Raw genomic sequence first — 47,956 nt, 5'->3', positions numbered from 1 at the left:
GGCGCCTTTAGACGCGTGCCGGAAATCCAAGGGTTATACCCTAAGAGCAAACCACCCCTTTTAGGGGTGGTTTTGATGCCGAAATTCGCTAGGAAGGGGAATCGAATGAGGCAGTTTATCGTGGCGTCCCATGCTCATTTTGCGTCTGGAATCGTCGAGAGCATCGGCCTGCTTTCCGGCGAGCGCGAAAACGTCCATGCGCTCTCTATGTATGTCGACGGAAACGAGGACCTGACCAAGGAGGCCGCAGCGATTCTGGACGGCTTTGCCGCGGACGATGAGGTCGTCGTTTGCACCGACCTCTTTGGTGGCAGTGTCAACAACGAGTTCACCAAGATCGTCCAGACGCGTCCCAACACGCATCTGGTGACCAATATGAACCTGCCGCTCCTTATTCAGCTGCTGTTCGTGCCCGAATCCACCCCGATCGATGAGGCCATTCGCCAGATCGTCGAGGCGGACGACACCAAGGTCAAGTACGTCAACGACCTGCTGGGGCAGGCCGAGCTCGATGAGTTTTAACCACTAGGGAGCACATCATGATTCAGATGATTCGTGTAGATTATCGACTGCTTCACGGCCAGGTTGCCGTTAGCTGGACCTCGGCTCTGGGTGCCGATTGCATCCTGTTGGTGAGCGACACGGTCCTCAATGACAAGCTTCGTCTACAGGCCCTGTCCCTTGCAAAGCCTGAGGGCTGCAAGGTCGTCGTCAAAAACACCGAGGACGCCGTCAAGGCGCTCCAGAGCGGAGTGACCGATAAGTACAAGCTCTTCGTGGTTTGCGAGACGATCCAGCAGGCCGGTGCCGTCGCCAAGGCGATGGGAGTCAAGAAGATCAACCTCGGCAACGTTGCCTTTAGCGAGAATGCCCGCCAGGTCTCGACGAGTGTGTTCCTTACGCCCGAAAACGAGGCATACGTCAAAGAGCTGCTCGGCGAGGGCTATGAACTGTTCATTCAGATGATTCCGGCAGATGCGAAGACTGACGCCGCGAAGGTCATCGGTTAGGGGCTGTCATGGTTATCAAGACAATCCTGATTTTCTTGATTGCCCTTTTGGGCTATTCCGAGTGGCTGACGGGCACGAGCTACCTCCAGCGCCCGATCGTGCTCGGACCTCTGGTTGGCCTTGTCATGGGCGACATGGTGACTGGCACGATCATGGGCGCCACGATGGAGCTTGCCATGGTCGGCGCCATCTCGGTCGGTGCGTATAACCCGCCCGATACGATTTCCGGAACCATTCTGGGTGTGTCGCTTGCCATGCAGGCCGGCGCGGACGCTTCGGCGGCCCTGACCCTGGGTATTCCCATCGCAACGATCGTCCTTGCGCTCGATACTGCCCTGGGCCAGCCGGTGATGCTGCTGCTGGTGCACCGTATCGACAAAAACGTCGAGGACGGAGACACCAAGGCCATCACGCGCAACATGCTCATCGCCGGTTACGCGCAGAGCTGGTGCGGCCTGCTGATTATTCCCCTGGCATTCTTCTTTGGCGCCGATGCCGTCGCCAGCCTGCTCAACATCATCCCCGATTTCGTTCAGACCGGCATGGATGTTGCCGCCGCCTTCTTGCCCGCACTCGGCTTTGCGATGCTGGCGCAGATGATTATGAACAAAACGGTGGCTCCGTTCTTCTTCGCTGGCTTCTTCCTCGTCGCCTACTTTGGCATTAGCACGACGGGCGTGGCGATCTTTGCCGCGATCATCGTCGTCGCGATGACGGTTTTGGGCGAGAAGAAAAAGGCGGAGCAGCCCGCAGTGGCAACCGAGGATCCTGCAATTGGGGGTGGGTTCGATGAGTTTTAAGTTTGAGTCTTCCTACGACGGGTTGATTACCCGCGCAGATCTTAAGAAGCTGTTCTGGCGCTCGATTCCCTATGAGCACTCCTGGAACTACGAGCGTATGGGCCATATCGGCTTTATGTGGGCCCTTATGCCGATCCTTCGCAAGCTGTATCCGCAGGATGCAGACTTTAAGGCCGCACTCAAGCGCCATATGGAGCTCTATAACGTCACGCCGTACATCTCGACGCTCCCCATGTCTATTGCTGCCGCAATGGAAGAAGTCAACGCCACCGAAGATAACTTTGACACGAGCGCGATCTCTAATGTCAAGCTTGCTTTGATGGGGCCGCTGTCCGGCGTGGGCGATGCCTTCTACTGGGGCACGCTGCGAATTTTGGCAACGGGTGTCGGCACGTCGCTGGCGCTACAGGGCTCTATTCTTGGCCCGATTTTGTTCCTGCTCGTGTTCAATGTCCCTCACTACATCATCCGTTACCTGCTGACGTTTGTGGGGTATCGCTTTGGCTCGGACATGATCAGCAAGGTCCAGGAATCGGGCATTATGGACACGATCGTCAAGATGGCCTCTATCATGGGCGCCATGGTGATCGGCGCTATGACTATGGAGATGGTCACCGTGGACATTCCGCTCATGGTCGGTGCGGGCGATGGTGCTCAGACGCTGGCCGAGCTGCTCAACGGAATCTTCCCGGGCTTTGTCACGATGGGGCTGTTTGGAATCGTCTATCTCATGCTCAAGAAGAAGATGAATCCGCTGGTCATCATGCTCGTGATCCTGCTCGTGAGTATCGCCGGCGCGTTCTTTGGAGTGCTTGGTGTTCAGTAGGGCATCCGTCATAATGAGAATAATGTAAGAGGGGGCGTCGCGCACACTGTGCTGCGGCGCCCTTTTGCCGAAAGGTGGACAAGATGGAGTATCCGCAGCTTGCCGTCATGAATATCAGCCATCGCTATTTTGACCTTGAGGAATTCTTTTCTTCGGCAGCGGCCTCGGGCTACACGTGTTGCGAGCTTTGGACCGGGGCGATGCATCTGTATGTCGATTGCCATGGATACGATTCGCTCGAGCAGGTGCGGGAGCTGTCGCAGCGGTATGGGGTTCGGATTGTGGGGCTTTGTCCCGAACAGAACAACCCCAAGCCGTGGAATATCGCGGCGCGCGGGAATGAGGCGCGTACCCGCACGCTTGCGTACTTTAAGAACGTTGTGGATATCGCGGCGGAACTTGGAGCCGAGCAGGTCATGGTCTCGAGCGGCTGGGCATTTTTGAACGAGCCGATCGAGGACGCGTGGGGTCGCAGCGCCTCGATGCTGCGTGCGATTGCCGAGCATGCGGGAGGGCGCGGCGTGCGACTGGTGCTCGAGGCCCTACAGCCGGTTGAGTCGATGATCGTGAACTCGGCGGCCGACACGAAGCGCATGATCGAGGCAATTGATCATCCGGCACTTAAGGCGTGTCTGGATTTGGGCGCTATGGCGGTGGCAGGGGATACCATCGACGATTATTTCGATCTGCTTGGCGAAGATGTCGCCCACGTGCATTTTGTCGATGTTGCGGCAGATGGCACGACGCATCTTGCCTGGGGTGACGGCGACCGCGATATGCGCGCCGACCTGGATAGGCTGGTGGCGCGCGGCTATCGCGGAGTTGTTTCGGCCGAGACCTATGACGGGCGCTATTTCGCCGACCCCGCAGCTGCCGATGCGCAGGTAATGGCAGAGTATCGTCGTGCGATTGGCGCCTAGGCGGGTTTGGGTTGCGGCGATCTGCCCTATGTTTCCAAATGAATACGGCGTGAGCGGCTGCGATGGATTTTCCCCGCAAACACTCTAGTATGCTAAAGTACCCAGAAGACCGGCGGAGCTATGCCGGTCTTCTGTTCTATATGAAACACAGCATGAGGAGGCTCACCAGATGACGGCCACACCGTGGGGATTCCGGGACATATTGCCCGAGGAGGCTCAGGCGCGCGAGGAGATTGCGCTGACGGTGAAGGGCTGCTTTAGGGAGCATCATTACCTGCCGGTCGAGACGCCGCTGCTCGAGGACAAGGGCTCTCTCGAGGAGGGTGGCCGCATTGCGGACACCCCGTTTAAGCTCTTTGATGATGACGGCCGCCTGCTGGTGGTCCGTCCCGACAACACGCTGCCGATCGTGCGCTTGGTTTCGACCCGCATGCGCGCGGCCGATCTGCCGCTGCGCCTTCGCTACGAGGCGCCGGTGGTTCGCGAGTGCCAGCGCAATGCCGGCGGCTCGCGTCAGTTTACGCAGTTGGGTTTTGAGCTTATCGGTGTGGGCGATACCGCGGGCGATGTCGAGATCGTCTCGCTGGTGGCGGAGGCCATGCGCAAGCTGGCGCTGCCCGATGCGCGCATTATTGCGGGCAGCGTTCGTCCGTTTAAGGAACTGCTCGCGGCCTGTGAGGATCGCGAACTGGCTGCCGAGGCATTGCGTTGCGTACACGCCAACGACTTTGTGGGCCTCGATGCCCGTGTGGCGGCAAGCGCCGAGCCCGAGGCCGTCAAGGCTGCCATCAGCGAGCTGCCGCGCTTGCACGGCGGCGCTGAGGTACTCGACCGCGTCGACGCGCTTCTGGCGGCGGTGGGCATTGTCGCGCCGCTCACGCGCGAGCTGCGTGCCCTGGTCGAGGGCCTGGCTCCGGAGGACGCCCAGGTGCTGTCCTTCGACTTCTCCATCATGAACTCGTTTGATTACTACACGGGTCTGGTCTTTAAGGCCTATGCCGGCGGCCTGCCCGATCCGGTGGGTTCGGGCGGACGCTACGACTCCATCTTTACCGGTGCATTTGGCGACGGCATCGAGGTGCCGGCGGCGGGCTTTGCCTTTTCGCTCGAGCGTCTGGAAGCCGCGCGAACTTCGGTCGAGGACGCCGCTTCCGATGGCGACCACGCCGTGGGCCGTGGCGCCGAGGGTCCGCTTCGCATTGCCGTGCCCAAGGGCTCGCTCAAGGCCGACACGCTCGACGTACTCGAGGCCGCGGGCCTGGACGTCTCTGAGCTGCGTGACCCCGGCCGTCACCTCATCGTGCGCGGCCGCGACACGCGTGCCGGTGAGGGCACGGTCGGCGATATCGAGTTTGTCATCGTGCGTCCCAGCGACGCGCCCGCCTTTGTGGGCTGCGGCGGTGCCGACTGCGGCATCTGCGGCTGGGACTCGCTTATCGAGGCGGACCTCAACCTGCTGCAGCTGGTCGACCTGGGCTACGGCCTGTGCACGTTTATCGAGGCGGAGCCCGCGTGGCGCGCCGGCCAGGCCGAGCGCAACTATGCCCGCCGTGGGTCGCTTCGCGTGGCAACCAAGTACCCGCGCATCGCGAGTGCCTGGTATGCCGAGCGCGGCGTGAACGCCGACATCGTTTCGCTGCACGGCAACATCGAGCTGGGTCCCATTGTCGGCATGACCGACCGCATCGTGGACATTACCGCCACGGGCGCCACGCTGCGTGACAACGACCTGGTCATCACCGGTCGCATCATGGACTGCACGGCCCGCTTCTTTGTCAATCCGGGCGCCGCACGTCTGGATCCGCGCGTACGCAATCTGGCAGATCGCTTGGCGGCTGCCGTGAAGGACAAGCATTTTGAGCCCGTCGCGGGCTCGGCACAATAGCGCGAGCGCGCACGGGCGCCCCAACGTACGGGCTGCGGGCCGACTGGTGCCGCTGCCCAGTCGCTCGTTTTTCGAACACAACCTCGACCGATAGGGGATACCGATATGAAGACCATCAAGCTTGCTCCCGGTGAGCGCCTCGTTACCAACCAGCTCAACCGCAAGGGCGTGCTGCCGCAAAACATCGTCGACGCCGCCCGCGATATCGTGGCCAACGTGCGTGCCAACGGCGATGCCGCGGTGCGCGATTACTGCCAGCGTTTTGACGGTGTCGAGCTGCAGAGCTTCCGTCTGCCGCAAGAGCAGATCGATGCCGCGCTCGAAGGCCTCGATCCCGCTTTTGCCGCGGCGCTCGAAAAGGCTGCACGCCAGATTCGTGAGTTCCACCAGCGCGAGGTCGAGCAGAGCTGGTTTACCACGCGTGCGGACGGCACGATGCTCGGCGTTAAGGTGACCCCGCTCGCGGCGGCCGGCATCTACGTGCCGGGCGGTCGCGCGCAGTATCCCTCCACGGTGCTCATGAATGCCATTCCCGCCAAGGTTGCCGGCGTCAAGCGCGTGGTCATGGTGACCCCGCCGCAGAAAGATGGCCTGATCAGCCCGTATACGCTCGCCGCGGCAAAGCTCGGCGGCGTGGACGAGATCTATATGGTGGGTGGCGCTCAGGCCGTGGCCGCGCTGGCGTACGGCACCGAGACTATTCCGCGCGTCGACAAGATCACCGGCCCGGGCAACGCCTTTGTCGCTGCGGCCAAGCAGATTGTCTCGGGCGACGTGGGTATCGACATGGTCGCTGGCCCCTCCGAAGTCTGCGTGCTGGCCGATGCCACGGCCAAGCCCATGGTGGTCGCGGCCGACCTGATGGCCCAGGCCGAGCACGATCCGCTGGCAGCCTGCTATCTGGTGACCTGCGACGAGCAGTTTGCGCGCGAGGTCGAGGCAGGCATCGATATCCTGGTGGCGCAGTCGCCGCGTGCCGAGATCACGCGTGCTTCGCTCGACAATGAGGGCACCATCGTGGTGGCCGCCGACATGGCTGCCGCCGTCGAGGCGGTGAATACCGTGGCGCCCGAGCACTTGGAGCTGCACTGCAAGGACGCGATGGGCCTGCTCGGCGGCATTCGCAACGCCGGCGCCATCTTTGTGGGCGCTTGGAGCTCCGAGCCGCTCGGCGATTATGTTGCCGGTCCCAACCACACGCTGCCAACCGGCGGCACGGCCATGTTCTCCAACCCGCTTTCGGTCGAAGAGTTCGTTAAGCGCTCGAGCGTCATTTGCTATACGCCCGAGGGCCTGCTCTCTGACGCTCCCGCCACACAGCGTCTAGCCGAGGCCGAGGGCCTGTGGGCGCACGCGCTTTCTGCTGCCCTGCGTCGTCGCGTGCTGGAGCAGGGCGAGGATGCCGTGAGTGCCGAGTCACTGGCTGCGGCCGACCTGACCAAGGTCGCCTGGCCGGGCGACGCCGTGGCGACGGTTGCTGAGGGCGTGGACCTGGCGGCGGCTGCGGGCGGTGCCGCTGGCGCGACCGGCGAGGAGGCCTAATATGGCCGAGCTGACGCCCCGCATGAAGGAGCTCGTCCAGCCCTACTTGACCGGCATCGAGCCCTACGATCCCAACTTTACGCCCACGCGCATCAATCTTTCGGCCAACGAGAACACCTATCCCGTGCCGGCCGGCGTGCGCGAGGCGGTTGATGCGGCCTTGGCTGCCGCACCGCTCAACCGCTATCCCGATCCCATGTCCAACGACCTGCGCGACGAGCTTGCTGCCTGGCATGGCGTGACGCGCGAGAACATCTGCGTGGGCAACGGCGGCGACGAGCTACTCTATAACTTCCTGCTGGCGTTTGGCGGCGCGGGGCGGACCCTGCTCAACTGCCCGCCGTGCTTTAGCGAGTATGCGTTCTTTGCGTCGCTGTGCCAGACCGAGGTGCGCGACGTGTGGCGCGACCCGGCGACCTTTGAGCTCGACCAGGCGGCGGTGCTTGCGGCGGCTCCCGAGTGCAATCTGGCGATCGTGACCTCGCCCAACAATCCCACGGGTGACGTGGCGCCGCTCGACTTTGTTGCGGCTCTGTGCGATGCCTGCCCCGGCATGGTCATGGTCGACGAGGCCTACGTGGAGTTTGCCGACGATTCGTTTGGCGCGGCAACTACGGCGCAAGGCCTTATTGCCGAGCATCCTAACCTGGTGATTCTGCATACACTGTCCAAGGCGTTCGGCGCCGCCGGCACGCGCCTGGGCTATGTGATCGCGGCGCCCGAGGTCATCGACGTGTTCGCGGCGATTCGCCAGATCTATTCGGTCAACGTGTTGAGCCAGGCGGCGGCGCTTGCCTGCGTGCGTGCCCGCGATGCGTACGCGCCCGTGGTGGCACAGGTCGCATCCGAGCGCGAGCGCGAGTTGTGTGCCCTGCGCGCGATGGCTGCCGAGGGTCTGCCCGTGGAGGCATGGCCGAGCGCGGCGAACTTTGTGCTCGTGCGCACGTCGCATGCCACGCGCGTGCGCGAGCGTCTGCGCGACGAGTATTCGATTTTGGTGCGCGACTTTAGCTACGCGCCGGGGCTCGCGGACTGCCTGCGCATTACCGTGGGCACCCCGCAGGAAAACGACGAGGTGCTGGCTGCGTTTGCCGCGCTGGTGAAGGAGGAGATGTAGATGGACCGCTATGCCGAGGTGACCCGCAAGACGGGCGAGACCGACATTGTCGTAAAGCTCGACCTGGATGGAAGCGGCGTGTGCGATATCTCGACCGGTGTGCCGTTTTTCGACCACATGCTCAACGCTTTTGGCCGCCATGGCCTGTTCGATCTGACGGTGCACGCGGTGGGCGACGTGGAGGTCGATGCGCATCATACCGTCGAGGACACGGGCATTGTGCTGGGCGAGGCGTTTTGCCAGGCGCTGGGCGACAAGGCGGGCATTACGCGCTTTGCCGACGCGGCGATTGCCATGGACGAGACGCTTGTGATGGCTGCCGTTGATATTTCGGGCCGTGGACAGGCCTACTGCGAGCTGCCCGTACCGACTGAGCGCGTGGGTAGCTTCGATACCGAGCTGGCCGTCGAGTTCTTCTATGCCTTTGCGCGCGACGCCAAGCTCACGCTGCACGTGCGCGAGCTGGCGGGCGGCAACTCGCATCACATTATCGAGGCCGCCTTTAAGGCTGTGGGCCGCACGATGCGCCACGCCTGTGAGCTGGATCCCCGCGTGCAGGGCATCCCCAGCACCAAGGGCTCGCTGTAACCGCTACAAAGACAAAAACCACCACGAAGGTGCCTGTCCCCTTTGTGGTGGTTTTGGATGATGGGAAGAGGAGGGCCGCGTGGGCGAACCGAAGATCGTGGTGGTCGATTACCACAAGGGCAACTTGTCGAGCGTTACGCGCGGGCTTGCGCGCGCCGGTGCCGCCGCCTGCACGTCGGACGATCCGGAGCAGATCCGCAACGCCGACGGCCTGGTCATCCCGGGCGTGGGCGCGTTTTACGACGCGATCGCCTTTATGCGCGAGAGCGGCGAGGCGGACGCGGTGCTCGACGCCGTTGCCGCCGGAACTCCGCTGCTCGGCATCTGCCTGGGCCTTCAGCTATTTTTTGAGCGCGGCAACGAGGGCGTGCCTGCGGACGAGGACGCGGTTGCCGACGGCAACGCCTCCGAGCAGGCTGGCGGTTCTTGGTTCGATGGCCTGGGTATTATGCGCGGTTCGTGCACGCGCCTGGAGTCGAGCCGCCTGAAGGTGCCGCACGTGGGCTGGGATCAGGTGCACATGACGCCCGCCGGCGCGGTCGATCCGCTGCTTACTGGTTTTGCCGAGGGTGCCAACATGTACTTTACCCACAGCTACGCGGTGGCCGACGATGCCGATGCCGCCGATGTGCTGGCGCACACGCACTATACGCGGAGCTTCCCGTGCATCGTGCGCCATGGCAACGTGTGGGGCTGCCAGTTCCATCCCGAGAAATCCTCCGCGCTGGGTCAGCGCATCCTTAAGAACTTCGTCAACATCGTCGAGGAGGCCGGCCGATGATCCTGTTTCCCGCAATCGATCTGATCGGCGGCAAGGTCGTGCGCCTGGAGCGCGGCGACCGCAGTCGCTGCAAGGTATATTCCGACGACCCCGTGGCCGTTGCCCGCTCCTTTGCCGAGCAGGGCGCAAGCTGGGTGCACGTCGTCGACCTGTCCGCTGCCTTTGGCGAGGACGAGGACGCGTGCGCTGCCAACTCGGCGGCGATAAAGGCTATCTGCGGCGTCGACGGTCTGTCCGTGGACGTGGGCGGCGGCGTTCGCTCGCTCGCGCGCATCGACGAGCTTGCCGGCTATGGCGCGCGTCGCATCGCGCTGGGCACGGTGATCGTGACCGAGCCGGGATTTGCCGAGGTGGCGGCTCGCGGCTTTGGCGAGCTGCTGGTGGCAGATATCGCCGCACGCGACGGCCAGGTCAAGGTGAACGGCTGGCGCGACGGCGCGGGCGTGGCACTCGACGATGCCGTGGCGCAGCTTTCCGAGCTGGGCTTTAAGCATCTGGTGTATACCGACATCGCGCGCGATGGCATGCAGACGGGCATCGATGTGGCGGCGTATCGTCATGTGGCCGAGGTCGCGGGCTTTCCCGTCGTGGCTTCGGGTGGTATCTCGACGCTCGACGATATCCGCGCACTGGCCGCGGTGGGTGAGGATGCTATTGAGGGCGCCATTACCGGCCGTGCGCTCTACGAGGGCAACTTTACGCTGGCCCAGGCGCTAGCCGCCGCCCGAGGGGAGGAGTAGCCCATGCTTACCAAACGCGTGATTCCCTGCTTGGACGTCAAGGACGGCCGCGTGGTCAAGGGCGTCAACTTTGTGAGCCTGCGCGATGCGGGCGACCCGGTGGAGCTAGCCCGCGCCTACGACCGCGAGGGTGCGGACGAGGTTGTCTTCCTGGACATTACCGCCACGAGCGACAACCGCGCGACGACCATCGAGATGGCGGCGCATGCGGCCGAGGAGCTCGCTATTCCCTATACCGTGGGCGGCGGCTTTCGCGACCTGGCGGGCATGCGCACCATGGTTGCAGCCGGCGCCGACAAGGTGTCGCTTAACTCTGCCGCCGTGCGCGATCCGTCGTTGATTAGCCAGGCTGCCGCGGCGTTTGGCAGCCAGGCCGTGGTCGTGGCGATCGATGCCAAGCGCGTCGGTTTGCCCGGCGCATCTGGTGCCGACAAGTGGGAGGTCTTTACCGCAGGCGGCCGCAACGCCACGGGTATCGACGCGGTGGCGTGGGCCGAGGAGGCGGCCCGTCGCGGCGCCGGCGAGATCTTGCTCACCAGTATGGACCGCGACGGCACCAAGGCCGGCTTTGACCTGGCGCTCACCCGCGCCGTGGCGCGCGCGGTGCCGATTCCCGTCATCGCGAGCGGCGGCGTGGGCACGCTCGAGCATTTTGCTGAGGGTGTGATCGAGGGCGAAGCCGACGCCGTACTGGCGGCAAGCGTCTTTCACTTTGGGACGTTCAGCATCCGTCAAGTGAAGGAGTATATGGCCTCTCAAGGCATCCCTGTCAGACTGGACTTTTAGCGCTGCGGACCGCCCAGGCACCCGACCTTCCGGCTCCAACCCTCCTCGCGTACTTAAGTACGCGTCGTCGGGCTTGTCGCTCGGAATCTCGGGCACCTGGACAACCCTCGCCGACCGGCGATGTTTAAATTGGGGAATTGAAATGAGAGAAATTACTACTCCAGCGGATCTTAAATACGACGCCAAAGGATTGATTCCTTGTGTGGTTCAGCAATATGACACCGGCGAGGTGCTTATGGTTGCTTGGATGAACGAGGAGTCGGTGGGGTTGACGCTCAAGACCGGCACCACGTGGTTTTGGAGCCGCAGTCGCCAGGAGCTCTGGAACAAGGGCGCGACGAGCGGCAATATGCAAGCGGTCAAGGAGCTCTGGGCCGACTGCGATAGCGATACGCTGCTGGTCAAGGTTGACTCGCCGGGCCCGGCTTGCCACACCGGCAACCGTACCTGCTTCTTTAAGAAACTCGCGTAGGGCGGGCGCTCGATTAGACGCTCGGCCACCAGAAAGGATTGAACTATGGGTGTGCGCACCGCAAACATTCAGGATGGAAATATCGGTGAGACGCTGACAGGTCTGGCCGAGGTGATTCACGGTCGTCGTGATGCATCGCCGCAGGAGAGCTATACCGCGCGTCTGCTGACCGACGTCGAGGATGAGCTGCTCAAGAAGCTTGCCGAGGAGGCGAGCGAGGTCATCATGGCCTGCAAGGATAACGATCACGACCACATCCGCTACGAGGCCGGCGACCTGGTCTACCACCTGCTTGTAACGCTCGAACGCTACGGTATTACCCTCGACGAGCTGGCCGGCGAGCTCAACGCTCGCCGCCACTAGTCATTGGGGACGTTCTTAAACGACTAGTCGTTAGGGACAGTCTTTCGGGAGTTGCCAATGAAATAGAAGTTGCGGTGGAATAGTTCTTGTTTGACGGTCTTAGGGCCATAAACAGGAACTATTTCACCGCAACTCATGAAGGGATGTCTAGGCGAGGGGCGTGGACTCCCATTCGCCGGTGGGGTGGGGGATGTCGAAGGTTCGATAACCGCAGTCGTAGGCGTGGACCTGGGCCTCGCGGATGTTCCAGCAGATGTCGCAGGCGCGGTGTGCGTCCGAGCCAAAAGTAATCGGCACCTCGGCGTGGGCGAAGCAACGCAACAGCCCGGTCGCGGGATAGTAGTCGTCGAGGCCCTTGCGCGGTGCGGCGGTCGAGACCTCAACGCGGCGACCCGTATCGTGGGCGCATTCGGCCATCTGCTGCCAAAACGGCGCCGGGTCAAAATCGGGCGCAAAGCCTTCCTTCGAAAAGCGCATGACCAGGTCGGGATGGGCCATCACGTCAAAGTTGAGTGAGCTTTCGCAAGCACGGCACCAGTCGTCGACGTAGCGCTCCCACACACCGCGTACTCCCAGGTTTTCCCAAACGTGCAGGTTGGTGTCATCGTCGATCCAACCGCAGCGTGAGTCGGGTGTATCGGGGCGAGCGACGTTTTCCGTTCCCGTCGTACCCGCGGCACCGGCCATGATATCGCCGGGGTCGCCAATCCAGTGCACGCTGCCCAGGCGCACGACGGCGCCCTGGGACCAGCGCTCAACCAAAGGCTCGCAGCCCTCGTACCAATCGCATTCGAAACCGTAGATAAAGGTGAGTTCTGGCGCAATCTGAGCGGCAAGATTGCGAGCGTCCTCAAAAGCCAGACGATGCGCCGGGAGGTCACCCTCAGTAACCTGCACCTCGCAGTTAGCATCCATGCTGGCGGGCAGGGTGAGATGGTCGGTCGAGACCATGACGCGGCAGCCGGCCGCAGCAGCGGCGCGAACGTTGTCCTCAAACGAGGCATGCCCGTCCGAAAACGAGGTGTGGGTATGGCAATCGACCAGCGGGCACATGGGCATAGCGGCTCCTTTGCGTCAAGCGAATCCGCTTCATTGTAATGGCGCAGCTCTCAACACGCCGGGCATGCCGGAGCTCGAAATCGATTGGAAAGGCTGCGCGGCGCGCGGTGCGGCCTCGCTTGTGCTCTCAAAACATGTACATCAGCCTCCAAAAGCTGCAAAAAATGACATGTTTGGAGGCTGACGTACACGTTTGAATGGAGCGGGCCGGCGTTGGAGCGCGCCAGCACTTGCGCCCAGCAAAAGTCGCACCTATCCCATGACGCCGCCCCTGCGCCGCCCGCGATGTGCTAGCGTTTGGATGAACAAAACGAGCCCGTGCGGAAAGGAGCCGGACCGTATGCCATGCGATAGCAAATCTCCGCTGTCTCGCGAGACCGATGCGCCCGAGACCATCGTCAAGCTGGAATGCGACATCGACGATGCGTCGCCCGAGGTGCTCGCCTACGCCGCCGACCGTCTGCGCGGGGCAGGCGCCCGCGAGGTGCACTGGCTGCCGCTCTATTGCAAAAAAGGACGCCCCGGCTGGCAGCTGCAGGTGATCTGCTCGCACGAGGATATCGAGCGCCTGCAGACGATTATCTTTTTGGAAACCACGACCAACGGCATTCGTTGCCAGGTCATGGAGCGCGTCTGCCTGCCGCGCCACTTTGAACAAGTGGCGACGCCTTGGGGCGAGGTGGCCGTAAAGGTGGCAACCCTGCCCGATGGCAGCGAGCGTGCAGCGCCCGAGTACGAGGACTGCGCCCGTCTCGCTCGCGAGCGTAATGTGCCGCTCCAGCGCGTGATGCAGGCGGCCCAGAGCGCGGCACTGCGATTTGAATAACGCGGCTGGTGGCGACATCCTGCGTCTAGCCATATCAACCCCATTCGAAAGGATCTCCCCATGAAATACCTCGTCGCCTCCGACATCCACGGCTCGGCATACTGGACCGAGCGCCTGGTCACCGCCATCGAGTCCGAGCAGCCCGACCGCATCGTTCTGCTGGGCGACCTGCTCTACCACGGTCCGCGCAACGACCTGCCGCGCGACTATGCTCCTAAGCGCGTGATTCCGCTGCTCAACGCCCTAGCCGACCGCATCATCGCGGTGCGCGGCAACTGCGACGCCGAGGTCGACCAGATGGTCCTCGACTTCCCCGTCATGACTGACTACGCCACGCTGTTTGACGAAACCGGCCGTGAGCTGTTCTTGACGCACGGCCATGTCTTTGGCGCCGGCATGCACAACAGCGTCGACCACGCGCCCGCGCTGCCCGAGGGCTCCGCGCTCGTCTACGGTCACACGCACATCAAGATCAACGAGGAGAGCGCCGCGCACCCGGGCCTGTGGCTTTTCAACCCCGGCAGCGTGAGCATTCCCAAGGACGGTACGCACAGCTACGGCATCTACGAGGGCGGCGCGTTCCGCCACGTGGTCATGGAGGGGGAGTAGCCATGGCGCAGCATATGGCTCAGCAAAATGCCGAGGGCTCGCGCGATCTGTCTACGCTGGTAGACGCGTCGACCGAGCTGCAGCATCTGGTGCAGACCATCTGGCGCCTGCGTCAGCCCGATGGCTGCCCGTGGGACCGTGAGCAGACGCACCGCAGCATCGGCAAGAACATGATCGAGGAGGCCTACGAGGCACTCGACTGCATCGAGGCGGACGACGCGGTTCACCTACGCGAGGAGCTGGGCGACGTGCTCATGCAGGTCGTGCTGCATGCGCAGATTGCTGCTGACGCCGGCGAGTTTACACTGGCCGACGTGGCGCGTGATATCGATGCCAAGCTCATCCGCCGTCATCCGCACGTGTTCGGCGATGTGGATGCCGACAGCTCCAACGAGGTACTCAAGATTTGGGACGAGGTCAAGCTTGCCGAGAAGGCCGCCAAGGACAAAGCCGTGGCGGCGGGTGAGGCCGCGCCCGAGGGTCTGCTCGATGGTGTGCCCACGCATCTGCCGGCGCTGATGCAGGCGCAGAAGGTGTCGCGCAAGGCAGCTGCCGTGGGCTTTGAGTGGGAGACGGTCCAGGACGTGTGGGACGAGGTCGCCGAGGAGCGTGCCGAGTTTGAGGCCGAGGCCCCCGGAACGCCCGAGCGCGAAATGGAGTTTGGCGACCTGCTCTTTGCCCTGGTCAACGTTGCGCGCAAAGAGGGCATTGACGCCGAGAGTGCCCTTCGTGCCAGCACGGCAAAGTTCCGCCGTCGCTGGGCCGCGATGGAGCAGATGGCGGCCGATGCTCACGTGGATCTTGCCGAGCTTTCGACCCACGGCCTCAACGACCTGTGGGATGCCGCAAAGGCGGAGGAGTAAGACTGCGGGAACGACGGGCTGACACGCCTTATCGTTCCCGCTAAATTTTTCGAAAATCAAGTGTATCCCTCGGCTAACTTAGGGCATAATGCAAAAAGTGCGACATGGCTAACTTACGGAGGCGCACCGACGGTGCACGGTCAGCCGGTCGCTTGCATCCACTACGTTTCCAAGTGAGAGGGAGACAACATGAGCGATATTTTGGACGTCTACGGTCGCGAAGTGCTCGACAGCCGCGGCAATCCCACCGTCGAGGTCGAGGTCGTGCTCGAGGACGGCAGCTTTGGCCGCGCAATGGTGCCTTCGGGTGCTTCGACCGGCGCCTTTGAGGCCTGCGAGCTGCGCGATGGCGACAAGGGCCGCTACCTGGGCAAGGGCGTTTCGCAGGCCGTCGAGCACGTCAACAACGAGTGCGCCGATGCCGTCGTGGGCCTCGATGCCTTCGATCAGCGCGCCGTCGATGCCGCGCTGATCGCTGCGGATGGTACCCCCAACAAGACCAAGCTCGGCGCCAACGCCATCCTGGGCGTGTCGCTGGCCGTTGCCCGCGCCGCTGCCGAGTCGGCTGGCCTGTCGCTGTGCCAGTACCTGGGCGGCGTCAACGCTCATCTGCTGCCCACACCTATGATGAACATCCTCAACGGCGGCGTGCATGCCGACAATAACGTCGACTTCCAGGAGTTTATGATCATGCCGGTGGGCGCCCCGAGCTTTGCCGAGGGCCTGCGTTGGTGCGCCGAGGTCTACCACACCCTCAAGGGCGTGCTGCACGAGGCCGGCCTGGGCGGCGGCGTGGGCGACGAGGGCGGCTTTGCCCCCAACCTTAAGACCAATGCCGAGCCGTTCGAGTACATCACCAAGGCCGTGGAGAAGGCCGGCTTTAAGCCCGGCGTCGACTTCATGTACGCCATGGACCCAGCGTCCACCGAGTTCTACAACGCCGAGACCGGCATGTACGAGCTCAAGGGCGAGGGCGTGGAGTACATGAGTGCCCAGATGGTCGATTACTGGGAGAAGCTCGTCGACACCTATCCCATCATCTCCATCGAGGACGGCATGGCCGAGGAGGACTGGGACGGCTGGGTCGAGCTTACCCGCCGCATTGGCAACAAGGTGCAGCTGGTGGGTGACGACCTGTTCGTCACCAACACCGAGCGCCTCAAGAAGGGCATCGAGCTGGGCGCCGCCAATGCGATCCTGGTCAAGGTCAACCAGATTGGCACGCTCACCGAGTCGCTCGAGGCCATCGAGACCGCCAAGGAGGCCGGTTACGCTTGCATCGTGAGCCACCGCTCCGGCGAGACCGAGGACTCCACGATCGCCGACCTGGTCGTGGGCGTCAACGCCGGCCAGATCAAGTCGGGCGCCCCGTGCCGCAGCGACCGTATCGCCAAGTACAACCAGCTCATCCGCATCGAGGACGAGCTCGAGGGCAGCGCGCGCTACGCCGGCAAGGCCGCGTTCTACAACATTCGCTAGGCACGCGGAGCTCGCGGGGGCGGGGAAGACTCGGATTCGCCTTGCTTCAGCCGGGCGCTGTTGAGCACCATTGGGCGCTGGGCCATATGACTCAGCGCCTTTTTTATGTCGAGCAAAGGCTGGCGAAGGCGGTGCGGGCGCTCGTGCTATAACTAGAATACTTAGCGCAAACAAACCTCAACCGCACAAGGCGCACATGGATCAGATTTACGACAACAGGTACTATTCCGCCGGTTCGCGTGAGCCGTCGCCTCGCCGTGCGCGCACGGTGCAGCTCGGTGGGTCCGCCTACGCCGGCGCCGACCGCTCCATGCAGCGCCCGACAAGTACCTCGCGCCCCAATGCTCAAGTGAATACTTCGACAGATGGACCGGTGCGCCCGGCACGTTCGTCGCATGCGTCGCGTCCCTCGGCCCAGACGCACGACGGGTCGAGCAGGCCCTCGAGCCGTCTTTCGGGCTCGGACTTTATGCATTACGCCAACGACAACGCGGTGGTCAAGGCGATCTACGACTTTACCCACGGTCCTCAGCGAGGGCTATTCATCGGCATCGTCGTTGCCCTGGTGCTCGTGAGCCTGTATTTCCCCGTGCGCGACCTGTACGTGGCAAAGCGCTCGAGCGATATCTTGGCCAAGCAGGTCGAGATTCGCCAGCAATACAATGATGAGCTGCAAAAAAGCGTCGACAAGTTGCTCTCGGAGGAGGGCATCAAGGATGCGGCATCCGAGGACCTGGGCCTGGTGATGCCCGGCGAGAAGAGGATTGAAGTGCAGGGCCTGGACGGCGATTCGGATGCCTCGTCGAGCCAGAAGTCGTCGAACGCCAAGAAGGCCAGCGAAGTTGCCAAGGAAATCGAAAAAGTCGGTAAGGACGCGCCGTGGTACATCCAGGCGCTCGACATGCTGTTTGGGTTTAACGGCGTCGAGGGTCAGACGGTCGCGTCCAGCGGCGAGTAGGCGAGTAGCGCCCGGAGGGGAGCCCGCAATGGCAGATTGCAAACGATATAAGGTGGCCGCGATTGACCTGGGAACGGTGTCGTCGCGACTGGTGTTGGCGCAGGTCGAGGCCGGGGCGATCGTGGAATCGTCCAAGCATACCGAGATCACCGACTTGGGCGAGGGCGTGGACGCGACGGGGCGCTTTTGCGAGGCGGCCGTTGAGCGCGTGCTCGTTGCGTGCCGCATGTTTGTGGACGAAGCCCGTACCTTTGGGGCCGCGTGCGTCTGCACCACCTGCACGAGTGCCGCGCGCGATGCGTCCAATGCCGCGCTGCTGCTGGACGGTCTGCGCGATCTGGGGCTCGAACCGCAGGTGATTCCGGGCGAGGTCGAGGCGCGCCTGACGTTTTTTGGCGTGGCACACGACTTTGCTGGCGAGCGCATCATCGTCGCCGATTCGGGCGGTGGCTCCACGGAGCTCGCGACGGGCGTCTATGCGCCTGAGCGCGGGGTCTTTGCGCTGGAGGGAACGCGCTCACTGGACATCGGTTGCCGTCGCGTGACGGAGCGGTTTTTCTCGGCGCTGCCGCCAACGGACAGTGAACTTGCCGCCGCTGGCGTATGGGCGGGCGAGCAGTTCGGGGCTTACTTTGAGGGCCTGCCTGTCGACTTTGAGCGCGCCGAGCGCCTCGTCGCGGTGGGCGGTACCGTTACCACGCTCGTGGCGCTGGTCCACGAACTGGAGCCGTACGACTCGAACTTTGTGCACCTGCGCGAGCTTTCGATGGAGCAGATTTCGGCCGCTATCGAGCGCATGTCTGCGTTGGATGTTGCAGGCATTGCCGCGTTGCCGGGCGTGCAGCCCAAGCGCGCGGGCGTGATTCTCGCTGGCGCCGTGGTGATTCGCGAACTCATGCGCGCCGGCGGTTACAAGACGCTCACCGTAAGCGAGAGCAGCCTCCTCGCCGGCATGGCCGCCACCATCAACGAGACTCTCGACGGCACAACCCCCACCATCGGCTGGACCCCGAGCCTGAGTGCTCTTTAACCGTCTTCCTCTGAGTTGCGGTGAAATAGTTCCTAAATAAGCTGGTAAACGGTATAAACAGGATCTATTCCACCGCAACTTAGAGCCCCGCCGGCGTGTAAAAGAAACGAGCCCGCATCCCCGGGGGACACGAGCTCGTAAACAATACGTGGTAGGGGCGGTGGGACGTCCGCGTATTTGCTGCGCAAATCCGCACCGGCTTCGGACGCCTGCTGGCGCCCTCGCCGGCTCGCTGCGGACGCTGCGCGTCCGCTTGACGCTCGCCCCCCCTCGCGGGTTCGAGTCCCACCGGCATCTAAAAGAAGTGAGCCCGCATCCCTTGGGGACACGGGCTCGAAAGCTCCATATGGTAGGGGCGGTGGGACTCGAACCCACAATCCTTGCGGCGAGAGATTTTAAGTCTCCTGCGTATGCCAATTCCGCCACGCCCCCGTAAGACTAGAAGTCTAGCACAAGCCGTCCGTTACGCGTTGACGGCCATCGAGTGCTGGCCCGACTTCTCCAGGAACTCCTGGAACTTGGCCTCGTCGCCCTTGTTCTTGTACTGCAGGGCGAGCAGGTATTCCAGGCGGCAGCTCTTGACCTTGTCGTCACCGGCCTCCTTGAGCATGCGCTCCAGCTCGGGGATGTCGTTGTGGCGCTTGAGGATCATCGTGTCGTACATCAGCTGGCACTCGCGTGCGACCGTCTCGGCCTGGCCGCCCTCGAAGCCCTTGATCTCGTGCAGCAGCTCCTTGGACTTTTTGCGGTCCTCCTGGCCAACGTAATAGTTGAAGGCCTTGATCACTAGGTCGACACGCTGCATCTTGGGCAGGTTAAGGCCCAGTAGTAGCTCGAACATCTCGTCGGCGCGCTTGTGGTCCTCGCGCAGCAGATAGGAGTTCAGGCGCAGATAGTCGCGGTTGTAACGCGGATACAGCATACTGGTGAGTTTGGAGTCGAGCAAACGGTCGAACTCGTCCCACTGCTTGGCGGCCATAAGCTGCTGCAGGCGCTTAAACGTGGTGCGTTTTTTGACGCTAAAGAACACCGACACGGCGATACAGATGATAACGACGGCGGTCCAGAGGGTGCGGGAATCGGGCATTTCAGAGTCCTTAGTCGCTCGTAAAGCGAGCGGTATGACAACATGTACTAGATGTATTATACGCAGCGCGCAAGCAAACTGGCATAAAAGTGCATCGAGGCCGAGCGCCATCGCTCGCTGCGGTACACTTACCTAAAGTAAACCTCGAAGGGAGACATTACCTATGAAGAAGATTGTTTTGGCTTGCGGTGCTGGCGCTGCTACTTCCACGCTCGTTGCCCAGAAGGTCGCCACCATGCTCGACGCCAACGGTTATGCCGGCAAGTATGAGATCGTGCAGTGCGCCATCTCCGAGGCCAAGGACGCTTGCGACGAGGGCGCCGACCTGCTGATCGCCACCACCGTTGCCCCCGAGGGCCTCACCTGCCCGTACGTGAGTGGCGTGCCCTTCATGACCGGCATGAACCGCGTCGCTGCCGAGAAGGCCGTCCTCGACGTCATGGCTCAGTAGGCGCTACCTGTATGAATGAACAGAACGCCAGTCCGGTCGAGCTCTTTGGCATGCGCGTTGCCCATGTGGGCATCAACGCTACCGACCCGGCAGACGCCCTGGAGATCGCGGAGCTGTTCTCGACGATGATGGGCCTGCCCGTTATCGAGACCCCGGTTTCGTACTTTAACGATTCGCTGGTCGAGGTCATGAAGCAGAACGGTCGTGGCACCAAGGGCCACATTGGCTTTGCCGTCAACGACATCGATGCGGCCGAGAAGTGGTTTGCCGAGCGCGGGCTCGAGGTCAACGAGGAGTCGCGCGTGCTGCTGCCCGACGGCGGCACCAAGCTCGTGTACTTTAAGCGCGAGTTCGCCGGCTTCGCCGTGCATCTGTGCCGCGAGTAGCGCACAGGCTGCTATAGCTAGCAAAAAGGGATAGAGCCGCCTGGCCCTATCCCTTTTTTATGCCGAGGGGCTTCCTACCGCGGCAGGCGAATCGTAAAGCGGCTGCCGACGCCCTCGACTGAGGTCACGCCAATGACACCACCATGGCTATCGACGATCCACTTGGCAATGGCAAGCCCCAGACCCGAGCCCTGCGCGCCGGCATCGCGTGCGTTGTCGGCGCGGTAGAACCGTTCAAACGCGTGAGCTGCGGATTCCTGGTTCATGCCGATACCCTCGTCCTCAACACTTATGTCGATCGTGCCTGCGCCCGCATCCGGCGCTACGCCAAACGAGATGGGCGTGCCCGCGTCCGAATACTTGGCGGCGTTTTGCACGATCACGCGCAGAGCCTGCTTCACGAGCGCCACGTCAACGGGCGCGTCGCAGCGCGGGTCGCTGACAAGCGCAGCGTCGTACGCCAGTCGATACGTGTGCGCGGCATCGATCATCTGTGACTCCTCGCATACCTCGCCGACCAGCGCGGCCAGGTTGGTATTCGCACGCCGCAGGACCGTGCGTCCGGCGTCGCCGCGTGCCAAAAACAGCAGCTGTTCCACGAGCTCTTGCATGTGCTCGCTTTCGGCCTTGAGGGACGCGATGGATTCTGCCAGCACGTCCGGGTCGTCTTTGCCCCAGCGGTCGAGCATGTTCACGTAGCCCTGAATCACCGCGATGGGCGTGCGCAGCTCGTGGCTCGCGTCGTTGACAAAGCGCATCTGCTGCAGCTTGGCCTCTTGCATCTGGCGCAGCAGGCGGTTGAGCGCGACCTCGATGCTTGCCAGGTCGGCGTCGCCGGTGGTGACGCTCGGCGAGTCGACGCTTGCGCGCTCGATGGCCTGCTCGAGCGTTTCCATCTTGCCGCCGGAGAGCTGCATGCGGCCGAGTTCGTCCACGCGCAGGGCCAGATCGTTGAGCGGCGCCATGGTGCGGCGCACGCGGCGGGCGCCGCCGAGCATGTTGAGCACGCTGATAACCTGCCAGCCCGCAACGACAAGGTAGAGAGGCCATAGCGTGACGAGGTCCTGTGCGAGGGGGAAGGTCTTGGTGCTACGCGCAAGCTCGACGGTATAGGTGAGTGTGGTCAGGTCCCAGCCGCGCGCGGGAGCCAGCGACATGCCGTGAACGGTGGCGCTGGGAATCCATCCCGCGGTAAACGCGCCGTCGGGCAGCGTCTGGTTGTATCCATAGACGAGGATCGCCGCCGCAACAACCACCAGCAACAGATCGAGCCAGACGTAGCTCATGAGGCGGCGCCACATATAGCCCCAGTTGATGGCGCGGGCGATGGAGGTGACGCGCTTGGCCTCGGCGTTACGCACGGCAGGCATAGCCCACCCCGCGCACGGTCTGGATGATGCGGGCGCCGCCGGCGTCCTCGATCTTGGCGCGCAGGTGCGCGATGTGCACGTCGACGTTGTTGGTGTCGCCCACGTATTCGTAGCCCAGCGCCTCGTGCGCGATGCGCTCGCGTGTGAGCACGGTCTCGGCATGCGCCATAAGCAGGGCGAGGACGTCGAACTCGCGAGCCGTGAGCGCGATGGGCGAGCCGCCGACTGTGACTTCGCGGCGGCCGGGATCGAGCACGACTGAGCCAACGGTGAGCGTAGCGGGGGAGGGCGAGGCGGAAGCCTGGGCAGAGTCGCTGACCGGGGGTATCGCAGCGGCGCCGACACCCGCGCCGCTCGCCGTGCCCGTCCTGGCCCCGGCGCCGCCAACGCCCGAAGCCGCCCGCACGGCCTCCGAGCGCTTCAGCGCCACGCGGATCCGTGCGAACAGCTCCTCAATCGCAAATGGCTTGGTCAGGTAATCGTCGGCGCCGGCATCGAGCCCGGCCACCTTGTCCATCACGGCATCGCGCGCGGTAACCATAATCACCGGCACATCCTTGTGCTTGCGGATGCGCCGCAGCACCTCCATGCCGTTGAGCTGCGGCAACAGCACATCGAGCAGAATCAGATCGTAGTCGCGCTCCAGCGCCAGGTCCACGGCGGTGCGGCCGTCGGCGGCGTGCTCCACCTGGTAGCCCTCGTGCTCCAGCTCGAGCGTCACAAAGCGGGCGATTTTCTCCTCGTCCTCTACGATCAGGATCCGTGCCATGCGTGCCCCCGTCTGCGATTACTTGTCGTCGTTGAGATTTTGCTTGATGTCGTCCGCGGCATCGGCAGCGTGATTCATAAGGTTGTTGATGCTGCCGGGTACGTCGCCGTCGCTATCGATGCGGTAACGCATGCCAAAGAACAGGCCAATCAGCATCAGCCATATCGTGGCGCCCCAGGCAAACAGCGCGACGATGGGGATCAGGATGGGAATGTTGAGGATGATCGCGTCGCGGCGCGTGGCGATAAACTTGGTGTCTAGGCTCAGGCGGAAGAGCTTTTTGAGGTACTCCCACACGCTGTCCATCTTCTTGGAGAAGTCGGTCTTTTCGCTCGACTTCTCGTAGGCGGCCTGCGCGGCGACCATCTCGGCCGAGGGCTCATTGACCGGCTCGGACTCGGTGGCGGCGTGCGCTGACGTGGTCTGGGTCTTGCCCTGCGAGTCGAGCCAAATGATGGCATCTAGGATGTTGCCGTCGGCGGCATCGAGTGCTGCCTTGGCATCGGTGTAGCTCACGTTGCACTTGGTGCGGATGGTTTCAACTTTTTCGAGGTCGTCCATGACCTGTCCTTTCGTTCGATGGGCGCGACGCCGGGCGATTTGCCCGGGCGCGAGCGTTGCGTTCGGCGACCTGCGTGGCGCCGCCCCGCCCTTGGTCGAACTCTATAGTGCAGGTTATAGATTAAGCGATTCTTGAGCCAAGATTAATGTTGGATGAGTTTTTGGGTGGCGCGGGGAATCGTCCGGGACAGTTTTGAATCGGGTACTTTGGGTTATCCTGGTCTCACTGAGCAAATGACGTGCAAGCGAGATGGTCGATATGGCGGAGCGAAGAAAAAACTGGTCGAGGGAAGAAACCCTGGCGGCGTTGTTTTTGTACCTTGCTCTGCCTGCAAGGTTGATTGATGACAAAGGTGAGGACGTGCAGACGTTAGCCCGCGCCATCGGTAGAACGCCGGCAGCGGTTTCCTTGAAGATATGGAACCTCGCTTCGTTTGATGAACGACGTCGTGCGCGCGGCAAGGTGGGAATGGTTAATGCCAGCAAGATGGACAAGATGGTATGGGCGGAGTACTCATCGGGTGGCGACGAGTTGATTGAGGAAGCGGCTGATGCTTTCTTTGGCCAGCTTGATCAACTTGATTCGGGCGATGTGATGAGCGACGATCTGCAAGATGCAATTGGAGCTAGCTTGCCGGAAGGACGAGATCGTGATGTGATTATCTCAGCCCGCGTTAATCAGCGGTTCTTTCGTAATACATTGCTCGTTAATTACAACTCGCATTGTTGTTTAACAGGTCTATCGAATCAGAAATTACTGGTAGCAAGCCACATCAAGCCATGGAAGGCGTCCGATCCCAAAACTGAGAGGCTTGCGCCAGACAACGGATTGCTTTTGAATGCTCTTCTCGATAGGGCATTTGACCAAGGGCTTATAACCATAACGAAGGATTTGAAGATTATAGTGTCTAGCATGGTTGGGCACGAGGCGCCCAAAGATGAGTATCTATGGCGTTATAACGGTGAGCGAATTACACTGCCCAAACAATCAAGTCCTAGGGCGGAGTTTATTGAATATCACAACGATATGGTATTCAAGGGGTAAATTAGAATTGGATTGCAGCTATACCATTAATGGTGTGACTGTGTACCGCTTGGCTAAAAGCGTCCTTTATCCAGCTACCTAGCATTACGATTGGATGGGAAATGAGTACGAGAGTTGCAGAGTATTATGGTCAAAGAACAGACGCTTTGACGCCCATTCACCCCATAGATATTCCACATGCCGGATGGAGCCCGGAAGGGTCGGTTCCGCACTGTCCCTTCTCCGGCGGTAATACGTGCAAGAAGCTTAAAGCAAAAAACGAGCCGGTCTGTTCGGTAAGGGATCAGGACGGAGTACTCTGGATATCGTGTTCGGAGAGATTGTGCTCCACCAAAAAAGATGTCCCGCTTTGTTCGCATCAAAAGAAAATACTTACTATGGCTGCGCAGCATATATTTGATGGGGGCATTGATCCGTCTGATGTCTGCGTCAAACGAGAAGAGTCCCTTCGAGTAAGCAAGGGCAGTGCATATCATGCTGATTTTATAATTACCACGCGCAGCGGGGAGTCGTCGACATCTGGTCCTAATCGACTTGTTCTTGAAATGCAAGGCGGTGGAGAAACATCTGATACCGGCAAAATTACTCAGCGTGTTCGCAAATGGAAAAACACGACTGAAAACGAGAGGACGAATGAGCAGCTGCGTGCCGAAACCACTGCAAATACTTTGGTCACTAATGCTTGGAGAAGACAACAAGAGCAATTTCTAATCAAGGGCAATATCGCCATGAAGACATGGAAAGGCCTTGGGATTGCGTTTTGTGTGGGCACACTTCTCTATGACTATCTTATGGAGCGGCTAGAGTCGGTGAATCTACCCGATTTGAAGGATTACAACTGGACGTTGGCTCTTCTCGCCTTTAAAGAGGACAAGAGCCGCCCTGTTGAGGACGGCCCCATTCCATTGACAATCGATGAAGACCGGACGCTGTATACGAACTACCAGACGTTTGTTCAAGCACTAATCAACCAAGGACAACCGACCCTGGAGGCATTTCAGGGGCAATTCTACAGTCTTGAGAATGAAAGGATTGACATTCCGTTCTAGCTGTTCTGAGCCTTATCGACCTCGACGATACGGCGCGCAATCCATTCTATAACGGGCACACAGACAGCGTTTCCTAGAGCTGTCCATCTACGAGAGTCCAGTCGTCCGGAAACCCCTGGAGTCTCTCGTACTCTAAAGGAAGCATGCGTCTGACAAATAGCGTCGGAGCTTCCTCTTGAATCGCAAGTGTAAGTTTCTCCGTCGTTTCTATATCCTTTTGCTTGCGGGCCCGCTGAAGGTTTTCTGCCAATCCCGGCGTGTTGGATAGAGTAGTAATCTGAGACTCGATGCTCTTTTTCAAGTCCTGGGGCATAGGAGTGGTCCGTGCTTCTGCGCGATTTAGAAGAGATTCGAGCTGCTCCTTGTCCAAAAAGTACCTCAGCGGAGCCGAAGTTTCCAAGACTTCCGACAATATAGACGCGGCGACGTCGTTGGGGTGTTCCAAAGTATTTTGCGTCCAGTACTCGCCATGATACGCAATACCCGAGCTCATCCAATTTGGTGAGCAGGGCTCTGAAATCTTCTCCGTTGTTTGAGTTGAGGAGTCCGGGAACGTTTTCGATAAAAATCCATCGAGGCTTTGCGGCAGCGACGAGTTCTGCGAACTTAAAGAAGAGTCCGCTTCGCGATCCGGCAAGACCGAGGCGCTTTCCTTGGTTGGCAAGCGAAAGGTCTTGGCAGGGGAATCCTCCGAAATAGACTTCTGCTTGGGGGATGCTTTCGGGTTGGACTTCATTGATATCTCCTGCTAGCTGGACATCCGGCCAGTGCTTTTGTAGCACTGCCCGCGAAAAGTTATTGATTTCGCTTTGGAAGACGATTTCAACGCCGGCACGCTCGAAGCCGAGGTCAATACCGCCGATTCCGCTGAAGAAAGAGGCTGCCTTCACTTTGACTCCCTTCGAACGTGCGTGGCAAAAATGCAAAGGTTCATTCTATTGGATTTGTCTCAATGCGGCCAGCTCATATAAAAGAATCCATTTGTCAAGACGATACACATGGGGGACATCGAACTGCGTCGTGTCGTCATTTCTTGCTGCAGTATTTTGAGGCAGGTGTCTGGCGGGGGCATTTGGTGTCTATGGCGGTCGAGGCGCCAGCACGATAGGTGGGAGGTAATTAACTTGCGGGCTTTACATCGGACGTATGGTTGCGTTTGTTGGCTCGGGGTGTATCTACCTAGATTTGTTTCGTTCGAGAGGGGCGAGGTGGCATGGGGATGCTAATGGGGCGGAGACTCTGTAAAGAGCTGGCATTGGTCGTTGCCACGTGGCCTGCTGCTTTGCATGGCCTCGCCGGAATCCGACCGCAAATGGCTCCGAGGAGAGTCTGCAAGTTCTTATCGTTGCGTGAGAAAAACTTGCAGAATTCGCAAATCTTTGTCATGCTGTGAGAAAAACTTGCAGATTGGGGCGGGCGATGGATAGACGGATGGTTCCTAGAAATCGATATCTCGAAAAGTTGATCGCCTTTCGTGATGCGGATGTCATCAAGGTCGTAACGGGTATGCGCCGTTGTGGCAAATCGACGCTTCTGGACATGATGCGCAAACATTTGGAGGATAACGGCGTTCCATCCGAGTGTCTTTTGACCTTTAAGATGGAGTCGTTTGAGCTGGAGGGCGTGCGTGATTGGCGAGAGCTTTACCGCCACGTCGACGGCCTAATGCCTGCTGGCAAGAGGTGCTATCTCTTCTTCGACGAGCTCCAGGAGGTTGCCGGATGGGAGAAGGCGATTAACGCACTTCGTGTCGACCGGGACTGCGATATATATGTTACGGGTTCGAATGCTTTTCTCCTCTCGTCAGAGATTGCGACCTTAATCTCGGGCAGGTATGTCGAGATTCGGATGCATCCGCTCACTTTTTCGGAATATGTCGACTTTCTTGGTCCGACTGACGTCACGAATAGGCTCGTTGTTTTTGGTCGGGAGGACATCGTTGCGCTCGACGATCTTCTCGACCGTTATCTTACGTTTGGAGGCCTGCCGTTTCTCGCTGCTTCAAAGCTACCGGAGCAGGAAATGAAGGACTATATCTGGAGCACGTACCAAACAATCGTCGGGCGCGACATTTTGGCTCGCGAGGCGCGTCGGGGTAGACGGTCGGTGACGAGCAGGAGTGTGCTCGACCGCGTCACTTCCTACTTGGCTGATAACATTTCAAACCCGACATCAATTAATAAGATCGTTGGAACGCTGGCAGAGAACGGGGCGAAGTCCTCGCACGGCGTCGTGGACACTTGTGTGTCTGCCCTTGAGGAGACCTATATCTTCTCGCACGCGCGCCGATTTGATATTAAGGGTCGGGACATTTTGAAGACCGGTGGCAAGTTCTACATTGAGGATCTGGGGCTTCGAGCTTTCTTGGATGGGTATCGCGGCAGCGACAGCGGGCGTGTTCTCGAAAATGCCGTTTACAATCGCCTTGTCTATGACGGATACCAGGTCTTCACGGGTCATCTTCGAGATGCCGAAATCGACTTTGTTGCGATAGGCGACGGCTCGGATCGTAAGTTTATTCAGGTCACAGAGTCGATTGACGAGGAGGCGACGCGTAAGCGCGAGCTGCGTCCATTTGAGCTCAGGTCGCTCGAGAAGATTACCGGCGGTTACGAGAAGATCGTCGTCGTTCGCCGGGGAAGCCATCCGACCGACATTGACGGCATCAAAATCGTTTCTGCAGTCGATTTCCTGATGGGCAGACTTGGGGTTTAGAGCGTTTGGGGGTATAGCGTGCGTTGTCGCCCAAGAGTTATTGGAGGAGCGTGCCTGCTATTACGACGTATTCTTTGCCGGTCAAGATAAGTATCGAAACCTTGCCTATGCGCTTGTACTTGCCGAGCTGACGTATAAGGAGTCGCGTGCATATCGTTATCAAGCTAAAAAATCAGCGCGCAAGTACGCTGTGCATAAGCGACGCCCTTGCGCGCTGATAATTTGCTTAAGTGCCTACTAACCCATAAGAACTGCGAGTTTCATAGAGTTCTCAACTGCGGTGTAGCTCATAGCGCCTTTGCCGACCTTTTGCGGATCGTAATCGGATTGTTGGATGACACCGCTGTACTGGGCAACGACGTTTTCAAATGCGGGGCTATCGAGAAACTTGTGAGGATCGGTTTTCCAATACACCTTCCCCTGATCATCTGCTTCCATCAATGCACGGAGGCCGCAGACTAGGGGGTAGATAAAGCCCTCGGGTACAGGGTTACCAGCCTCGTTTTTAAAGAAGGGGGTTCGGTATTCATCACGACTGTTTTTAAGGCTCTTGACGGCGCCGATTTTTCCGTAGCTTCCGGTTTTGTTGTAGTACTTGGGGAAGCGCGAATAGATTTCATCGTATAGACCGGGGAGGTCCGTAGCCACTTTGAGTGCGCTAAGAACTTGCGGATTCTTGAGTTCGCGGCGCGCCGAGCCAGAGGCTCTGGTTACTCGATCATCTCTCATCAGTTGCAAAAACTTCTCCTGGCATTTTTCCTTACCGCTATAGACTAGAGGAGGTTGCGGCGCTTCGATATCGCCAGAGGTGACGGTACTTGAGATGAGCGATAGCGGGATCCAGGAGAGCGCGACAAGCTTTCTTGATTCAATGGGCTTGCCGTCGTTAGTCTTCCAGCTGATGTTGCCTGCAAATTCAGGGTACTTTTCGACAAAGAGGGCTTTAAAGGAATCAAAAAGACCTTCCTGATTGCCTTTGGTGCCCTGTGTGAGCTGGGCGTTATTGTTGCGGGCATCGCAGATTTCCAAAAGCGACGTGCGGAAGTTTTCAACGCAGAGCGCATCGCTGGGGTCGGTGGGAACGAGCAATTCAACGGGAATCGAGAAGTTGAGAGTGCTTATGCCTTGCTCTTTGAGGGCTGTTTTGTCTTCACGGAGGAGCGACAGGTATTCTTCAATGTCGGCTCGACGAATTGTCCATGTCTGTTTGAATGAGTCCCAGATTGAAACTTCGCTCTTTTTGGGGGGTCGATTACCGAGCGCAAGTTCTGCTTCACTGAGAATGTAGCTGCCGATGGCGAGGGTGTTATGTCCGCCGTCGAGAATCCCCTCGACCTCATCGTGGGGAGTGAAGCTCAAGCGATAACGTCCACGCTCAAGGGGCTCATAGCTCGAAGATGCGAGCAAAATTCCCTTTGACTTAAAAGGGAATAGTTTCTGCGCAGGGGAAAGTTCATCCGCGCGGATAGAGGCCTGAATAGCATCGGTTACCGATCCCAAGCGAGAGTTGCGAGGGTTGGCATCGAGGTCGAGCGTATCAATTATTTGGATAAGAGATTTGGGGGACATCAAGCCGACGACCTTTTTTATATCCCCAAGCTTTTGCACGTAGCTGTCGGTAAATCGAACAATAATGTCGGTGCTCATAGCGAAACCCTTTCGTCTAAAGTAGTCAAAACAACAGGCCTGCGCTCTTGGAGTGCCGGAGATTGAAAGGGAGCATCGCTAACAAAAAAAGCTGGTCTCCCAGCTCTAGACGAAAGCCATAACGGTGATCGGGCGTTATGGTGTTGTGCCTAGAGACGTCCGTCTCATCTTCCAGCCCCTATCCAGGAAGCTTGATCGAAGGATCTCACTGACCGAGGAAGAGATCAAGGTCCTCGGGGAAATAAATCGGACTGCTTTTTGTGAACGGTAGGCAAGTGACGGCGATCGGCATTTGTGTCCGCACGGCATGTGACACTTAACCTGCCGTCCTGCTCTGCCGCGGCGGCATGTACCCAAACAACGACTCTCTAAGGAGTTCGATATTGATGAGTGACAACACCAAGCATCTCGCAAAGAAGTGCGTTAAGGACGCGGGGCCGTGCCTCGCGCTGTGCGTAGCCGGAGCAGCGGTCGCGCTGCTGGCTGTTCTGGGGCCATTTGACGTGCTCCGAAGTGCCAGTTCCCTGCACGTTTGCATGGCCCTTGCCGGCGCCATGATGACCGGCGGCGTGCTCGATCTGGTTTTTTGGGTGCTTGATCTGTTTGGATGGAAGAACGAAGGGTAAGCCCTAAGGGATGGAAGGGCTGGAACGGTTGGCTTAGTGATCGTGCAGAATGTGGGCTAGCGACTTGCAGGGAAGTGGTAATCCGATGACGGTCTATGTGACGGGCGATATTCACAGCGGCCTCGACATGCAAAAGCTGCGCGATTGGGACCTTGGAGATAGCCTGACGAGTGACGACTATCTCATCGTCGCCGGCGACTTTGGCTTTCCCTGGGATTTTTCTGCCGAGGAGTGCGCCGATATCGCCTGGCTGGAGTCGCGCCCCTATACCGTGCTGTTCGTTGACGGCAACCACGAGCGTTTCGATCACTGGGCGGAACGACCCATGGAGTTGTGGCACGGTGGGCTGACGCAGCGCCTGTCGGATACCTCTCCCATACGGCGCCTGACGCGTGGCGAGGTTTTTGAACTCGACGGCTCAACGATCTTTACCATGGGCGGCGCCACGAGCGTGGACAAGGAATACCGCATTCCGTATTCCAGCTGGTGGCCGCAGGAGCTGCCGGACGAGCGCAACTTTGAGGAGGCACGGACAAAGCTCGACAGCTTGGGCTGGAAGGTCGACTACGTGATTACCCATACCTGCGCTACGCACATGCTTTCGCCCACGCTCTATCCGGCGCGCGGCTGGGATTGCCCCGGCGTTGATCGACTCACGGCATTTTTCGATGAGCTGGAAGATCGCTTGGACTACAAGCGCTGGTACTACGGGCATTTTCATCGGGATGCAAACCCGGCCGAGCGCCATACCGTGCTCTACGACTGCATCGTTTGCTTGGGTGACGAACTCCAGCCCTGGGATGTTGCGTAGGGGCGGGCGTAGCGAGCACTTCATACGATGCCTTGGATAGTTACCCTACATTTCAGTGTAATCTTTATTTGTAAGGTAACTTAAGGCATACTGGGAGCTGGAGGAGATGTCGCCTGACAATCTAGAGTTTCAGCGCCATTCGGTTGGTGCCGGGTAGGGTGGCGAAGCCAAAATGTTCATAGAATGCTGCCGCCTTATCATCTACTGGATCGACAACCAAAGCTCGCGCTCCTGCCAGAGCAGAGATTTTCAAGGCGTTTTCGATGGCATCTTTGAGTAGTGAAGCTCCAAGACCAAGCCCCTTGAACTTCTCATCGACCCCCATCATTCCAAGCAGTACCGTAGGAACTTGGGAGGGGGAGTTTCGCACGAACCATCCTCCATCAACATTTTCGCGAGCCACGGAGTGCGTGCACAGCGTATAAAACCCAGCGACTGCGTCGTCGCAATACGATGCGTATATAACCGCTGATCCTCTTCTTCGCGCCGAGGCTGATCTGTTTTTAGCCCATCCGTCTACAAGAGTATTTCCACAGTGGAAAGCCTCGATGCCTTGACCAACGGGGAGTTGAACGGGCTTGGTAAATGTGCTCATTCCCAAACCGCTTTACGGTCGAGCAGCGCTTTTGCAGCTTGAGGCATGGGGGAATCGAGCATTTCGCAAAATGCATCGAAACCATCAGGAGAAAGATAGGTTGTTGACGCCTCGGCGATATCACGTGCGGAGCTCTCGTCAAGGTGAGCTGTGGCCCATTGGGTGAGAGTTTGGCCACGTAAGGCTGCGGCGCGCTCGTAAGTAAGGCGTTGACGTTCGGTCAACCTTAGATCCATGCGGCGTTGTTTCTCAATCGTTGGCATAGCAAAAACCTCCTTTGCACAATTGTACGGAATTATTCCGTACATAACAAGACGCAGAATTATGTCCTCGCTGAAGGGGGGGGCGAGGGGGAGGGGCGTATTTGGCTACTCGACCGTTACAGTGATGTTCTCGCGATGCGCGCGGATGACATCCCAGCTAAAGTGCTCGACCAGCTGCTCGGCAGAACGCGGCGTGGTGTCCGGTGCGATGCCCGTTTGCCCGGCGAGCCAGCCCAGCAGTGCCTCGGGTGTGCCAAAGCGGGTACGGAGCTCGCCCAGGTCTAGGTCGCGGTCGCGCTTGGAAAGGCGGCGGCCGTCCGGTGACATGAGCAGCGGAATATGTGCGTAGTGCGGTGTGGGCAGTCCCAGCAGATGTTGCAGATAGATCTGGCGCGACGTGGAACCAAGCAGGTCGCATCCGCGTACGATCTCGGTGACGCCCATGGCAGCGTCGTCGACCACCACGGCCAGCTGATAGGCAAACACGCCGTCGCTGCGGCGCACCAAAAAGTCGCCGCACTCGGTGGCGAGTGCCTCGCATTGGGCTCCGTACGTGCGGTCAACGAATTCGACCACATCGTCTGCGAGGTCGTCGACGGCGGGCACGCGCAGGCGCGTGGCCGGAGCACGCAGGATGCTGCGGCGGGCAACCTCCTCGGCAGAAAGGCCTCGGCAGGCGCCGCGGTAGATGGGTGTGCCGTCGCTGGCATGCGGCGCGCTCGCGGCGTGGAGCTCGGCGCGCGTGCAAAAGCAGGGATAGGTGAGGTCGGCGTCTTGTAGCTGGTGCAAGGCGCTCTCGTACAGGTCAAGGCGATCGTGCTGGTAGTAGGGGCCTTCGTCCCACTCGAGCCCTAGCCAGGCCAGGTCGTCAATCAGTTGAGCGGCAAGTTCCGGGCGCTTGCAGCGATCGTCTAGGTCCTCGATGCGCAACACGATGCTGCCGCCTTGGCTGCGGGCCGAAAGCCATGCGCACAGGCAGCTGAACACGTTGCCCAGGTGCATGCGGCCCGAGGGCGACGGGGCGAAGCGGCCCACGACGGGCGCGAGGGCGGGGGCGAGCTTGCTGTTGGGCGCCGTCGATGTGGCCACAGCGGGCGTTGTTATGTTGCGTGCGTTGATATCCATGCGGACGAGTATAGCGCGGGGCGCGGTGGGGGAGACGCTGCCGTGGCCTGCAAGTTGCCGAGGCCGCGCGTTGCGCGTGCCGGACCACCGGCTCGACAGCTCGATCGCCACCCGCCAGCCCAACCCCTCAAACGACAGAAACCCCGGCAGCTCTTCGCAACTACCGGGGTCTCCGCGGAAAAGGGGGACATGATCCTCAAGCGAACGGCAAAGGGGCAAACCGTTTTCGCTCAACTGCTTTATGCCCCTCGGTTGGCGGCTCAATCAACGCGTGCCGCGCCCACACAAAGCCGCTACACCTGTGATGGAGCTATGAAGTGGTATCTATTGCTGGCGCTGGCCATGCCAAGGGTGTCCCTAATGACTAGTCATTTAAGAACGTCCCCAATGACTAGCTGCCGGGCGCGGGCGTGACTTTTGTCCCAATTGACGCCCCGCTTACCTAGACGGTCGTGTCGTACGCTCGCAAACGTGGGACAATAACGCTGTTGATATCACAGATAAAGGATGTGCCTATGAACACCCTCGCCGCCAAAGTCAGCCGGCAGCGCCACCTGTTTTCGCGATTCGCTTCCGTCTGCGCGCTCGTTGCGCTTGCGTTGTTGCTGCTGCCTGCCGCCGCGCACGCCGACGGCTACTCCATGACCCAAACCTATATCGGTGCCACGGTTGAAGCCGATGGATCGCTGACCGTTGTAGAGGGGCGCCAGTTTGATTTCGATGACGACATCAACGGCGTGTTTTGGGAGATCAATACGGGAGCCAACCAGCAGGGCGGCACGGCGGGCGTCGATGTGCAGAGTGTCGAGGAAGAGGACACCGCGTTTAACAAAGTCGATAGCGCGAACAAGGGCGACTCTGGCGTCTATACGGTCGAGCAGACCGGTGACGGCGTAAGGATTAAGGTGTTCAGCCCTCACGAGAGCGGCGACAGCGCGATCTATTACGTGAGCTACACCATGACCGGTGCGGTTATGAACTGGGCCGATACCGCCGAGCTCTACTGGAAGTTCGTGGGTGACGGCTGGTCTGCGGATTCCGACGATGTCGAGATGGAAGTGTACTTCGCAAATGCCGCTGCCGGGACGGCGGCCGTCAAGGGCGATAACTTCCGCGCATGGGGCCACGGCCCGTTGACGGGCGACGTATCGCTCGATGCGGACGAACCCATGGTCACCTACACCATTCCGTGCGTGCACGAGGGTGAGTTTGCCGAGGCACGCATCGCCTTCCCCAGCGACTGGGTGCCGCAGCTTGCCGCCTCGGGCGAAGAGCGCATGTCAACGATCCTGAGCGAAGAGAAGGAATGGGCCGACGAAGCTAACGCCCGCCGTGAGCACGCGCGTGCGGTTGCCGGCGCGATTGCCGTGATGTGTGTTGTTGTGGCGGTTGCCTATACCGGTGTAATCGTGATGCTCAAGCTGCGCAGGCCCAAGCCCAAGCCGCTCTTCCAGGACGAGTACTTCCGCGATGTGCCCTCCGCCGATCATCCCGCGGTGCTTGCAACTCTTATGAGCTGGAACGACGTGCCCGATCAGGCATATATCGCCACGCTGATGAAGCTGACCGACGACCGCGTGATCAAGCTGGAAGAAGCGACCGAGACCAAGAAGAAGGGTCTGCTCCGTCGCGAAAAAGAGGAGCAGACGTATCGCATCACAGTGACCGACGAGGCCTGGAAGGCTGCCAAGAAGGACGGCATCGACCGCGACGTACTCAAGGTCTTCTTCGCTGGCGTTAAGCCCGATAAGGACGGAGTCCGTTCGCGCACGTTTAGCGAGCTGGAGGAATACGCTAGCGAGCGCACCACATCTGTTGGCGACAAGCTCGAGGACTATCAGAGCACGGTTAAGGGCAAGCTGGAGGCGCGCGAGCTTATCGCCTCGGACGGCACCGTCGCCCTGGTTGCCGGCTTGGTTCTCGGCATCATCATTGTCTTTGGCATTTTGGGCTCTCTGTTCTATACCGACTTTGCGGACGCCAACGTCGGTGCCGCTATGATCTCGATCCCCGTCACGATTGTGGGCTTTGTCCTGAGCTGCACCTTCCGCCGCTTTACGCCGGAGGGCGCCGAGGTGGCGGCTCGCTGCAAGGCGCTTAAGCATTGGCTCGAGGACTTCACGCGTCTAAAGGAAGCCGTCCCCGGCGATTTGGTCCTATGGAATAAACTTCTGGTGATGGGCGCGGCGCTTGGCGTTTCGAAGGAAGTCCTGCGTCAGCTTGCCGAGGCTGTTCCTCCCGAGGTGCGCGAGGCCGACGGTTTCTACGACAATTATCCCTGCTACTGGTGGTACTACCATCACTACGGAAACCAGTCCCCGCTCGATTCGTTCGATGACGTGTATCACGAGAGCATCCGTGAGCTGGCTTCGAGTTCCGATAGCTCGAGCGGCGGCGGTGGCGGCGGCTTCTCGGGCGGCGGAGGCGGCGGCGTCGGCGGAGGCGGCGGCGGAACATTCTAGCGAGCGCTTGCTTTGGGGTGGATCTTACTGGGCGGTTGCCAGGGAAGATTCATCCCATTTTTGCGCATCGAAACGGGCCATACTTTCCGCTGCGGACCTTCGCGCAAGGGGCAGTGGGCAAAAAATGCCAAATATGAGTACTGTTGCCTAGCTTGTCACATTTATTTTTACAAAAAATGGACTCCTAACGATATTATTTCTCGTTAGGAGTCCATTTTATTGTACATTCGGGGAGATACGTTAGTTCATCCGGCGCGTCGAGACGCCTAAGAGACCCGAAAAAGCCGAATTGCGCTGCTACTAAAAAGGTAACAGTACTCATATTTGATGTTTTTTGTCCACAGCCATTTGCAGGCCCCCTATAGGGCGATGCCAACGAGGGCTTCGGCGGCCGTTTTGCTCAAGACTGTCCCCAGCGACTAGTCATTTAAGAACGTCCCCAATGACTAGGTGTGGTTGCTGCCAAGGAGTGTCCCGGGGTGCCGGCATAAAAGGAACGTCCCTAACTGCCAGGTTTAGGCTGTTAGGTCGAGTTCGTAGAGGAAGCTTTCGCGCGGCATGTCGTGGCGGCGCTCTTCGCGGTTGGCGCGGTGCGTGGCCGTGCGCTTAAAGCCGTGCAACTCGTAGAACTTCCACGAGCAGTTGGAGTCGGTGTACAGGTGCGCCCTCGTCGCTCCAAGCGAGGACAGGTGCGAGACCGCGGCATCGAGCAGAACCGTGCCAACGCCCAGGCCATGGACATCGCGATCCACGGCAAGCAGCGTGACCTCGTTGTCGTGCGGCAACGGGCTGCTCTCGAGCAGGCGGTTGTTGGTTCGGATGGTTGCGCGCACAAACGAGAGATACTCGGCGCAGGCATCAGGCTCCAGCTCACGCATCTGCGATAGCAGTGCGCGTTCGGTATCCATCCAATGCTCGTTGATAGTGACGCCGGAGTTCTGTCCTGCGCGTGCAAGTGCAATGCCGCGCGCCTCGCCGTCAATCACCGCAACCTGCGAAAACGTCGATGACGAAAGGCAATAGGCGAGGTCGCACGCGGCCTCAAGGCGGTTGTACTCATCGTTATCCGAATTGTTATGCCAAAGCTGCTGCAGAATCAGCGCGATGGCGTCGAAGTCTTCGGTATCAAACGGTCGGTAGAGAACCCGCGAGACCATGGTGCCTCTTTCTTTCGCGGATGCATATCGAGCACAGTTCTACCACGCCATTGGCATCAAATTATGGTGCCCCTGTGTTCCATGAACTCACCGTGCTCGGTGCCGTGCCCATCCCCTCCGCTCGCAAACTTTTTCTGCACATGCGCCCGTTGCGGGGTGCATCGATGCGCTCGATGCGCTACATTAAATCAGTATTTTCATTGCCGCTGCGCGAGCGCTGCAGATCGACGTATCACCGACTCACAGAGCACGGCGGCGTACCAGACAGGAGGACTGCATGGGATCTGATGTGAAGATCGCACGCGCGTTGATCTCGGTTACCGATAAGACGGGCGTCGTCGATTTCGCACGGACGCTGGTCGATGACTTTGGCGTCGAGATCATCTCTACGGGCGGCACGGCTCGTGCCATCGAGGACGCGGGCGTTCCCGTAACCCCCATCGAGGAGTTCACGGGCTACCCCGAGATGATGGACGGCCGCGTTAAGACCCTGCACCCCAAGGTTCACGGCGCGCTGCTGGCCCGCCGCGATTCCGAGCAGCACATGCAGGAGGCCGCTCAGCACGGCATTAAGCTGATCGACCTGGTCGTCGTCAACCTGTACGAGTTCGAGAAGACCGTCGCCAACCCCGAGGTCACCTTCGCGGACGCCATCGAGCACATCGACATCGGTGGCCCCTCCATGCTGCGCTCTGCCGCCAAGAACGCCACGAGCGTTACCGTCATTTCCGACCCGGCCGACTATGATGCCGTCCTGGCCGAGATGCACGAGACCGGTGGCTGCACCACGCTTTCCACTCGTCGTCGCCTGCAGGTGAAGGTCTACCAGACCACCGCCGCCTACGACACGGCTATCTCCCGTTGGCTTGCCGCCCAGGCAAGCGACGTGGCGGACACTTCTGCCAAGCTTGAGATCTCGCTGGAGAAGGTCGACGACCTGCGCTATGGCGAGAATCCTCAGCAGAAGGCTACGGTCTATCGCTTTGCCGAGGGCTGCGAGAATACCGCGAGCTCGCAGTTCCCGCTCGTTGGCTCCGAGCAGATCCAGGGCAAGCCGCTCAGCTACAACAACTATCTGGATGCCGACGCCGCTTGGAACCTGGTCCGCGAGTTCGACGAGCCTGCCTGCGTGATCCTCAAGCATCAGAACCCCTGCGGCTCCGCCGCGGCCGAGGACATCACGGCCGCCTACGACCGCGCGTTTGCCTGCGATCCCAAGAGCGCCTTTGGCGGCATCATCGCCTGCAACCGCGAGGTTCCCTATGAGCTGGTCGAGCACTTCGCCGATCAGAACAAGCAGTTCGTCGAGGTTATCATCGCCCCGAGCTACACTGCCGAGGCGCTCGAGCGCATGGCCAAGCGCCCCAACCTGCGCGTGCTGGCTACCGGCGGCGTGGACCACGGCGCCCAGGTGGAGCTGCGCTCCGTCGACGGCGGCATGCTGGTGCAGGAAGTCGACCACGTGACCGAGGATCCCGCGACCTTCACGTTTCCCACCGACCGCAAGCCCACTGACGCCGAGATGGCCGAGCTCGAGTTTGCCTGGAAGGTCTGCAAGGGCGTCAAGTCCAACGCCATCCTGGTCTCCAAGGGTAAGGCCGGCATTGGTATGGGCCCGGGTCAGCCCAACCGCGTTGACTCTGCACTGCTTGCCTGCGAGCGCGCCGAGGACTTCTGCGAGCGCGAGGGCGTGGAGAAGGGCGGCTTTGCCTGTGCAAGCGACGCGTTCTTCCCGTTCCGCGACAACGTCGACGTGCTTGCCGCGCACGGCGTGACCTGCATCATTCAGCCCGGCGGCTCCAAGCGCGACGACGAGAGCGTCCAGGCCTGCAACGAGCATGGCATTGCGATGGTCTTTACGGGGGCCAGGCATTTCCGTCACTAAGTTTCGCCCTGGGACAAAATAATCTTTGCAAAAGACGGCTGCTCCGTTTGGAGGGCCGTCTTTTTGGTATAAGAGGACGGAATGACTAACACGAAAGGTACAACCATGCCCCAGATTGATGATGCCGAGCTGTTTGGCAATGCCGAGGATCAGCGTGCGTACGAGGACTTTTGCGCCAATCAGGAGGCGGTCGAGAAGTTCACGCTCGATAAGCCCGCGCTTATCTGCCGCTGGCGCATGTCCAACAAAAAGGTACCCATGCTCAACCGCCACATCCGTGCGCTGTCCGAGCGCTTGGTGCAGGGCGAGCCGCTCACCCACAACATGCTCAGCTGGGCCAAGCAACACGTTGAGTGGTCGCTTGCCGAGGGCGACTACACCGCCCACGACGGCGTGCTCATGCTGGTGATCGATGTGAACGGCAATGCCGCCATGACGGTGGGGGAGTACGAGCCGCTGGCCGACACGTCGGCCAAGGCACTGCGCGCCCGTTCTGCCGAGGCCCGCTCCGAGGCCGACGAGACCGGCGTGGCACCCGAGCTGCTCGCTGCCGTCAACAACGGCGAGCTGGCCTTTGTGGCGCCGGCGGACGAGTGCCTGTGCGGTACGGCGACGCTCATCGAGCAGCTGGCCCAAACCAAGGACATGCCGGTCACGCGCGTGGATATCCCCGCTCAGCTCAAGGGCGCACTGTTCCTGGTGAGCGACGAGCACGGCGTGGTCCCCGCCACCGACGTTGACGCAACCGAGGCAGACGCCGCCACGGTCGCCTTCTTTGCCGACGGCTACGAAAAGCTCCGCGCCCGCCGCTAAATGATTTTTCTGGGACGGGGATTAAAAAATCATTTTGGCCCCCGTATACGTTGCGAGCGCGAGACGTGCCCAACGCCACCGCTCGCGAACAGTTCTGTCACCTTGGCACCGCGCGTGGCGCACGCCTGCGGGTTCGCGGCCATAATGGTGGCAAGACAACCAAGAGGGGAGCGTAATCCATGGCGCTGATCTATATCGTTGAGGACGACGAACCCATCCGCCGCGAGCTCGTCGACATCCTGGCCCGTGCCGGCTTTACGGTCGAGGCCTGCGAATCGTTTGAGCATGTCTCGCGCGACATTTTGGCCGCAACGCCCGACCTGGTGCTGCTCGACCTCACGCTTCCCGTCAAAGACGGCCAGCATATCTGCCATGAAGTCCGCCGCGAGTCCGAGGTCCCCATCATCGTCCTCACGTCGCGTACAACCGAGATCGACGAGGTCATGGCCATGACACTCGGCGCGGACGACTTTGTCCCCAAGCCCTACAGCGCCCGTGTGCTCGTGGCGCGCATCGATGCGCTGCTGCGTCGCACCTCGGCGGCCGGCGAGCGCAGCACGCTCGTCCACAAGGGGCTGGAGCTCGACCTTGCCCGCTCCGCGGTCACCAACACGGCAACCGGCGACAGCACCGAACTCACCAAAAATGAGCTGCGCATTCTGTCGCTACTCCTGAGCCGCGCGGGCAAAATCGTCTCGCGCTCGGCCATCATGCAGGACCTGTGGGACTCCGATGCCTTTGTGGACGACAATACGCTCACCGTCAACATCAACCGCCTGCGCACTACGCTCGAAAAAATCGGCATCAAGGGGTATCTGACCACGCACCGCGGCCAGGGCTATTCGGTCTAGGGGCCGGCCATGTCGTTTGCCAAGTTCTTTAAAGACGCGCTGCTCCCCGTCGCCGTATGGACGTGCGGCGTGCTGTTGAGCTGCTTTGTGCTGACGGTCGCCGGGGCGCCTGTCTCTATCGTGGTCATTGCGGTCGGCGTGTCTCTTATCTTTGGCATGCTCGGCATTGTGATCGAGTACGCGCGCCGTCGTCGTTTTCTGCGCCAGCTGGAGCGCGCGGCCGAGGAGCTGGAGAGCCCCGCTTGGGTGCAGGAGATGGTGCAGTGTCCGACCTATGCCGAGGGCGAGCTCGAGTACGAGGTCCTGCGCCGCGTGGGCAAGGCGGCTTGCGATGAGGTAGCGGAAGGTCGCCGCCAGACCGACGACTATCGTGACTATATCGAGAGCTGGGTCCACGAGGCCAAGCTGCCCCTGGCGGCAGCCCATCTGATCTTGGAAAACCTGGACGGCAGCGAAGACGACCTGTCGCGCGTGGATGACCTGGGTCGCGAGCTGGCCCGCGTGGAGCGCTACATCGACCAGGCGCTCTACTATGCGCGCTCGGAAGTCGTGGAGCGCGACTATCTGATTCGCCGCTGGAGCCTCAAGGCCCTGGTGACGGGCGCGATTAAGGCCAACGCGCGCGAGCTCATCGCGGCGCACGTGGCACCGGTGTGTGAGAACCTCGACTTTGAGGTCTTTACCGACGAGAAGTGGCTCGAGTTTATTCTGGGCCAACTCATCCAGAACAGCATTAAATACGCGCGCGAGGACGGTGCGAAGATCACGTTTTCGGGCGCGCTGCTGGACGAAGGCCAGGCGAGCGAGCGCATCGAGCTTACCGTTGCCGACAATGGTTGCGGAGTGAGCGCAGCTGACCTGCCCCGCGTGTTCGAGAAGGGCTTTACCGGCGACAACGGCCGCACGACCAAGCGCGCAACGGGCATCGGCCTCTACTTGGTGGCGCGCCTATGCTCCAAAATGGGCATCGCCGTCACCGCAGCCTCCGACCCCGGCAAAGGATTCACCGTAACCTTTGCCTTCTCAACGAACAAGTTCCAATACTTCGAGTAGCCGGGCCGTCTTGCGGTGCGGACGGCTATGTTCCCGAACGTGAACTTAGCTAAGGCAACTGGCGCTATGTTCCCGAACGTGAACATAACTATGAGGCTCAAATGGATCTCCCAAAACAAAAACGTGCCGCCCCAAACAAAACGCGCCGTCCCAAACGGGGCGGCACGCCATTTTTTTATCAGCCAACTCGTTGAAGTACGGTGACGAAGGCGCAAGGCCGGGAGGGGTTATCTAAGCCGACATCCCGCAGCCGCGAAGCGGCGAGGACGTCGGCGTGATAACCCCGCAGGCCTTGCGCCGACGGGAAGGAACCTACTTCACGACCAAGATGTCGCAGTCCGTGTTACGCAGCAGGAACGTCGAAATCGAGCCCAGCAGCGCATACTTAATCGAGGATAGGCCGCGGGCACCGCAGAGCACCAGGTCGGGCTTGACCACGTCGAGCATCTCGTCCTTGAGCGTCTCGCGAATACGACCGGCGCGAATCATGACCTCGACCTCGGGAATATCGGGATTGGCCTTGGCCTCTTCGAGCTGCTTGGCAATGGAGCTATTAAAGGCCTCCTCTAGGCCGTTGACCAGGTCGACCGGGTAGGAGCCGGCGCTCTCGAGCGCCGTGGAGTCAATCACGTGACCAATAATCAGCTTGGCACCGTTGTTTGCGGCGACCTTGATGGCGCGTGCGAGCACAAAATCCTGCTGCTCAGTACCGTCGAGTGAAACAAATACCTTGGTGTAGCCCTCGTTCATGGTTTCCTCCTTGGTCTATTGCACGGGCGCGGGGCTCGTGCATCGGGCGGGCGCGGGCGCGTTGGCCGCCGGACACTTTATCTTGTTGCAGTTATACCCAAGGATTTCGGTTTGACCGCTCGCAATTCTGTGAACGGGCGAGTTTTTTGGTAAGGGTAGGCGCAGGCGCGCCGCCAACGGTTGATAATGGGACATCGCCCGCACCGTCCGCAGAACAATATCGGCGGGTGTCTAACGAGGGGGTCCCTTTGGATATTATCGAGCTTCTAAAATCTGCCTTCATGGGCCTGGTCGAGGGCATCACCGAATGGTTGCCGGTTTCGTCGACGGGCCACATGATCTTGGTGGACGAGTTCGTCAAGATGAACGTGAGCGAGACGTTCTGGAATATGTTCCTGGTCGTGATTCAGCTTGGTGCCATTCTGGCCGTCTGTGTGCTGTTCTTCCATGAGCTCAATCCGTTCTCGCCCAGCAAGGGCAAGGAGGGCCGTCGCGACACCTGGGTGCTGTGGGGCAAGATTGTGCTCGGCTGCATTCCTGCGGCGGCGATCGGTCTGCCGCTCAACGACTGGATGGAGGAGCATTTCTACAATGCTCCCGTCGTGGCGCTGGCGCTCATTGTGTACGGCGTGCTGTTTATCGTGATCGAGAACTGGCGCGCGAGCAAGCGCGAGGAAATGGCCGTTGCCGGTTCGTTTGGTTCGCGTGCTGTGGTGTCGGGTGGACGTCCCGCCGGTGCGCACTTTGCGGCGCCCGCCGCGGCTACCGCTGAGGATGAGGACGATGACGATAACCTGGACTTTGGCTCCATCGCCACGCTCGAGGACCTGAGCTGGAAGACTGCGCTGGGTATCGGCTGCTTCCAGGTGCTTTCGCTGGTGCCTGGTACGTCTCGCTCCGGTTCTACCATCATCGGCGGCCTGCTGCTGGGCTGCACGCGCTCGGTGGCGTCTAAGTTCACGTTCTTCCTGGCTATTCCCGTTATGTTCGGTGCGAGCGCGCTCAAGCTGGTCAAGTACTTCATTAAGGGCGGCACGTTTGGCGCCAACGAGGTCGCCATCTTGGGCGTGGGCTGCGTCGTGGCCTTTGTGGTTTCGCTCATCGCCATCAAGTGGCTCATGGGCTTTGTCCGTCGTCACGACTTTAAGTGCTTCGGCGTCTACCGCATCGTCCTGGGCATCGTGGTGCTCGCATACTTCTTCGTCTTGGAGCCTATGCTCGGCCTGTAACTTGGTTGACGCTGCGCGGCGGCCAGAGCGACAGCTTGTCATTCAAAGAGGGCGGCATGACCAAAAGGTCTATGCCGCCCTCTTTTCATGCCAATTTGTTCGCTCTGGCCGCCGCTCGCTGCCGTTACCATGGCATCGGCGGTTCCGTGATTGGTGCATTGGGGTCAGGTTACTTTGCACCAATTATTCGGTAACGGTGTGTTCGGGCTTGCGGTTAAAGACGAGCTTGTCTACTACGGCCTGCAGCGACATGCGACGGACGGTGTCGTAGGCTTCCTGCGTGCTGTACGCACAATGGGGCGTGACAATGCAGCGCGGGTGTGAGATCAGAGCCTGGTTGGGCGCGGTCTCATCGGCGAGCACGTCGAGCGCGGCGCCGCAGATGCCGCGCGTGCCACCGCTGGCGATGCCCTCGTCCAACGCGGCGACTAGGGCATTCTCATCCACGATGGGCCCGCGGGCCGTGTTAATCAAAAATGCCGTGGGTTTCATAAGCGCAAGTTCGCGCTTGCCAATCAGCTTCTCGGTCTCGGGAATCAGCGGACAATGCAGGCTGACGATATCCGATGCGCCGAGCAGTTCATCGAGCGTTTGAGCCTTGGCGCAACCGGCGGCGGCAAGCTCTTCTGCCGTCTTGGTCGGCGCCCACACCAGTACCTTCATGCCGAGCGCTTGCGCGATGGGCACAACAGCACGCGCGATGCTGCCAAAAAAGACCAATCCCAACGTGCGGCCCTGCGTGCGATGCATGGTGTAGCCGGCAAGTGGATTCCAGGCGCCGTCGCGCACGTCGCGGTTGAGCAACGTGACCTGTCGCATCAAGTCAAGCATCAAGGCGATGGCGTGTTGAGCGACGTCGTCCGAGCAGTACCCGGGACAGTTGGTGACGGTAATGCCGTAGGAGGCCAGACGATTTACTGCCACATGGTTCAGGCCGATGGACATGTTCGAGACGACGCGCATTCCCGCGCCTGCCATAGCGTCGGCACATGCATCGTCAACGGGACCGAACTCGCCGACAAAGCCCTCGCAGCCTGCCAGCTGCTCGGCAGTGGGGCAGACATTGGGCTCGTGCGCGCAGCCAACCAACTCAATCTGGTCGCCGCCTTCGATTGCGTCGAGCGCCGCCTGACCCGCCTCGGTCGAACCGTCGACCATGTAATAGAGCACCTTATGCTTCACAGAGGTCCTCCTGCCATGTGGGGATGAGGTAGAAGTGGTAGATATTCTAGCCCTCCAAGCCAATCGAAGTTGCGGTGGAATAGTTCCTGTTTGGGGGCCAGAAGGCTGGTTTCAGGAACTATTTCACCGCAACTTATTTGGGGCGCTTGGGTGGTGGCGGTGCGCGGAGTCGTGGTGTGATTTGCGTCGGTGTCCGCGCGGGTCGGTATACTGGTACGGCTCAAACTATGGCGCCGCCCGCAGGCGCGCCGTCCGTCAGATGAGGAGTCGCCCATGACCCAGCCCCTGCCCTGGGAAAAGAACACTGCCGCGCCCGTGCCGCCCGCGCCGGAACCCGTGCCGCTCGATGCATACACCGCCCCCGCTGCGCCGGAGCCCGAGCTCGTTCCGCTCGACATCTACGACGCTCCCGCGCCGGCGCCCAAGCCCGCCAAGCCGCTCGTCGACATCGACAGTCTTAATCCCGCCCAGCGCGAGGCGGTCCTGACCACCGAGGGCCCGCTGCTGGTGCTCGCCGGCGCCGGCTCGGGCAAGACCCGCGTCCTGACCTTCCGCATCGCACATATGCTCGGCGACCTGGGCGTTAAGCCTTGGCAGGTTCTTGCCATTACGTTTACCAACAAGGCCGCGGCCGAGATGCGCGAGCGTCTGGCGGCGCTCATTCCCAGCGGCACCCGCGGCATGTGGGTGTGCACCTTCCATGCCATGTGCGTGCGCATGCTGCGCGAGGACGCCGACCTGCTGGGCTACACCGGCCAGTTCACCATCTACGATGACGATGACTCAAAGCGCATGGTGCGTGACATTATGCAGGCGCTCGGCATCGAGCAAAAGCAGTTCCCCATCAACATGATCCGCAGCAAGATCAGCTCGGCCAAAAACGCCATGATCGGGCCCGAGGACATGCTCAAATCCGCTGACAGCCCCAATGACAAAAAGGCCGCGCAGGTCTACCTGGAGCTGGAGCGCCGCCTGCGCGCCGCCAACGCGATGGACTTCGACGACCTGCTCGTGCGCACGCTCGAGCTGCTGCGCACCCGCCCCGAGGTGCTCGATAAGTACCAGGAGCGCTTCCGCTACATTAGCGTCGACGAGTATCAGGACACCAACCACGTCCAGTACGAGATCGCCAACCTGCTGGCCGCCAAGTACCAAAACCTCATGGTCGTGGGCGACGATGACCAGTCCATTTACAGCTGGCGTGGCGCCGACATCACCAACATCCTGGACTTTGAGAAGGACTTTAAAAACTGCAAGACCGTTAAGCTGGAGCAGAACTATCGTTCCACGGGTCACATCCTGAGCGCCGCCAATGCCGTGGTGCGCCACAACTCGCAGCGCAAGGACAAGCGCCTGTTTACGGCCGAGGGCGATGGCGAGAAGATTCAGGCTTTCCAGGCAAGCGACGAGCGCGACGAGGGTCGCTGGATTGCCGGCGAGATCGAGAAGCTGCATGCCAAGGGTACGAGCTACGACGATATCGCCGTGTTCTACCGCACCAACGCCCAGTCGCGTATCCTCGAAGATATGTTCCTGCGCGCGGGCGTGCCCTACAAAATCGTCGGCGGCACGCGATTCTTCGACCGCGCCGAGATTCGCGACGTCATGGCCTACCTCAAGATGATTGTGAATCCGGCAGATGAGATGAGCGTCAAGCGTGTCATCAATACGCCGCGACGCGGTATCGGCTCCACCTCGATCCAAAAGATTGAGCAGCTGGCGCGCGATAACCGCTGCTCGTTCTTCCAGGCCTGCGAGATCGCGACGGCCGAGACGGGCATGTTTAGCGCCAAGGTGCGTAACGGCCTGTCGAGTTTTGTGGCGCTGGTGCGCGAGGGCCGTCGCATGGACGGCGAGCTCAAGGACGTCGTCGAGATGATTGTCGACAAAACGGGCCTGCTGCAGGCGTTCCGCGCCGAGGGCACCATGGAGTCTGAGAGCCGCGCCGAGAACATCCAGGAATTCTTGGGCGTTGCAGCCGAATTTGAGGAGACGCACGAGGATATCGAGGGTACGCTCGAGAGCTTGGAAGAGCTGCGTGCGGCTGGCGTTGCCGATGTGCCCGCTGGCGCTGAGCCCGAGCCCGTCGTGGTGAGCGCGCCCGCACCGGAGCCAGGACCGTCTGCGCCTGCGTCTTCGTTTGAGGCATTGGTCGGCGCCCGTGACGCCGCTGGCTCCAATCCGCTCGACAGTCTGGTGGCTCCGGCGCTCTCTCCGCAGGATGCTCTGGCTGCCGCCATCGCGGGCAACGCGTATGCCGCGCCGACGGAGATGCCGGCGGGTGCCGTGCATGCCGACGAGATCGAGCGCACCTACGGCCCGCTCACCTGCAAGGCGCTGCCGGCACTCATGGAGTGGCTGGCCCTGCGCTCCGACTTGGATTCCCTGGCCGGCGAGACACATGCCATCACCATGATGACCATCCACTCCGCTAAGGGCCTGGAGTTCCCCGCGGTGTTCGTGGCCGGCATGGAGGAGGGTATCTTCCCGCACGTGCACGACTTTGGCGGTAGTGACGATCCGGGCAAGCTCGAGGAAGAGCGTCGCCTGGCCTACGTCGCCATCACGCGTGCTCGCAAGCGCCTGTTCCTGACCTATGCGGCCACGCGTCGCACTTACGGCTCGACCTCTGCCAACCCGCGCTCGCGCTTCCTCAACGAGATTCCGTTCGAGGACATCGAGTTTAGCGGCATCGGTTCTGCCGGTTTTGAGGGCACGGGCTGGGAGAAACGCGGCGACCGTCACGGCACCTTTGGCTCGGGCATGGGCTCGGATATGTATGGCGGCAAGGTGTTTGGCTCGCATACGCGCTCGACCGGCGGTTCCGGTTCGCGCGGCGGATCGAGCTTCGACGATTTCTTTGGCGGCAGCAGCTATGGGACCGAGCGCCATCGTGGGGTCTCGCCCGACGCCGGCCGTGTTGCCTCGACCTTTGGCTCGGGCGCGCCGCGAGCCAAAAAGCCGTCGTCCAAGGTGTCGCCGACGGTGGAGCGCAAGGTCGATCGCGCCAGCGCGTCGCAGGACTTTGCCGCGGGCGATACCGTGAGCCACAAGACCTTTGGCACGGGTACCGTGATCTCGGTCGCCGGAGACATGATCGAGGTGCAGTTCGAAAAAACCGGCCAGACCAAAAAGCTCATGAAGGGCTTCGCACCTATCGTCAAGCTGTCGTAATCCCAGCGGACCTGGGCGGGCGTATAGGGCAACATCGCCTGCTCGGACAGTCCTGCGCAAGACGGAGAGCACATTAAGTGCTCTCCTTTGCGTTCAAGACTTTAGTCTGCTGGCCGCGCAGCGGCCAGCTTTAAACCACCCGCTACGCGGGTGGAGACAAACGGCTTTGCAAAGCCACCCCTCCGACCGATATTGACGATTGTTCAGGCCGTCAAGAATTCGAGTCGAAGGGGTGGTCGCCATGGC

General features: G+C 60.6%; 47 protein-coding genes and 1 tRNA gene. 34 read left to right on the top strand and 14 right to left on the bottom strand.

The features are described from left to right. Window positions 1-105: 105 nt before the first annotated feature. The 14 genes from I2H19_RS08090 to hisE all read left to right on the top strand — a co-directional run bounded on the left by I2H19_RS08090 (window position 106) and on the right by hisE (window position 11,830). Window positions 106-522: a PTS sugar transporter subunit IIA gene (locus I2H19_RS08090; protein WP_117743676.1), complete on the top strand. Its 417-nt coding sequence runs from the start codon at window positions 106-108 to the stop codon at window positions 520-522. A gap of 17 nt (window positions 523-539) precedes the next feature. Next, window positions 540-1,010, top strand: a complete 471-nt coding sequence (locus tag I2H19_RS08085; protein ID WP_117564885.1) for a PTS sugar transporter subunit IIB — start codon at window positions 540-542, stop codon at window positions 1,008-1,010. An 8-nt stretch (window positions 1,011-1,018) separates the two neighbouring features. Next, on the top strand, window positions 1,019-1,810 hold the full coding sequence (locus I2H19_RS08080) for a PTS mannose/fructose/sorbose/N-acetylgalactosamine transporter subunit IIC (protein WP_195622306.1): 792 nt from the start codon (window positions 1,019-1,021) through the stop codon (window positions 1,808-1,810). Beyond that, entirely contained in the window at window positions 1,800-2,636 is an 837-nt protein-coding gene (locus I2H19_RS08075) for a PTS system mannose/fructose/sorbose family transporter subunit IID (RefSeq protein WP_195363453.1), read from the top strand. Before I2H19_RS08080 ends, I2H19_RS08075 begins: the two co-directional genes overlap by 11 nt. 83 nt (window positions 2,637-2,719) lie before the next feature. After that, the gene (locus I2H19_RS08070; RefSeq protein ID WP_195622305.1) at window positions 2,720-3,556 is read left to right on the top strand and encodes a sugar phosphate isomerase/epimerase family protein; all 837 of its coding nucleotides are present in this window, start codon (window positions 2,720-2,722) and stop codon (window positions 3,554-3,556) included. A 169-nt stretch (window positions 3,557-3,725) separates the two neighbouring features. Beyond that, window positions 3,726-5,441: an ATP phosphoribosyltransferase gene (gene hisG, locus I2H19_RS08065; protein ID WP_195622304.1), complete on the top strand. Its 1,716-nt coding sequence runs from the start codon at window positions 3,726-3,728 to the stop codon at window positions 5,439-5,441. Between the two features lie 105 nt (window positions 5,442-5,546). Further along, a complete protein-coding gene (gene hisD, locus I2H19_RS08060) occupies window positions 5,547-6,983 on the top strand; it encodes a histidinol dehydrogenase (RefSeq protein ID WP_148332615.1) in 1,437 nt (478 codons plus the stop codon). A gap of 1 nt (window position 6,984) precedes the next feature. Continuing rightward, entirely contained in the window at window positions 6,985-8,100 is a 1,116-nt protein-coding gene (hisC, locus tag I2H19_RS08055) for a histidinol-phosphate transaminase (protein WP_195622303.1), read from the top strand. Then, window positions 8,101-8,688 carry an imidazoleglycerol-phosphate dehydratase HisB gene (gene hisB / locus I2H19_RS08050; protein WP_117779030.1) on the top strand — a complete coding sequence of 196 codons (588 nt, stop codon included), beginning with the start codon at window positions 8,101-8,103 and terminating at the stop codon, window positions 8,686-8,688. 79 nt (window positions 8,689-8,767) lie between these two features. Next, window positions 8,768-9,469 (top strand): imidazole glycerol phosphate synthase subunit HisH, encoded by a 702-nt coding sequence (locus I2H19_RS08045; RefSeq protein ID WP_195622302.1) that lies wholly within the window; start codon window positions 8,768-8,770, stop codon window positions 9,467-9,469. After that, a complete protein-coding gene (locus tag I2H19_RS08040; protein WP_195622301.1) occupies window positions 9,466-10,209 on the top strand; it encodes a 1-(5-phosphoribosyl)-5-[(5-phosphoribosylamino)methylideneamino]imidazole-4-carboxamide isomerase in 744 nt (247 codons plus the stop codon). The genes I2H19_RS08045 and I2H19_RS08040 overlap by 4 nt, the downstream gene beginning before the upstream one ends. A 3-nt stretch (window positions 10,210-10,212) precedes the next feature. Then, window positions 10,213-10,995 (top strand): imidazole glycerol phosphate synthase subunit HisF, encoded by a 783-nt coding sequence (gene hisF, locus I2H19_RS08035; RefSeq protein ID WP_117769949.1) that lies wholly within the window; start codon window positions 10,213-10,215, stop codon window positions 10,993-10,995. Between the two features lie 142 nt (window positions 10,996-11,137). Beyond that, window positions 11,138-11,467, top strand: coding sequence for a phosphoribosyl-AMP cyclohydrolase (gene hisI / locus I2H19_RS08030; protein WP_195544821.1), 330 nt, complete (start codon window positions 11,138-11,140; stop codon window positions 11,465-11,467). A 45-nt stretch (window positions 11,468-11,512) separates the two neighbouring features. Continuing rightward, entirely contained in the window at window positions 11,513-11,830 is a 318-nt protein-coding gene (gene hisE, locus I2H19_RS08025; protein WP_195622300.1) for a phosphoribosyl-ATP diphosphatase, read from the top strand. 147 nt (window positions 11,831-11,977) lie between these two features. Here hisE and I2H19_RS08020 read toward each other — a convergent pair whose 3' ends face one another. Beyond that, complete coding sequence (locus tag I2H19_RS08020; RefSeq protein WP_195622299.1) at window positions 11,978-12,889, bottom strand: PHP domain-containing protein; 912 nt, start codon at window positions 12,887-12,889, stop codon at window positions 11,978-11,980. A 340-nt stretch (window positions 12,890-13,229) separates the two neighbouring features. On the opposite strand from I2H19_RS08020, the gene larC2 reads away from it, so the two are divergent. From larC2 to I2H19_RS07990, 6 genes are all read left to right on the top strand, one after another. Then, window positions 13,230-13,715: a nickel pincer cofactor biosynthesis protein LarC2 gene (gene larC2 / locus I2H19_RS08015; protein WP_229089851.1), complete on the top strand. Its 486-nt coding sequence runs from the start codon at window positions 13,230-13,232 to the stop codon at window positions 13,713-13,715. A 60-nt stretch (window positions 13,716-13,775) separates the two neighbouring features. After that, window positions 13,776-14,324 carry a phosphodiesterase gene (gene yfcE, locus I2H19_RS08010; RefSeq protein WP_195622297.1) on the top strand — a complete coding sequence of 183 codons (549 nt, stop codon included), beginning with the start codon at window positions 13,776-13,778 and terminating at the stop codon, window positions 14,322-14,324. A gap of 2 nt (window positions 14,325-14,326) precedes the next feature. Beyond that, window positions 14,327-15,187: a nucleoside triphosphate pyrophosphohydrolase gene (mazG, locus tag I2H19_RS08005; RefSeq protein WP_195622296.1), complete on the top strand. Its 861-nt coding sequence runs from the start codon at window positions 14,327-14,329 to the stop codon at window positions 15,185-15,187. A 189-nt stretch (window positions 15,188-15,376) separates the two neighbouring features. Then, the gene (gene eno / locus I2H19_RS08000; protein ID WP_195622295.1) at window positions 15,377-16,666 is read left to right on the top strand and encodes a phosphopyruvate hydratase; all 1,290 of its coding nucleotides are present in this window, start codon (window positions 15,377-15,379) and stop codon (window positions 16,664-16,666) included. Window positions 16,667-16,862: 196 nt separating this feature from the next. After that, window positions 16,863-17,624 (top strand): hypothetical protein, encoded by a 762-nt coding sequence (locus tag I2H19_RS09970; protein WP_229089850.1) that lies wholly within the window; start codon window positions 16,863-16,865, stop codon window positions 17,622-17,624. 28 nt (window positions 17,625-17,652) lie between these two features. Beyond that, a complete protein-coding gene (locus I2H19_RS07990) occupies window positions 17,653-18,654 on the top strand; it encodes a Ppx/GppA phosphatase family protein (RefSeq protein WP_195622294.1) in 1,002 nt (333 codons plus the stop codon). 347 nt (window positions 18,655-19,001) lie between these two features. Here the strand turns inward: I2H19_RS07990 and I2H19_RS07985 are convergent. Continuing rightward, window positions 19,002-19,086 (bottom strand) — tRNA-Leu (locus I2H19_RS07985). A gap of 31 nt (window positions 19,087-19,117) precedes the next feature. After that, window positions 19,118-19,741: a hypothetical protein gene (locus I2H19_RS07980; protein WP_195622293.1), complete on the bottom strand. Its 624-nt coding sequence runs from the start codon at window positions 19,739-19,741 to the stop codon at window positions 19,118-19,120. 163 nt (window positions 19,742-19,904) lie between these two features. Between I2H19_RS07980 and I2H19_RS07975 the strand changes: the two genes are divergently transcribed. Next, window positions 19,905-20,192 carry a PTS sugar transporter subunit IIB gene (locus I2H19_RS07975; RefSeq protein ID WP_055252380.1) on the top strand — a complete coding sequence of 96 codons (288 nt, stop codon included), beginning with the start codon at window positions 19,905-19,907 and terminating at the stop codon, window positions 20,190-20,192. An 11-nt stretch (window positions 20,193-20,203) separates the two neighbouring features. Further along, window positions 20,204-20,578 (top strand): VOC family protein, encoded by a 375-nt coding sequence (locus I2H19_RS07970; protein WP_195622292.1) that lies wholly within the window; start codon window positions 20,204-20,206, stop codon window positions 20,576-20,578. Between the two features lie 74 nt (window positions 20,579-20,652). Here the strand turns inward: I2H19_RS07970 and I2H19_RS07965 are convergent, their stop codons facing one another. From I2H19_RS07965 to I2H19_RS07955, 3 genes are read right to left on the bottom strand one after another with little or no spacing between them, the layout of a single operon-like run. Then, window positions 20,653-21,948 (bottom strand): sensor histidine kinase, encoded by a 1,296-nt coding sequence (locus I2H19_RS07965; RefSeq protein WP_195622291.1) that lies wholly within the window; start codon window positions 21,946-21,948, stop codon window positions 20,653-20,655. Continuing rightward, on the bottom strand, window positions 21,932-22,717 hold the full coding sequence (locus I2H19_RS07960) for a response regulator transcription factor (protein ID WP_195622290.1): 786 nt from the start codon (window positions 22,715-22,717) through the stop codon (window positions 21,932-21,934). Before I2H19_RS07960 ends, I2H19_RS07965 begins: the two co-directional genes overlap by 17 nt. A gap of 18 nt (window positions 22,718-22,735) precedes the next feature. Beyond that, on the bottom strand, window positions 22,736-23,278 hold the full coding sequence (locus tag I2H19_RS07955; protein ID WP_195622289.1) for a UBA domain-containing protein: 543 nt from the start codon (window positions 23,276-23,278) through the stop codon (window positions 22,736-22,738). 259 nt (window positions 23,279-23,537) lie between these two features. Here I2H19_RS07955 and I2H19_RS07950 point away from each other — a divergent pair, with 259 nt between their 5' ends. After that, window positions 23,538-24,323, top strand: coding sequence for an HNH endonuclease (locus I2H19_RS07950; RefSeq protein ID WP_195622288.1), 786 nt, complete (start codon window positions 23,538-23,540; stop codon window positions 24,321-24,323). A gap of 377 nt (window positions 24,324-24,700) precedes the next feature. After that, a complete protein-coding gene (locus tag I2H19_RS07945; RefSeq protein ID WP_217750787.1) occupies window positions 24,701-25,372 on the top strand; it encodes a hypothetical protein in 672 nt (223 codons plus the stop codon). Here I2H19_RS07945 and I2H19_RS07940 read toward each other — a convergent pair. Beyond that, window positions 25,369-26,262, bottom strand: a complete 894-nt coding sequence (locus I2H19_RS07940; protein WP_195622286.1) for a DNA cytosine methyltransferase — start codon at window positions 26,260-26,262, stop codon at window positions 25,369-25,371. The genes I2H19_RS07945 and I2H19_RS07940 overlap by 4 nt on opposite strands. Before the next feature lie 541 nt (window positions 26,263-26,803). On the opposite strand from I2H19_RS07940, the gene I2H19_RS07935 reads away from it, so the two are divergent. Next, on the top strand, window positions 26,804-28,087 hold the full coding sequence (locus I2H19_RS07935; RefSeq protein ID WP_195622308.1) for an ATP-binding protein: 1,284 nt from the start codon (window positions 26,804-26,806) through the stop codon (window positions 28,085-28,087). Window positions 28,088-28,324: 237 nt separating this feature from the next. On the opposite strand, the gene I2H19_RS07930 is transcribed toward I2H19_RS07935, so the two are convergent. Further along, window positions 28,325-29,734: a hypothetical protein gene (locus I2H19_RS07930; RefSeq protein ID WP_195622285.1), complete on the bottom strand. Its 1,410-nt coding sequence runs from the start codon at window positions 29,732-29,734 to the stop codon at window positions 28,325-28,327. A gap of 386 nt (window positions 29,735-30,120) precedes the next feature. Here I2H19_RS07930 and I2H19_RS07925 point away from each other — a divergent pair, with 386 nt between their 5' ends. Further along, window positions 30,121-30,360, top strand: coding sequence for a hypothetical protein (locus tag I2H19_RS07925; RefSeq protein ID WP_195622284.1), 240 nt, complete (start codon window positions 30,121-30,123; stop codon window positions 30,358-30,360). 85 nt (window positions 30,361-30,445) lie between these two features. Beyond that, entirely contained in the window at window positions 30,446-31,171 is a 726-nt protein-coding gene (locus I2H19_RS07920) for a metallophosphoesterase (protein ID WP_195622283.1), read from the top strand. A gap of 121 nt (window positions 31,172-31,292) precedes the next feature. On the opposite strand, the gene I2H19_RS07915 is transcribed toward I2H19_RS07920, so the two are convergent. From I2H19_RS07915 to gluQRS, 3 genes are all read right to left on the bottom strand, one after another. Next, window positions 31,293-31,766: a GNAT family N-acetyltransferase gene (locus I2H19_RS07915; protein ID WP_195622282.1), complete on the bottom strand. Its 474-nt coding sequence runs from the start codon at window positions 31,764-31,766 to the stop codon at window positions 31,293-31,295. Continuing rightward, complete coding sequence (locus I2H19_RS07910) at window positions 31,763-32,029, bottom strand: type II toxin-antitoxin system TacA family antitoxin (RefSeq protein WP_158550249.1); 267 nt, start codon at window positions 32,027-32,029, stop codon at window positions 31,763-31,765. Before I2H19_RS07910 ends, I2H19_RS07915 begins: the two co-directional genes overlap by 4 nt. Window positions 32,030-32,134: 105 nt before the next feature. After that, the gene (gluQRS, locus tag I2H19_RS07905) at window positions 32,135-33,265 is read right to left on the bottom strand and encodes a tRNA glutamyl-Q(34) synthetase GluQRS (RefSeq protein ID WP_324252741.1); all 1,131 of its coding nucleotides are present in this window, start codon (window positions 33,263-33,265) and stop codon (window positions 32,135-32,137) included. Window positions 33,266-33,669: 404 nt separating this feature from the next. On the opposite strand from gluQRS, the gene I2H19_RS07900 reads away from it, so the two are divergent. Beyond that, window positions 33,670-35,616, top strand: coding sequence for a DUF2207 domain-containing protein (locus I2H19_RS07900; protein ID WP_195622281.1), 1,947 nt, complete (start codon window positions 33,670-33,672; stop codon window positions 35,614-35,616). Between the two features lie 515 nt (window positions 35,617-36,131). Here the strand turns inward: I2H19_RS07900 and I2H19_RS07895 are convergent. Further along, window positions 36,132-36,773, bottom strand: a complete 642-nt coding sequence (locus tag I2H19_RS07895; RefSeq protein WP_148332653.1) for a GNAT family N-acetyltransferase — start codon at window positions 36,771-36,773, stop codon at window positions 36,132-36,134. Between the two features lie 277 nt (window positions 36,774-37,050). Between I2H19_RS07895 and purH the strand changes: the two genes are divergently transcribed. The 4 genes from purH (at window position 37,051) to I2H19_RS07875 (ending at window position 41,375) form a co-directional block, all read left to right on the top strand. Continuing rightward, a complete protein-coding gene (purH, locus tag I2H19_RS07890) occupies window positions 37,051-38,658 on the top strand; it encodes a bifunctional phosphoribosylaminoimidazolecarboxamide formyltransferase/IMP cyclohydrolase (protein ID WP_195622280.1) in 1,608 nt (535 codons plus the stop codon). A gap of 105 nt (window positions 38,659-38,763) precedes the next feature. Beyond that, window positions 38,764-39,471 (top strand): hypothetical protein, encoded by a 708-nt coding sequence (locus I2H19_RS07885; protein WP_229089848.1) that lies wholly within the window; start codon window positions 38,764-38,766, stop codon window positions 39,469-39,471. Window positions 39,472-39,650: 179 nt separating this feature from the next. Next, the gene (locus I2H19_RS07880) at window positions 39,651-40,322 is read left to right on the top strand and encodes a response regulator transcription factor (RefSeq protein ID WP_195622278.1); all 672 of its coding nucleotides are present in this window, start codon (window positions 39,651-39,653) and stop codon (window positions 40,320-40,322) included. A 9-nt stretch (window positions 40,323-40,331) separates the two neighbouring features. Further along, a complete protein-coding gene (locus I2H19_RS07875; protein ID WP_195622277.1) occupies window positions 40,332-41,375 on the top strand; it encodes a sensor histidine kinase in 1,044 nt (347 codons plus the stop codon). Between the two features lie 312 nt (window positions 41,376-41,687). Here I2H19_RS07875 and I2H19_RS07870 read toward each other — a convergent pair whose 3' ends face one another. Next, complete coding sequence (locus I2H19_RS07870) at window positions 41,688-42,125, bottom strand: universal stress protein (protein WP_195622276.1); 438 nt, start codon at window positions 42,123-42,125, stop codon at window positions 41,688-41,690. 248 nt (window positions 42,126-42,373) lie between these two features. Between I2H19_RS07870 and I2H19_RS07865 the strand changes: the two genes are divergently transcribed. Beyond that, window positions 42,374-43,354 carry an undecaprenyl-diphosphate phosphatase gene (locus I2H19_RS07865; protein WP_195622275.1) on the top strand — a complete coding sequence of 327 codons (981 nt, stop codon included), beginning with the start codon at window positions 42,374-42,376 and terminating at the stop codon, window positions 43,352-43,354. Between the two features lie 183 nt (window positions 43,355-43,537). Here the strand turns inward: I2H19_RS07865 and I2H19_RS07860 are convergent, their stop codons facing one another. Beyond that, window positions 43,538-44,536 carry a C-terminal binding protein gene (locus I2H19_RS07860; protein WP_195622274.1) on the bottom strand — a complete coding sequence of 333 codons (999 nt, stop codon included), beginning with the start codon at window positions 44,534-44,536 and terminating at the stop codon, window positions 43,538-43,540. Window positions 44,537-44,809: 273 nt separating this feature from the next. Between I2H19_RS07860 and I2H19_RS07855 the strand changes: the two genes are divergently transcribed. Beyond that, on the top strand, window positions 44,810-47,710 hold the full coding sequence (locus I2H19_RS07855) for an ATP-dependent helicase (protein WP_195622273.1): 2,901 nt from the start codon (window positions 44,810-44,812) through the stop codon (window positions 47,708-47,710). Window positions 47,711-47,956 lie beyond the last annotated feature (246 nt).

This window comes from Collinsella aerofaciens, assembly GCF_015560135.1.
In the GTDB taxonomy this organism is placed as follows: domain Bacteria; phylum Actinomycetota; class Coriobacteriia; order Coriobacteriales; family Coriobacteriaceae; genus Collinsella; species Collinsella aerofaciens_AN.
The sequence above is the reverse complement of the archived record's forward strand: the minus strand, read 5'-3'. Positions and strand labels throughout refer to the sequence as shown.

Coding starts and splice junctions, on each gene's coding strand:
- hisD (WP_148332615.1), top strand. CDS start 5,547: ATGAAGACCATCAAGCTTGCTCCCGGTGAGCGCCTCGTTACCAACCAG.
- I2H19_RS07895 (WP_148332653.1), bottom strand. CDS start 36,773: ATGGTCTCGCGGGTTCTCTACCGACCGTTTGATACCGAAGACTTCGAC.
- hisI (WP_195544821.1), top strand. CDS start 11,138: ATGAGAGAAATTACTACTCCAGCGGATCTTAAATACGACGCCAAAGGA.
- I2H19_RS07900 (WP_195622281.1), top strand. CDS start 33,670: ATGAACACCCTCGCCGCCAAAGTCAGCCGGCAGCGCCACCTGTTTTCG.
- I2H19_RS07870 (WP_195622276.1), bottom strand. CDS start 42,125: ATGAACGAGGGCTACACCAAGGTATTTGTTTCACTCGACGGTACTGAG.
- I2H19_RS07965 (WP_195622291.1), bottom strand. CDS start 21,948: ATGCCTGCCGTGCGTAACGCCGAGGCCAAGCGCGTCACCTCCATCGCC.
- I2H19_RS07885 (WP_229089848.1), top strand. CDS start 38,764: ATGCCCCAGATTGATGATGCCGAGCTGTTTGGCAATGCCGAGGATCAG.
- I2H19_RS07920 (WP_195622283.1), top strand. CDS start 30,446: ATGACGGTCTATGTGACGGGCGATATTCACAGCGGCCTCGACATGCAA.
- I2H19_RS07930 (WP_195622285.1), bottom strand. CDS start 29,734: ATGAGCACCGACATTATTGTTCGATTTACCGACAGCTACGTGCAAAAG.
- I2H19_RS08080 (WP_195622306.1), top strand. CDS start 1,019: ATGGTTATCAAGACAATCCTGATTTTCTTGATTGCCCTTTTGGGCTAT.
- I2H19_RS07950 (WP_195622288.1), top strand. CDS start 23,538: ATGGCGGAGCGAAGAAAAAACTGGTCGAGGGAAGAAACCCTGGCGGCG.
- I2H19_RS07975 (WP_055252380.1), top strand. CDS start 19,905: ATGAAGAAGATTGTTTTGGCTTGCGGTGCTGGCGCTGCTACTTCCACG.
- hisE (WP_195622300.1), top strand. CDS start 11,513: ATGGGTGTGCGCACCGCAAACATTCAGGATGGAAATATCGGTGAGACG.
- I2H19_RS07970 (WP_195622292.1), top strand. CDS start 20,204: ATGAATGAACAGAACGCCAGTCCGGTCGAGCTCTTTGGCATGCGCGTT.
- I2H19_RS07955 (WP_195622289.1), bottom strand. CDS start 23,278: ATGGACGACCTCGAAAAAGTTGAAACCATCCGCACCAAGTGCAACGTG.
- mazG (WP_195622296.1), top strand. CDS start 14,327: ATGGCGCAGCATATGGCTCAGCAAAATGCCGAGGGCTCGCGCGATCTG.
- I2H19_RS07880 (WP_195622278.1), top strand. CDS start 39,651: ATGGCGCTGATCTATATCGTTGAGGACGACGAACCCATCCGCCGCGAG.
- I2H19_RS08070 (WP_195622305.1), top strand. CDS start 2,720: ATGGAGTATCCGCAGCTTGCCGTCATGAATATCAGCCATCGCTATTTT.
- hisG (WP_195622304.1), top strand. CDS start 3,726: ATGACGGCCACACCGTGGGGATTCCGGGACATATTGCCCGAGGAGGCT.
- I2H19_RS08090 (WP_117743676.1), top strand. CDS start 106: ATGAGGCAGTTTATCGTGGCGTCCCATGCTCATTTTGCGTCTGGAATC.
- I2H19_RS07855 (WP_195622273.1), top strand. CDS start 44,810: ATGACCCAGCCCCTGCCCTGGGAAAAGAACACTGCCGCGCCCGTGCCG.
- I2H19_RS07935 (WP_195622308.1), top strand. CDS start 26,804: ATGGTTCCTAGAAATCGATATCTCGAAAAGTTGATCGCCTTTCGTGAT.
- I2H19_RS08020 (WP_195622299.1), bottom strand. CDS start 12,889: ATGCCCATGTGCCCGCTGGTCGATTGCCATACCCACACCTCGTTTTCG.
- I2H19_RS08085 (WP_117564885.1), top strand. CDS start 540: ATGATTCAGATGATTCGTGTAGATTATCGACTGCTTCACGGCCAGGTT.
- I2H19_RS09970 (WP_229089850.1), top strand. CDS start 16,863: ATGGATCAGATTTACGACAACAGGTACTATTCCGCCGGTTCGCGTGAG.
- hisC (WP_195622303.1), top strand. CDS start 6,985: ATGGCCGAGCTGACGCCCCGCATGAAGGAGCTCGTCCAGCCCTACTTG.
- I2H19_RS07990 (WP_195622294.1), top strand. CDS start 17,653: ATGGCAGATTGCAAACGATATAAGGTGGCCGCGATTGACCTGGGAACG.
- yfcE (WP_195622297.1), top strand. CDS start 13,776: ATGAAATACCTCGTCGCCTCCGACATCCACGGCTCGGCATACTGGACC.
- eno (WP_195622295.1), top strand. CDS start 15,377: ATGAGCGATATTTTGGACGTCTACGGTCGCGAAGTGCTCGACAGCCGC.
- I2H19_RS08075 (WP_195363453.1), top strand. CDS start 1,800: ATGAGTTTTAAGTTTGAGTCTTCCTACGACGGGTTGATTACCCGCGCA.
- purH (WP_195622280.1), top strand. CDS start 37,051: ATGGGATCTGATGTGAAGATCGCACGCGCGTTGATCTCGGTTACCGAT.
- I2H19_RS07915 (WP_195622282.1), bottom strand. CDS start 31,766: ATGAGCACATTTACCAAGCCCGTTCAACTCCCCGTTGGTCAAGGCATC.
- I2H19_RS08040 (WP_195622301.1), top strand. CDS start 9,466: ATGATCCTGTTTCCCGCAATCGATCTGATCGGCGGCAAGGTCGTGCGC.
- hisB (WP_117779030.1), top strand. CDS start 8,101: ATGGACCGCTATGCCGAGGTGACCCGCAAGACGGGCGAGACCGACATT.
- I2H19_RS07875 (WP_195622277.1), top strand. CDS start 40,332: ATGTCGTTTGCCAAGTTCTTTAAAGACGCGCTGCTCCCCGTCGCCGTA.
- I2H19_RS07945 (WP_217750787.1), top strand. CDS start 24,701: ATGGCTGCGCAGCATATATTTGATGGGGGCATTGATCCGTCTGATGTC.
- larC2 (WP_229089851.1), top strand. CDS start 13,230: ATGCCATGCGATAGCAAATCTCCGCTGTCTCGCGAGACCGATGCGCCC.
- I2H19_RS07980 (WP_195622293.1), bottom strand. CDS start 19,741: ATGCCCGATTCCCGCACCCTCTGGACCGCCGTCGTTATCATCTGTATC.
- I2H19_RS07910 (WP_158550249.1), bottom strand. CDS start 32,029: ATGCCAACGATTGAGAAACAACGCCGCATGGATCTAAGGTTGACCGAA.
- I2H19_RS07925 (WP_195622284.1), top strand. CDS start 30,121: ATGAGTGACAACACCAAGCATCTCGCAAAGAAGTGCGTTAAGGACGCG.
- hisF (WP_117769949.1), top strand. CDS start 10,213: ATGCTTACCAAACGCGTGATTCCCTGCTTGGACGTCAAGGACGGCCGC.
- I2H19_RS07960 (WP_195622290.1), bottom strand. CDS start 22,717: ATGGCACGGATCCTGATCGTAGAGGACGAGGAGAAAATCGCCCGCTTT.